Raw genomic sequence first — 48,765 nt, forward strand, 5'->3', positions numbered from 1 at the left:
CACTCGCCGCCGCCCATGAGCATCATCGCCGGCTCGGTATGCGCAGCCGGCGCGGCGTCCAGGTCGCCCACCTCGTAATAGCGGTACCCTGGATCCTGAAGGGACTGGGCGTGGAGCGGCGCGGCCAGGCCAGCCAGCAACAGCCAGAGCACCGGCGCGAAGGGGCGGAAAGCCTTGTGCACGTTGATCTCCCTGAACAAAAAGAGGCTGTAAGCGCTTTCACTCTTTGCCAGAGAAACTGGCAGTGGTCAACCCCGTAAAAAAGGCGTTAAATGCGCGCCGTCCATTCGCGAAATGTGAATGGGGGACAGGCCTCCCTTGGGGCCGGCACTTTCTTCTCGAGAATTCTCATGCGTAAACAGGCGATGGCGTGGTCGATCCAGCTGGCGTTGATGGGTGTGGCCGCGACCGCGGGCGCTCAGTCGGCGACCAATCCCGGGGTGCAGCAGCTGGACACGGTGCAGGTCACCGGTTCGCGCATCCCCCGCGCGCAGGTGGAAGGGCCGGCCCCGGTCACGGTGATCACCGCCGAGCAGATCCAGGCCAGCGGCTTCACCAGCGTGCCCGACGTGCTGCGCTCGATGACCCAGAACGGCGGTGAGACCCAGAGCCAGCAGTCCTCCAGCGGCGCCGACTTCTCCCCGGGTGCGCAGCAGGTGGACCTGCGCGGGCTGGGCCCGAACCACACCCTAGTGCTGGTCAACGGCCGCCGCATCGCCGACTTCCCGATGCCCTTCCAGGGCCGCAGCAACTTCACCGACGTGTCCAACATCCCGATCGGGATGATCGAGCGCATCGAGGTGCTGACCGGCAGCGCGTCGGCGATCTATGGGTCCGATGCAATCGCCGGGGTGGTCAACTTCATCCTGAAGAAGCACGTGGACGGCACCACGGTGGACGTGCGCATGGGCACGGCCACCGAAGGCGGCGCCGATTCGTTCGACATCAGCCTGGCCAGCGGCGTGGACGCGGGCCGTTTCAGCGCGGTGTACAGCGTGGAGCTGCAGTCGCAGACGCCGCTGTGGGCCTACCAGCGCAGCCAGCAGGATTCGACCCTGGACGCGCCCACCGAGAGCGCCCGCGCCGCACGCCGCGCCTACCTGCGCACCGACTACAACGATGACTACCTGGACCCGGGCCAGGCCACCTGCGATGCGCTGGCCGGCCAGAACAACGGCAGCACCCAGTACGCCGAACGAGCGCGCTACGGCTTCTACTGCGGCAGCGACCGCTCGATCGGCTACGGCACGATCCTGAGCAAGCGCCGGGGCGTGAACGGCTATGCCTCGCTCAACTACGCCTTCGACAACGGCGCCAGCTGGTTTGCCGACATGCAGATGGGTTACCACGACATCGCCCTGATGCGCGATGTGACCCAGTGGGGCCGCATGGCCGCCGATGGCAACGAGGATGGCTACTTCTACAACCAGGCCACCGACCAGGTGGAGTTCTGGCAGCGTCAGTTCTCGCCGGAGGAAATGGGCGGGCTGCGCAACGGCATGATCCGCAGCACGCAGAAGACCTTCAGCGTGACCACCGGTTTCAAGGGCAGCCTGGGCGCGAACTGGGATTACGAGGCGTCGCTGAGCCACTCGCAGTACCAGTCCTCGATCCGCTGGCCGCAGATCATCGCGTCCAAGGCCAATGCCCTGTTCCTGGGCGAGCAGCTGGGCGAGTACACCGACGACGACGACAACGTGTTCCCGGTGTTCAACGCCGACCCGGCGCGCCTGTACCGCCCCCTGAGCCGCGCCGAGTACGACTCGATCGCCGCCAGGACGACCTACACGCCGAAGTCGCGCACCGATACGGCGGCGCTGACGCTGACCAACGGCGAGCTGTTCACGCTGCCAGGCGGCAAGGCCGGGTTCGCGGCCACCGCCGAGTTCGGCAACCAGTCCTATGCGCTGAACCCCGATCCGCTGGCGACCGAGTACTACTACTACAGCTGGAAGGACTCGGACGGGCACGGCAGCCGCAACCGCTGGGCGACGGCGGCCGAGCTGCGCCTGCCGCTGCACGACACGCTCAACGTGAGCGTCGCCGGGCGTTATGACCAGTACCGCTATTCGGGCAACCGGATCGGCAAGGCGACCTGGAGCGGCGGCATCGAATGGCGCCCGATCGACACGCTGCTGGTGCGTGGCTCGTACGGCACCGCCTTCCGCGCGCCGGACCTGCACTACGTGTACGCCGGGCCGGGCAACGATGAGACCAGCAACAACGACTACTACGCCTGCCAGCTGGACCAGGCCGATGACTGCTCGGATTACGAGGAGAACCTGATCCGCACGCGCGAAGGCAACCGCAGGCTGGACCCGGAAACCAGCACGTCCTGGAGCGCGGGCCTGGTGTGGTCGCCGGCGGTGGGGCTGGACCTGTCGGTGGACTGGTTCGACATCGACATGCGCGACCAGGTGCGGGACATGGACGTGGGCACGATCCTGCGCGATGAGGCCGCCTGCCGCCTGGGCGGGGCGGACGCGAATTCGCCGACGTGCGTGGACGCGATCAGCCGGGTGACCCGGACCAGCGACGGTCGGCTGTACGGGGTGCACGTGAACCCGATCAACATCGCGCGCGAGACGACGCAGGGTATCGACGTGGGGCTGCGCTACCGGCTGAGCACGGCGGTGGGCGACTTCACGCTGAGCGGCAACCATACGTGGGTGAAGAAGCACGACTTCCAGCAGTTCGACGGCGACGTGGTGGAAGATCAGTTCGCGGTGAACAGCGGGTTCGACATTCCGCGGACCAAGAGCAGCGCGAGCATCACGTGGGAGAAGTCGGCGTGGTCGGCGACGCTGTACGGGTCGCGGCTGGGCAAGCTGCCCAGCTATGACAGCTACGATGAGAGCTTCGACCCGGAGAGCGGGGACAGCCCGTGGATCGGGGCGACGTACCGGTACAACGTGTCGGTGCAGTACCGTTTCGACGACCATTCGCGCCTGTCGCTGTCGGTGGTGAACGTGGCCAACAAGATGCCGCCGAAGGATGCGACGTATACGCCGTACCCGTACTACGACGTGTCCTGGTTCGATACGGTGGGCCGGACGATCAACCTGCAGTACACGCACAAGTTTGGCGGTAGCGCGCTGTAAGGGCGCACTGGCCGGGTTGCGTGCGGGGAGAGACGGGGGCAGTGATGCCTCCGTCTTTTTTTGGTTCTTCGGCCACTTGCGGGGTAAGGCTTTGCTGAAGCACGCGCGCGCATGCCTTGTCGCTTGGGGCGGGTACGCACCGAAAAAGCTGGTAGTGCCGGCCGCTGGCCGGCTTGCCACACCCCCACCCCGCGCGACCAAGCCGGCACTCGCAAGGCTTCATACGCCGCGACGACAGAATCCCCGCAAGTGGGCGAGGAACCCTTTTTTTGGGCGGCGAATGGGTCTTCGATGATGTGCCGTGCGCGCGTCCGGGGCCCCTTGGCGGCCGGCAGACCCTTGTGCAAATGTCCCCCGGCTGCCTGCGGCAGCCTCCTCCTTTATTTTGCCAAGGGTCTACCGGCCGCCAAGGGGCACGGCTGACGGGGGGGAAACCGCGTGTCGAATGATGGGATGCCCGCGGTGGGTCACTGCTGCTGCAGGTGACGCTTGTTCCGCGCGTCCTTTGCTCGAACTCGGCCGCTGGCCACGCGGCGCGCTTTTCCACATGGCACGTGGAGAGGCGTGGGGGTTTGGTGTGGACAACTGGGTGCGAGGCTGTCAGGGCAAGGCTTTCGGGACATGGTGATTTTTTGTCCAGGTGTGCGCGGGGTTTTCCACACGGGGCGTGGAGAGTGATGGGGGTTTGCTGTGGACAACCCGGTGCGAGCGATGCGCCGCAAGGGTTTTCGAGGGTGGTCAAGAATTGTCCAGGCGGGGCGATGGTGCGGCGGCGGACGCGGCGCCCTGGGCCCGGTGCGGGCGCGGCGCATGTTTTCCACACCGGACGGGGAAAGCAGTGGGAGTTTGTTGTGGACAACCCGGCGCGAACGAGGCGCGGCAAGGGTTTCCGGGCGTGGTCAATTTTTGATCACGCCACCCGCGGTGTGCGCGGTGTGGGCGCGTGGCACAGCGCGGCGGCGCGATGCCGGAAATGAAAAGGCCCCGCGATGCGGGGCCTGTTCGATCACGCGGGTGTGCGTGGATCAGACGTTGAAGCGGAAGTGCAGGATGTCGCCTTCCTGGACGCGGTATTCCTTGCCTTCCAGGCGCAGGCGCCCGGCTTCCTTGGCACCGGCTTCGCCCTTGTACTTGATGAAGTCGTCATAGGCGATGGTTTCAGCGCGGATGAAGCCCTTCTCGAAGTCGGTGTGGATGACCGCGGCGGCCTGCGGGGCGGTGGCGCCCTTGCGCACGGTCCACGCGCGGACTTCCTTCACGCCGGCGGTGAAGTAGGTCTGCAGGCCCAGCAGCTGGTAGGCGGCGTAGATCACGCGGTTCAAGCCCGGCTCGGACAGGCCCAGGTCGGCCAGGAAGGTGTCGCGGTCTTCGTCGTCCAGCTGCGAGAGCTCTTCTTCGATCGCGGCCGAGACCGGCACCACCTGCGCGCCTTCGGTGGCGGCACGGGCGCGCACGGCATCCAGGTGCGGGTTGTTCTCGAAGCCGTCTTCCAGCACGTTGGCGATGTACATCACCGGCTTGAGCGTGAGCAGGAACAGGTCGCGGACCAGGGCCTTCTCTTCCTCGTCCAGGCCGGCGCTGCGGCCGGCCTTGCCGTCGGCCAGCGCGGCCTGCAGCTTGGCCAGCACCGGCTTGCGGGCCGCCGCTTCCTTGTCGCCCCCCTTGGCGGCGCGCTCGGCGCGGTTCAGGGCCTTCTCGACGCTGTCCAGGTCGGCCAGGGCCAGCTCGGTGTCGATGGTGTCGATGTCCGAGATCGGGTCGACCTTGTTGTTGACGTGGATGACGTCGGCGTTCTCGAAGCAGCGCACTACGTGGGTGATGGCATCCACTTCGCGGATGTGGGCCAGGAACTTGTTGCCCAGGCCTTCACCGCTGGCGGCACCGGCCACCAGGCCGGCGATGTCCACGAACTCCACCGCGGTCGGGATGACCTTCTGCGGGTTGATGATGGCCGCCAGTTCGTTCAGGCGCGGATCCGGCACCGGCACGATGCCGACGTTCGGTTCGATGGTGCAGAACGGGAAGTTGGCCGCGGCGATGCCCGCCTTGGTCAGCGCATTGAACAGGGTCGACTTGCCGACGTTGGGCAGACCGACGATGCCGCATTTGATACCCATCTTTGACAACCTCTGGGGGGGTAGGTACCGACGGTTGGTCGGTACACCGTGGTTATTTCGGGGTGTGGAGGCGCTTCATCGCCTCACTGTAATCGCCAGATACCGCCAGCGGCAGGACGTCGATCGCATCGTCGATGGCGTGGCCGATCAGTACATCGTCTTCCTTGCCCGCGCGGCCGAGCACCCATGGCACCACGCGGTCCTTGTGACCGGGGTGGCCGATGCCGATGCGCAGGCGGTGGAACCGGCCGTGACCGAGCAGGCGGATGGTGTCGCGCAGGCCGTTCTGGCCGCCATGGCCACCGTCGAACTTGAGCCGGGCCACGCCGGGGGGCAGGTCCAGTTCGTCGTGCGCCAGCAGGGTCTGTTCCGGCTCGATCTTCCAGAAGCGCTGGGCAGCGGTGACCGACTTGCCGCTGAGGTTCATGAAGGTGGCGGGCTTGAGCAGCCACACCGGCTGGCCGGCGATGTCGACCTTGGCGGTCTCGCCGAACAGCTTGCTGTCCACGCTCCAGCGCACGCCGGCCTGCTGGACCAGGGCGTCAATGAAACGAAACCCGGCATTGTGCCGGGTCTGGGCGTGCTCGGGGCCGGGGTTGCCCAGGCCAACGATCAGTCGCAATCCTGTCATCACTCTTCTTCGTCGGTACCCGCCCTGTGCCGGTACATACAAAAAAACGGCGCCTGCCCCGAAGGACAGGCGCCGCGAAAAACTTACTCGGCCGCCGGCGCTTCGGCGTCGGCTGCTTCTTCCTTGCCGTGCTTGGCGGTGACGATCGCGTCGTCGTGGTCCTTGCCCTGGGCCAGGGCCAGGATTTCCACGCCCTTCGGCAGCTTGATGTCCGACAGATACACCACGTCGCCAGCCTTCAGGTCGGCCAGATCGACGTCGATCGACTCCGGCAGGTCCTTCGGCAGGCAGGACACGGTCACTTCCTTCAGTTCGTGGGTGACCACGACGTCGGCAGCCTTGCCGGCCGGCGAGGTGTCTTCGTTGATGAAGTGCAGCGGAACGTTGGCGGTCAGGGCCTCGTTCTCGTTCACGCGCAGGAAGTCCAGGTGCATGATCAGCTGCTTGTGCGGATGACGCTGCATGTCACGCAGCAGCACCTTGGTGATCTGGCCGTCCAGGTTCAGGCTGAGGATCGACGAGTAGAACCACTCGTTCTGCTGGGCAAGCCAGGTGGCGTTGTGGTCCAGGCTGATGGCGACCGGCTCGGCGTTGCCGCCGTACACGATGGCCGGGATCACACCGGCGTGACGCAGGCGGCGGCTCGCACCCTTACGCTGCAGTTCACGCTTGGTGACCTTGATTTCATGGGTCTTCGACATTGTTCTTCTACCAGTTGTTGCCTTGCCGGAATGGCTTGGCGATGAAAGGCACGTCCGCGACCAGACGTACCCGGGACCCGCCCACCGTTGCCGGCGGGCGGAAAAAATCAATCCACGTACAGCGAGCTGACCGACTCGCCGAAGGCGATGCGGCGCATCGTCTCGGCCAGCATTTCCGCCACGCTGAGCTGGCGGATCTTGCTGCACACCCGGGCCTGCTCGCGCAGCGGGATGGTGTCGGTCACCACCAGCTCATCGAGCTGGGAGTTGTTGATGTTGTCCACCGCCGGGCCCGAGAGCACGGCGTGGGTGCAGTACGCGGCCACCTTGAGGGCGCCACGCGCCTTCAGCGCCGCGGCAGCCGCACACAGGGTGCCGGCGGTATCGACGATGTCATCGACCATCACGCAGGTCTTGCCTTCGACGTCACCGATGATGTTCATCACGGTGGAGACGTTGGCGCGCGGGCGGCGCTTGTCGATGATCGCCAGGTCCGCATCGTCCAGGCGCTTGGCCACCGCACGTGCGCGCACCACGCCGCCCACGTCCGGGGACACCACGATCAGGTTTTCGGTGCCGTAGGCGCGCCAGATATCGGCGAGCAGCAGCGGCGAGGCATACACGTTGTCCACCGGCATGTCGAAGAAGCCCTGGATCTGGTCGGCATGCAGATCCACCGTCAGAACCCGGTCGGCCCCCACGGCGCTGAACATCTTGGCGGCCACCTTGGCGGTGATCGGCACGCGCGAGGAGCGCATGCGGCGATCCTGGCGCGAGTAGCCGAAGTACGGCACCACGGCGGTGACGCTGTTGACCGAGGCGCGCTTGAGCGCATCGATCAGGACCAGCAGCTCCATCAGGTTCTCCGCGCTGGGCGCGCAGGTCGGCTGGATCACGAAGACGTCCTGCTTGCGGACGTTCTCCTCGATCTCGACCTGCACTTCACCATCGGAGAAGCGCGACACCAATGCCTTGCCCGGTCGCACCCCCAGTTCCTTGCAGATGCTCTGCGCAAGGCGCTTGTTGGCGTTGCCGGAAAATACCAGCAGGTTGGGGTGATCTTGCATCATGACGGTCTCGGGCGGGAGCGATTGGAGAACTCGGCCGCCGGCACCCGGAAGTGTCTGCGGTGACAACACCGCGGTACATCGGCCGTGCCCGCGCAAACATGCGCATGGGACGCGGCTGATCTCCGCAAGTGGCAGGGGCGGGAGGATTCGAACCTCCGAATGCCAGGATCAAAACCTGGTGCCTTGGGCCTCTTGGCGACGCCCCTGCATCAAAATCAATAACGCTCGAGTACATCAAGCAGTGGCGAGCGCTCCACGCCCGCAGCCACCCATGCCCGCAGTTCCTCCGGCAATGCCGCCAGGCCCTGCTCTGCAGCAGCGCGCGAGGCGAACTCGACGAAACAACCGCTTCCCGACCCGGTGAGTCGTGCCCGGCCGATCCTGCTCAACGCTGCAAGCACTGCCTCTACGGCAGGTTCGCGGCGGCGCAGTACCGGCTCGAACGCATTCCCGAGCAAAGACCCGGAAGCGAAGTCCGCTATTTTCGCCACTGGGGCGTCGCGCGTCAAATGCGGATCTGCAAAAAGGGCCGGCGTGGGCACGTGGACGCCCGGATCGGCGAGCACGTACCAGGCCGGCGGCAAGGCCAACGGCGTCAGCCGTTCGCCCACGCCCTCGGCCCAGGCGTTGTGGCCACGCACGAAAACCGGCACGTCCGCGCCCAGCGCCAGGCCCAAAGTGGCCAGCGCCTCCACGTCCAGGCCGGTCTTCCAGAGGGCGTTCAGGGCTACCAGCACGGTGGCCGCATCGGACGAACCACCGCCGAAGCCGCCACCGGCCGGGATCGCCTTTTCGACGCGGATATCCACGCCTTGGGCGACGTTGGCTGATTTTTGCAGCAATAAGGCGGCGCGCACGGCGAGGTCATCGGCCGCCGCCACGCCCGCCACCGACGGCCCATCGCGGCGGACCTGGCCGTCCTCACGCAGCCGCAGGCCGATCCGGTCGCCCCAGTCGAGCAGGCGGAACACGGTCTGCAGGAGGTGGTAGCCATCCTCGCGACGGCCGGTGATGTGCAGGAACAGGTTCAGCTTGGCCGGGGCCGGCCAGTCGGACCAGCCCGCGTTCAGTTCCGGCCCGCTCATGGCCGGGCCAGCACCCAGCTGTCCACCACCAGGCGCACCTTGGCCTCGCCGTTGACCGCTTCGATCCGGCGCGGCAGCACCGGGCGGTCGCCCTCGGCCGGGTACCAGTCCAGGTACTGGATCTGCCAGCCCATCTGGTCGACCCGGCGCGGGCGACCCTCGGCATCGCGCTCGATGCGCTCGGCGGCGGCTGCATCGGCGGCGACCAGGCCGCGCACCCAATCGGGCAGCTGGTTGACCGGAATGTCCCAGCCGGTGGCATCCAGCAGCAGCTGCTGGGCGTCCTCGCCCTCGCGGGTGCCACCTTCCATGCCTTCCAGGCGGCCGCCTTCATGGTGGCTGTCACCGGTCAGGGTCCAGCTCTGGCGGGTCACCGGGGCGCTCAACTGGACCACGTACTGGCGATCCTGCTGCTGCCACTCGATGCGCCCGTTGCCGCCGTTGCGCCCCTTGTTGACCGCGACGCGGCCCTGGAAGCTCCACTGCGGCTGCGCCCGCACGGCCGCCACGCGGGCCGCCTCTGCCTGGGTGGCGGCCGCCGAGACGGTATCGACAACGGCCGGCGCGGCCGGGGCCTTGCGCTCGTCCAGCGACACGCAGGCCGACAGTGACAGCGCCATGGCCAGCGCGGTGCCGGCCTTCAACAGGGAGGAACTCATACGCCGTGCTTCTCGATCACGCGCTGCAGGGCGCGGTTGTCAGGGTCCAGCTTGCGCGCTTCCTCGAAGAAGCCACGTGCCTCCTCCTTGCGCCCCATCACCCACAGCACTTCGCCGACATGCGCGGCGATCTCGGCGTCCTTGGCCAGGCTCCAGGCGCGGCGCAGCTGCACCAGCGCTTCTTCGTTGCGGCCCAGGCGATAGAGCACCCAGCCGTAGCTGTCGATGATGGCCACGTTGTCCGGCTCGGCGACGCGGGCGCGGTCGATCAGTTCCAGCGCTTCCTGGTAGCGGGTGGTGCGATCGGCCAGGGTGTAGCCGAGCGCGTTGAGCGCGGCGACGTTCTCCGGCTCGGTGACCAGCACCTTGCGCAGGTCGGCCTCGGCGCGCGGCACGTCGTCGCGGCGCTCCCATGCCAGGGCGCGGGCATACAGCAGCGCGGTTTCGTCGGGATAGGCGGCCAGGCCGCGGGCCAGGGCGTCCAGCTCGCCGGGCAGGTCGTCGGCGCGCTGGCGCAGCTCGGCCTCCAGCAGGTAGGCATCGCGGCGCGCATCGTCATCGACCATCGCGTCGGACTGGATCGCGTGGACTTCGGCCATCGCCTTGTCGGGCCGGCCGGCGTCGTACTGGGCGTTGGCCGCGCGCAGGCGCGCCTCGTCCAGCGCTTCGCCGCCGGGCACGCTGTGGTACCAGTCCACGGCCTCGGCCGGGCGCTTGAGGTATTCGGCGATCTTGCCCAGCAGCAGGCGCTGGGCCGGATCGGGCTTGGCGGCCTTGGCCGAGAGCTCCTTGTAGAGCTGCAGCAGGGCCGCATCGTCCTTCTGCTTGGCCAGCAGCGAGGCGCGCATGCCCCAGGTCTGCACGTCCTGCGGGCCGACCGCCAGCACGCGCGCGGCCGAGCGGGCATCGCCCATGCTGTCGTAGGCGATGGCCAGCGCGTTGCGCAGCTCCGGGTCCTGGCGGCTCTTGGGCTCCACGCCGACCAGCAGCGCGCGGGCCTGGTCCTGCTTGCCCGCCTGGGCCAGCTGGCTGGCATTCAACAGCGCCACCCGCGGCTCGTTGGGGAAGCGTTTGACCACTTCGTCGACCATCCGCTTGGCCAGGTCCGGCCGGTCCATGCGCATGGCCAGGCGGCCCAGCTCCTGCCAGACCTCGAGCCGGTCGGGGATGGCGTTGTCATCCACCAGCCCGCCCAGCACCTCGGCGGGGACGGCCGGATCGCGACCGCCACCGATCAGCGCGGCGATGGCGAAGGTCCAGCCGCGCGGGTCGGGGTCCTTGAGCAGGGCGGCCAGTTCGGTGCGCGCGGCCTTCACATCGGCCTGGCGCATGTCCAGCGCGGCCGCGGCACTGCGCAGGGCCAGCGAGCGCGGCGCCCGGGCCTGCCACAGCGCCAGCGCGCGCGCGGCGGCCTTGTCGTCGTTGGCGAGCATGGCGATGCGGGTGGCGCGCTCGGCCAGCCCGGCGTCGTCGGTGCCGGCCTCGGCCGCCTCCAGGTACCAGCGCGCGGCCTCGCCGAGCTTGCCGGCCTGCAGGGCGAATTCACCGGCCATCACCGGGGTGAGCGGCGCGGTCGCGGCCGCCTTGGCGCTGGCCGGGGCGGGCGTGGGCGGTGCCGTGGCAGGGGCGGCCAGGGCGCTGGCCGCGGACAAGGACAGCAACAGAACGCTGGAGATGCGAATCAATGCGGGCATCGGGGGCTTCTGGCCTTAAAATGACGACTTGAATGGCCAGCAGCTTATCGCAAGCAACTGAACAATGACCCTGTGGGTGCTCGGACTGAATCACCAGACCGCGCCAGTGGAACTGCGCGAACGCGCGTCCTTTGGCGGCGACGCCCTGCCCCAGGCATTGGCGTCGCTGCGTGATACCCCGCAGGTGGCCGAGGCGGTGCTGCTGTCCACCTGCAACCGCACCGAGCTGTACGCGGTGGCCGAATCCGGCGAGGCGCTGGCGCAGTGGCTGGAATCCCACGCCGGCCAGCTGCAGGGCTATCTGTACCAGCACAGCGACGCCGAGGCGGTACGGCACCTGTTCCGGGTGGCGACCGGGCTGGACTCGATGGTACTGGGCGAGCCGCAGATCCTGGGCCAGGTGAAGGATGCCTGGGCCACCGCACGCGACCATGGCCTGCTCGGCCAGCGCCTTGATCGGCTGTTCCAGCAGACCTTCTCGGTGGCCAAGCGCGCCCGCACCGATACCCGGGTGGGCGCCAACCCGGTGTCGGTGGCCTCCACCGCCGTGCGCCTGGCGCAGAACTCGTTCGCGCGGCTGGAGGATTCGACGGTGCTGCTGGTCGGTGCCGGGGAAACCATCGAACTGGCCGCGCGGCACCTCAGCGAAGGCAAGGTGCGCCGCCTGCTGGTGGCCAATCGCACCCTCGCCCATGCGCAGGACCTGGCCAGCCGCCACGGCGGCGTGGCCCTGCCGCTGACCGAGCTGGAGCGCCACCTGGGCGAGGCCGACGTGGTGTTCTCGGCCACCGCCGCGCGCGAACCGGTGATTGCCCGGGCGCACGTGGCCGCCGCGCTGAAGACCCGCAAGCACAAGCCGATGCTGCTGTTCGACCTGGCCGTGCCGCGCGATATCGAGGCCGGCGTGGGCGAGCTGGCCGATGCCTTCCTGTACACCGTGGACGACCTGGAGCGCGCGGTCGAGGACAACCGACGCAGCCGGCGCGAGGCGGCCGCCGAGGCCGAGGCGATCATCGAGTTGCAGGTGGCGCGGTTCGTGGAAACCCTGCAGGCCAGCGCGCACCAGGCCCCGTTGCGGCAGCTGCGCGCCTATGGCGAAGCCACCCGCGTGGAAATGCTGGAGAAGGCACGCCAGCAGCTGGCCCATGGCAAGTCGCCGGAGGAAGTGCTGGAGCTGCTGGCCCACGGGTTGACCAACCGCCTGCTGCATCCACCCACCGCGGCCCTGCGCGCGGCCGCGCTGAGCGGCGATACTGAGCTGACCCGCGCCGCCGAGCGCCTGTTCCCGGCCAAGCCGGGCTACCACCATCCTGCTGTGAAGACTGATGACGCCGACCCTGCGCCGTAAGCTGGAAGCGCTGGCCGAACGCCGCGAAGAACTCGAACGCCTGCTCGCCGACCCCGCCGTGGTGGGTGACAACGACCGCTTCCGCGCGTACTCGCGCGAATTTGCCCAGTTGCAGCCGATCGCCACGGCGCTGGCCGACGAAGCCCGCGCGGCCGCCGACCTGGCCGCGGCCGAGGCGATGCGCGCCGACCCGGAACTGCGCGAACTGGCCGATGAGGAAATCGACGCCGCCCAGCAGCGCCTGGCGCAGCTGGACCGCGACCTGGCCCTGCTGCTGGTGCCGCGCGACCCGCGCGATGACGGCAACCTGTTCCTGGAAGTGCGCGCCGGCACCGGTGGCGACGAGGCGGCGATCTTCGCCGGCGACCTGTTCCGCATGTACGCCCGCTACGCCGAGCGCCAGGGCTGGAAGGTGGAAATCGAATCGGACAGCCCCGGCGAACACGGTGGCTACAAGGAAGTGGTGGCCCGCGTGGTCGGCCGCGGCGCGTACTCCAAGCTGAAGTTCGAATCAGGAACCCACCGCGTGCAGCGCGTGCCGGCCACCGAATCGCAGGGCCGCATCCACACCTCGGCCGCCACCGTGGCGATCATCCCCGAGGCCGACGAGGTGGACGAGATCGTGATCAACCCGGCCGACCTGAAGGTGGACACGTTCCGCTCGTCCGGCGCTGGCGGCCAGCACGTCAACAAGACCGAGTCGGCGATCCGCATCACCCATGTGCCCAGTGGCGTGGTGGTGGAATGCCAGACCGAGCGCAGCCAGCACGCCAACCGCGACAAGGCCATGAAACGCCTGAAGGCGCAGCTGCTGGACGCCGAGCGCGGCAAGCAGGCCGCCGCCACCGCCGAAAGCCGGCGGCTGCAGGTGGGCAGTGGCGACCGTAGCCAGCGCATCCGCACCTACAGCTTCCCGCAGGGGCGGATCACCGACCATCGCGTGGAAGGGCTGACCCTGTACGACCTGCCCAACATCATCGCCGGCGAGCTGGATCCGCTGGTGGAGCGCCTGATCCACGAACACCAGGCCGATGAACTGGCCCGGTTGTCCGCAGGCCCCTGAGCATGGAGGCCGAACGGCAGCAGCTGCGCCTGGCGGTGCAACGCCAGCCGGCCGACTTCATCGCCTGGGTGATGCTGGCCGATGCCGAGCTGGAAGCCGGCGACATCACCGCCGGTGAGCAGGCCGCCACCCGCGCGCTGCAACTGCGCGGCGACCACCCCGAAGCGCTGGCCCGGCTGGGCCGCGCGCGCTGGATGCAGGGGCGCCATGGGGAGGCCGCCGCCCTGTTGCGCCAGGCCTCCAACCTGGCCCCGCAGCACCCGGGCATCGCCCTGTGGCTGGGCCACGCGCTGGAGGATGCCGGCCAGCCCGAGGGCGCGGCCGATGCGTACCGGCACGCGCATGCGCTGTTGCCGGGCGAGCCCTATATCGCCGCGCAGCTGCTCAACTGGCAACGCCGGCTGTGCGACTGGCGGCAGCTGGACCGCCTGGCCCAGCAGGTGCGCCAGGCGGTGGCGCAGGGCCACGCGGCGGTGGAGCCGTTCGCCTTCCTGAGCGAAGACAGCAGCGCGGCCGAGCAGCTGGCCTGCGCACGCCAGCGCGCGGCGGCGGTCGGCGCCGGGCTGCGCCCGTTGCCGGCCACGACGGTCCGCGCGCACGGCACGTTGCGGGTGGGCTTGCTCTCCAACGGCTTTGGCGCCCATCCCACCGGCCTGCTGATCGTGGCGCTGCTGGAACAGCTGCGCGCGCTCGGCACGCTGGAGCTGCACCTGTTCGCGCTCAACGCCGATGACGGCAGCGACATCCGCCAGCGCCTGCTGCGCGCCGCGCACCAGCTGCACGACGTGGGCGCGCAGCCCCACCACCGGGTGGCAGGCACGATCCGCGCGGCCGCCATCGACGTGTTGTTCGACCTGCGCGGCTGGGGCGGCGGCGGAACCCCCCAGGTGCTGGCCCTGCGGCCGGCACCGGTGCAGGTGAACTGGCTGGCCTACCCCGGCACCTCCGGCGCGCCGTGGATCGATCACGTCCTGGCCGATGCCTTCGTGCTGCCGCCGGCGTTGGCGCAGGGTTTCAGCGAGCAGGTGCTGCGCCTGCCGCGCGCGTTCCAGCCGTCGGACAACACCCGCGTGCTGCCGCCGGCGCCTTCGCGCGAGGACTGTGGGCTGCCCGCGCAGGGCGTGGTGCTGTGCTGCTTCAACAACAGCTACAAGCTCAACCCGCGCAGCATGCAGCGCCTGTTCGCCGTGCTGCAGGGCGTGCCGGGCAGCGTGCTGTGGCTGCTGTCCGGCCCGGGCCATGCCGATGCGCGCCTGCGTGCGGCCGCGCGTCAGGCCGGGCTCGATCCGGCCCGGCTGGTGTTCATGGCCAAGCTGCCGCACCCGCAGTACCTGGCCCGCTATGCGCTGGCCGACCTGTTCCTGGATACCCATCCCTACAACGCGCACACCACCGCCTCCGACGCGCTGTGGGCCGGGTGCCCGGTGCTGACCTGCCCGGGCGCGACGTTCGCCTCGCGGGTGGCCGGCAGCCTCAACCACCACCTCGGCCTGGCGCGGATGAACGTGGCCGACGACCGCGCCTTCGTCGCCACCGCCATCGCGCTGGGCAACGATGCCGTCGCGCGACAGGCATTGCGGGCCGAGCTGGCATTGCGGCGGGCGGACAGCGGGCTGTTCGACATGGCCGGCTTTGCTGTGGATTTCAGCGCGGCGGTGGCCGCGATGGCAAGCGCCCGCGGCTGGACCGGCAACGCATGAGCGCGCGGCCGGGGCGCGCCCCGCGCGGTGGCCAGCCAACGGTTGCAGTCCACGCACCCTGACGCGGCGCTGTTGTAGGCTCGAAGGCCGACACCGCCAAGGAACATCGATGGGCAAGCTCAAGCGCAAGGACTACCAGTCCCTGCTGGAACCGATGCAGCTGGAACTCACCGCGATGGCGCGCTGGGTGCAGCACACCGGGCAGCGCGTGCTGGTGCTGCTGGAGGGCCGCGATACCGCCGGCAAGGGCGGGGCCATCCAGGCCATCGCCGAGCACCTCAATCCGCGCCAGTGCAAGGTGGTGGCGCTGCCCAAACCGACCGACCGCGAGAGCACGCAGTGGTATTTCCAGCGTTATGTCTCGCACCTGCCGGCCGCCGGCGAGATCGTGCTGATGGACCGCAGCTGGTACAACCGCGCCGGCGTCGAACACGTGATGGGCTATTGCACCGAACCGCAGTACCACGCGTTCCTGGCGCAGGCGCCGGTGTTCGAGAAGCTGCTGGTGGACGATGGCATCCTGCTGTTCAAGTACTGGTTGAGCGTGGACCAGGCCCAGCAGGAAAAACGCTTTTCCGAGCGCCACCTGGACCCGCTCAAGGGCTGGAAGCTGTCGCCGGTGGACCTCAAGTCACGCAGCAAGTACAGCGCCTACACCGAAGCGCGCGAGGCGATGCTGCGCGCCACCCACCGCGACGACGCACCGTGGACGCTGGTGGACTTCAACGACCAGAAACGCGGTCGGCTGGGCCTGATCCGCAACCTGCTCGACCGCCTGCCCGATACCCGCGTGGATGACCCGGTGCTGGCGCTGCCACCGCTGAAGGGCAAGCTGCACAAGGAGCACTTCGGGGTGCTGGCGCCGATCGAGCCGTATCCGGTGGCGGGGCGCAACGACGCAGACAAGTAGCAGGGGCGGCGGGTCCGCGGCGCGTCGCCACGGACACCGCGCGCCGACCGCCGCCGGGCAACGGTCGGCGCTACCGCGAGGCGGGCAACCCGCGCTAGGCGCTCAGCTGCCCTGCTTGATGCGCGCTTCGATGTCGTGCGCGGTGACCGGCCCCAGGAACTGCTTGGCGACCTTGCCATCGGGGGCGATCAGATAGGTCAGCGGCAGGCCGCGCGGGATCGCGAAGTCTTCGGGCGGGTTGTAGGTGTCCACGATCACGATCGGATAGGTGACCGGCCGCTTGTCCAGGAAGGCCTTCATTTCCGCCGGCTCGATGTCCTCGAAGGCCAGGCCCACCACTTCGATCTCGCTGCGCATGGCATGCAGCGCCGAGAGTTCGGGCATTTCCTTGCGGCACGGCGCGCACCAGGTCGCCCAGAAATTGACCACCACCCACTTGCCGCGATGCGCGGCCAGGTCATAGGTGCTGCCATCCAGCGCCGGCAGGCTCAGCCGCGGGCGCTCGGCGGTGACGCGGTCGGTGGGCGCGGCGGCGTCGGCGGGCGCGGCGGGGGCCGCCTCGGCCGGGGCGGTGGCCGGCGCCACCGGGGCGGCCGGGGCAGCCGGCTCGGGCGTCGCGGCGGGTTTGTTGCAGGCGGCCAGGGCGAGCAGGCCCACGGCCAGCAGCAGCGGCTTGGCAGTCATGGTGTGTCTCCGGAAGTCGAATAGATATCGCTGACGCGGCGCTTGAGCAGTTCGCGCAGCGGCAGGCGCAACGCATCCAGCGCGAGCACCGAGGCCTGGCCGAGGCTGTCGTCGCGGTAAGGCAGGTACGCCTCGCGGACCGGGATGCGCATCTGCGTGGTTTCGTAGAGGTCGGCCAGGGTAAGTTTGTCCAGGTCGCGGGCGAGCAGCCACTCGCCCTGCTCGTCGCGACGGACCACGCGGATGGCTTCCAGGTCGCACAGCATGGTCTGCAGCAGCGAATCGGTGAGCATCGGCTCCAGCCGCAGGATCTCGTCATCGTCCAGGCTGCGGCCGTCGGCGCGGGCCTGCTGGAAGCGGCCGATCAGGCGCAGCAGCCCGTAGATCTCATACCCGGTGGGCAGGCGCAGGTCGGCCGGCTGGTAGCGGAAGGCGGCGATCGATGAGGCCAGCGAGGCCCCCAGCAGTACCGAGACCCAGCACAGGTAGATCCACAGCAACAGGATCGGCACGAAGGCCACGGTGCCATAGAGCTTCTGGTAGGACTGGAAGCTGCCCAGGTAGGCGCCCATGCCCCACTTCACCAGCTCCAGCATCACCGCGGCCAGGATCGCGCCGGGGATGGCATGGCGCCACTTCACCACGTGGTGCGGCACCACCCGGTAGACCAGGGTGATGCACACGAACTCGATCAGGATGGGCGCGACGGTGAGCGCGAAGTTGGCCAGCCAGCGGCCTTCGCTGGTGCCGAACAGCGGCAGCGCGAACACCCGCGCCGACACGGCCAACGACGCGGCCGCCAGCATCGCGCCCAGGGTGAGCACGGTCCAGTACACCAGGAAGCGGGTCAGCTTGGGCCGCGCCGAACTCACCCGCCAGATCTGGTTGAAGGTCTGCTCCACGCTGTTGAGGGTGATCAGCAGCGACACCACCAGCGCGATGAAACCGGCCGCGGTGAGCTGCCCGGCGCTGGCCGAGAACTGGCGCAGGTAGCCTTCGGCCGCGCGCGCGGCGTTGGGCACGAAGTTGGAGAAGACGTAATCGCTGAGCTGGTCGCTCCAGCGGTCGAACACCGGGAAGGCCGAGAGCACGCCGAACACCACGATCGCCAGCGGGACCAGGGCGAACACGGTGGTATAGGCCAGCGAGGCGGCGGCCTGGAACAGGCGGTCGTCCAGGAAGCGCCGCCACAGGAAGCGACCGAAGCTGGCGGTCCGCGCGCGATCGCGCACGCGCTCCATCCAGAGATTGACGGTGTCGAGGGGTTCCATCGCCGCAAGGGTACCTGAAGAGGGGTGTGCGGGACCGCATCGCATCGCCATACTGGGCCCTGATCCGGAGGAGATGAAGGCGCGATGGCGGAAATCCTGGTGCTGTACTACAGCCGCGGTGGGTCGGTGGCCCGGCTGGCCCGCCAGATCGCGCGCGGCATCGGCGAGGTGCCCGGCATGAGCGCGCGGCTGCGCACGGTGCCGCCGGTGGCCGCGGTGACGCAGACCGCGCGCCCGCCGGTGCCCGAAGACGGTGCGCCGTATGTGGAGATCAGCGACCTGGCCCAGTGCGATGGCCTGATTCTGGGCAGCCCCACCCGTTTCGGCAACATGGCCGCGCCGGTGAAGCACTTCCTGGACGGGCTGGGCGCGGAGTGGGTGAACGGCACGCTGGCGGGCAAGCCGGCGGCGGTGTTCACCTCGACCGCGTCGCTGCACGGCGGGCAGGAATCGACGCTGCTGTCGATGCAGGTGCCGCTGCTGCACCACGGCTGCCTGATCGTGGGCATTCCCTTCACCGAGCCGGCATTGAGCCACACCACCACCGGCGGTACGCCCTACGGGGCCAGCCACGTTGCCGGGGCCGACGACAATCCGGTGCCGAGCGAGGACGAGGCGATCCTGGCGCGGGCGCTGGGCCGGCGGGTGGCCGATATCGCGCGGCGGCTGGCATGAGCACGCGCGCGCAGGACGCCGTGCTGGCGCTGCTGCTGGTGGCGCTGGCGGTGCTGTATGCGCTGTGGTTCGCCCAGGACAAGCATTGGCTGGCCACCCAGCTGGTCTTCACCCTGCCGCCGCTGCTGCTGGCGCTGGGGGTTTGGCTGCGCCGGGGCAAGGCGGGGTTCTGGGCGGGGGTGCTGGCGCTGTTCTGGTTCAGCCACGGGGTGATGAGCGCCTGGAGCCACCCGGAAACGGCCGGCTGGGCCTGGGCCGAGCTGGTGCTGGCGCTGGCGGTGATCGGGGTGGCCAGCGCACCGGGCCTGCGCCGGCGTTTCGGCAGGCGCTGAACCCGCGCGCGGCTGCGAGGCGGGGCTGGCGGTCGTATCATCTGCATCCCGGCGCGGGTTGCCCGCCCGGTTCTGACCGCTATCCAGGATGCCCGCAATGGAAGAACTACTGATCATCACCACCGGTGGCACGATCGACAAGATCTACTTCGACGACAAGTCGGACTATCAGATCGGCGATCCGCAGATCGGGATGATCCTGCGCGAGCTGGGCGTGACGTTCCGTTTCAACGTGATCCCGATCCTGCGCAAGGATTCGCTGCACATCACCGACGAGGACCGCGAGCTGATCCGGGCCACGATCGCCGCGCAGCCGACGCGCCACGTGCTGGTGACCCACGGCACCGATTCGATGGTGCAGACCGGGCAGGTGCTGAAGTCGATCGCGGACAAGACGATCGTGATGACCGGCGCGTTGAGCCCGGCGCGCTTCCGTGGCTCGGATGCGGAGTTCAACATCGGGTGCGCGATCGGCGCGGTGCAGTCGCTGGCCAGCGGGGTCTACATCGCGATGAACGGCCGCATCTGGAACCCGGAACACGTGCGCAAGAACGTGGCCGCCAACCGCTTCGAAGAAGCCTGATCCAGGCCAGCCGGACGTAGGCCCTCGGGTAGAGCCACGCCATGCGTGGCGGGTGTGTCGTCGGCCTCGCGCCATGGATGGCGCACGACGATCCCGATCGATGGCACGCAAAAAAAACGCCCCGGCCAAAGCCGGGGCGTGCCCATTGGAGAGGGATGTGGGCTCAGTACTGCGCGGTCAGGGTGACCCCGGAGAAGGTCGAATAGCCCTTCACCCGCACGTGCCAGGTACCGGCCGCCGGTGAAGTGATCGTGCAGGTTTCGTTGTTGCCGCTCAGGTACGGACGGCAGTTGTAGACGGTGTCGGTCGGCGCACTGCCCGAGCGCACGTACAGGTCGGCATCGCCACTGCCGCCGGCGATGCTCACCTTCAGCTGCGAGCGGCCCGAGGGCACCGTCACCGTGTAGGACAGCGCTGCGCCGCTGGCCGCGCCCAGGCCGCTCACCGGCACGTTGTTCTGCAGCACGGTGCCGGTGCCCGGGTTCGGGTTGGTCCCGCCCAGTGCCGCCGTCACCGCCGCATCGGCATCGACGATGCCCGCGCCGCAGCCGCCGCTGCAGGCGCCCGGCAAGGCACGCGCGGTGTTCTTCAGCAGCGTTTCCACCGCCGCCGGGGTGAGCGCGGTCGGCGCCACCGACTGCACCAGGGCCACCACGCCGGCCACGTGCGGGGCCGCCATCGAGGTGCCGTTGTAGGACGCGTAGGACGCCGTGCCCGGCACGGTGGTGCCGCTGTTGAGGGTGGACAGGATCGCCTGGCCCGGGGCCGAGATGTCGATGCCGGCACCGTAGTTGGAGAAGCTGGCGCGGGCACCGGCCGAGGTGGTCGCGGCCACCGCGATCACGTTGGCGCAGTTGGCCGGTACCGAGGAGGACACGTTGGTGTTGCTGTTGCCCGCCGCCACCACCACCGTGGTGCCGCGCGAGACCGCCCCGTTGATCGCGTTCTGGTAGGTGGTCGAGCAGCTGCCGCCGCCGCCGAGGGACATGTTGATCACTTCGGCCGGGTTGGCATTGGCTGGCACGCCGCTGACCGTGCCGCCGGAGGCCCACACGATCGCGTCGGCGATGTCGGAGGTGTAGCCGCCGCACTTGCCCAGCACGCGCACCGGCACGACCTTGGCGTTGAAGGCGGTACCGGCCACGCCGGTGCTGTTGTTGGTCACCGCGGCGATGGTGCCGGCCACGTGGGTGCCGTGCCAGCTCGAGTTGGAGGCCGGCACGCCGGACCCGCACTCGTTGGCGGCATACCAGTCGCCTTCATCGTTGGGGTTGTTGTCGCGGCCGCCGCCATCGCGCGCCATCGCCGCGTCGCTGATGAAGTCATAGCCGGGCAGGATGTTGGCGTTGAGGTCGGGATGGTTGGTGATGCCGGTATCGATCACCGCCACCACCACGCCGGTGCCGGTGGCCTTGTCCCATGCCGGGCGCACGTTGATCGAGGCGTTGCTGGTGCCAAAGCCCCACTGCTCGGACAGGCGCGCATCGTTGGGCACCAGGGTGGCGTGCATCAGCTGGTCGACTTCGACGTATTCCACGTTCGGGTCGGCGGCCAGGCGGCGCATCAGCAGTTCCGATTCGGCCGCATCCAGCGGGCGGTCGGCCTTGACCACGGTCGGGCCGATGGCCAGCTGGCGCAGCTTCTGCAGGCCCAGCGCGCGACCCTGCGCAGCCGGTACCGCCGATGCAGCGGCCTTGAGCGAGCTGGCCAGCGCGGTGGGCGTGGCGACCAGGTTGGCGCCATCCTTGTATTTGACGATGAAGCGCTGGTGCGTCGGCGCCGAGGACAGACCGCTCAGCTGCACATCGCCGGCGAACGCCGGGGCGGCCAGAAGCAGGGTCGACAGAACGGACGCGCCCAGTACAACCAATGCACGTTGACGCAAGCGGGGCTGCGAATCATGAGACATCGGATTTCCCTTTCAGACAGTGGATGCCGCGAAGGCGGCTGGATGTCCAGTTCGATCCGGGGCTGTTGGACGCCATGGCGCGGATCGAAGCCAGTTGTTGGATCGGTTCCCCTGATGAATCAAACCGCCCGTCACGAACCTAGTGGGTCATCGCGCGATCAACAATGTTTCAGCCGCACTTCAGCGACGTGAAATGTCGGATTTGAGACTTTTCAGGTCGAGGGTTTGTGAAAGTGAAGGAACTCGCCGCCTTTCGAATGGTCATCGCGCGTCATCGGATGTCCGTTTTGGCTGTCCATGCGGCGAAAGTGCGGACACGCCTTGCGCGACGGGGGCTGCGCGCGATTGCTACCGATGGACAGCGGGGCGGCGGGCATGAAAAAACCCGCCTGTCGCCAGGCGGGTTTCGGGGGTGCTGCAGCGCCGGGGGCTCAGGCGTCCAGGCGCACCAGCCAGCCATGGCGGTCGGGCAGACGGCCGTACTGGATGTCGGTCAGTTCCTTGCGCAGCGACATGGTCACTTCGCCGGCCGGGGCATCGAGGTTGCCCACCGAGAAGCCTTCGCCCTTGAGCTGGCCGATCGGGGTGACCACCGCGGCGGTACCGCAGGCGAACACCTCGGCGATCTCGCCGCTGCTCACGCCCTGCTTCCACTCATCGATGGTGACCTTGCGCTCTTCGACCTTCATGCCGCGGTCGCGGGCCAGCTGCAGGATGCTCTCGCGGGTGATGCCTTCCAGGATGCTGCCCGACAGCGCCGGGGTCACCAGGGTGCCGTCCTTGTAGACCAGGAACACGTTCATGCCGCCCAGTTCTTCCAGGTACTTGCCTTCCACCGGGTCCAGGAACAGCACCTGCGAGCAGCCCTGCGCCTGCGCCTTCTGCTGGGGCAGCAGCGAGGCGGCGTAGTTGCCACCGCACTTGGCCGCGCCGGTGCCGCCCTTGGCCGCACGCGCATACTCGGTGGACAGCCAGATCGAGACCGGGGCCACGCCCTTGGCGAAGTACGGGCCGGCCGGGCTGGCGATCACGTAGTAGCCGGCCTTGTGCGCGCCGCGCACGCCGAGGAAGGCCTCGTCGCCGATCATGAAGGGACGGAAATACAGGCTGGATTCGTCGGCCGACGGCACCCAGCTGGCGTCCACGGCGATCAGCTGCCTGAGCGACTCGACGAAGATATCCACCGGCAGCTCCGGCAGTGCCAGGCGCTGGGCCGAGCGCTGCAGGCGACGGCCGTTGGCATCCGGGCGGAAGGTCCAGATCGAGCCGTCGGCATGCCGGTAGGCCTTGATGCCTTCGAAGATTTCCTGGCCGTAATGCAGCACCGCGGCGGCCGGGTCCAGCTGCAGCGGGCCGTACGCGCGCACGCTGGCATCGTGCCAACCGGTGTCCTTGTCCCAGCGCACTTCCACCATGTGGTCGGTGAAGTGCAGACCAAAACCGGGGGCGGCCAGGATGCGTTCACGCTCCTCGCTGCTGCGCGGCTGGGCGGAACGGGTGGTCTTGAAGCTCACGGAAGACTGGGACACCGGATATTTCCTGTTCTGGTTACGGGGCACACGGGCCGCGGCGGGACGCCGCCGCCCGCCATTACAGCATGCCGGTTTCGAGCCGGGCAGCTTCGGACATCATGTGCTGGTTCCACGGTGGGTCGAACACCAGCTCGACGTCGGCCTGGGCCACCGTCGGGATCATTTCCAGCTTGCTGCGCACGTCATCGATGAGGATCTCGCCCATGCCGCAACCGGGCGCGGTGAGGGTCATCTTGACGTCGATCTCGCGCTGGCCCGGGTCCAGGTGCTTGATCTCCACCTCGTAGACCAGGCCCAGCTCGACCACGTTGACCGGGATCTCCGGGTCGAAACAGGTGCGCAGCTGCTGCCACACCAGTTTTTCGACCTCCTCATCGGAGGCGTCGTCGGGCAGCTCCAGCGCCGGCGGCGGTTCCTTGCCGATGGCATCGCCATCCTTGCCGGCAATGCGGAACAGGTTGCCTTCGACGAAGACGGTATAGCTGCCGCCCAGCGCCTGGGTGATATAGCCATAGCTGCCGGCGGGCAACGTGACCGTTTCGCCCTGCGGGACCATGACGGCCTCGCAGTCGCGTTCGAAGTGGACGGGTTCGCTGCTACGGGAGTACATGTGGATCGATATGGGGGTCGCGGCCAAAGCCCGCAAGGCCGCCATTTTAGCCCAGTGGCCGCCGGCGCGCCGGTTACCGCGCAAGCCGGTATCCTGTGGGTTCCCACAGGAAGATTGCATGACGCCTACCTCTGTGCCTGCCCGCGGCTCCCACTGGCTCTGGCCCCCGATGTTGCTGCTCGGTGTTGTCACCGCCACCCTGGCCTGGGTGTTCGTGGCCCTGCTCAGTGGCCGCCAGACCGGCTGGATGGCCGTCCTGGCCGCGCTGGAAATCGTGTTCATGTTGCGCCTGAGCCGCTTCCGCGGTGGCCCGGCGCGGGTCACGATCACCCTGCTGGGCACCCTGCTGGTGGCGCTTGCCGCCAACTGGGGCATCGCCTCGGCCTACGTGGGCGGCTCGATGGGGCTGGCCCCGTGGGATTCTGCGTTGCGGATGGGGCCGTTCATGGCCTGGACGCTGTTCCAGCTCGCCAACGGCGTGGCCGAAGCGCTGTGGCTGGTGGTGGCCCTGGTCATCGGCTGGTGGCTGGCGCGGTAGGACCGCACCCTGGAGGTGCGTTTTGCGCTCCCGTCGAAGGATCAGGCATCGCGTGGAGCCGGCCAGCGGCCGGCACTACGCCAGATGCATTGTCGGGGGTGCGCCGTTGATCAATGGCCGCCGTCGAGCGCCTTCAACTCGCTGACCAGCGCACTGGCCGCGCCGGCGCCATCGCCGTACAGCATGCGGGCGTTGTCGGCGTAGAACAGCGCATTCTCGATCCCGGCAAAACCGGTGCCCTTGCCGCGCTTGATCACCACCACGTTGCGTGCGTTGACCACGTCCAGGATGGGCATGCCGTAGATCGGGCTGGCCGGGTCGGTGCGTGCCACCGGGTTGACCACGTCGTTGGCGCCGATCACCAGCACCACGTCGGTGGTGGGGAACTCGGGGTTGATGTCGTCCATGTCGGCGATGAGGTCATAGGGCACCCCGGCTTCGGCCAGCAGCACGTTCATGTGGCCCGGCATGCGCCCGGCCACCGGGTGGATGGCGAACTTCACCTTGATGCCGCGATCGAGCAGGCGCTGGGCCAGCTCCCACACCTTGTGCTGGGCCTGGGCCACGGCCATGCCATAGCCGGGCACGATCACCACGCGCTCGGCGAAGGCCAGCATGGCCGCCACGTCGCTGGCCTCGATCGGCTTCTGCGCGCCGCTGATTTCCTGGGCCACGCCGCCGCCGCCGAAATTGGAGAACAGCACGCCGCTGATCGGCCGGTTCATCGCCTTGGCCATCAGCCGGGTCAGCAGGATGCCCGCCGCGCCGACCATCATGCCGGCGATGATCAGCGCCTCGTTGCCCAGCACATAGCCCTCGAAGGCCACGGCCAGGCCGGTGAAGGCGTTGTACAACGAGATCACCACCGGCATGTCGGCCCCGCCGATCGGCAGCGTCATCAGCACGCCGAGGGCGAGCGCGACCACGAAGAAGCTGATGATCGCCACCGGGCTGAGGCTGACCGCCGCCCAGATGCCCAGCACCGCCATCGCCACGGCCACCAGCAGGTTGAACGCCTGCTGCCCGGGGAAGGTGACCCGCCGGTCCAGCCGGCCGTCCAGCTTGGCCCAGGCGATGACCGAGCCGGACAGCGACACCGCGCCGATCGCCGAGCCGATCACCGCCAAGGCGAGCACGGTGGCCGAGGGCTGGCGCGCGGCGAGGTCGGCCAGCGCCTGCTCGCTCCAGTGGCTGGTATCGCGGTTGGCCAGGAACGAGAAGCGCAGCAGTTCCACCGCGCCGATCGCCGCGGCCGAGCCGCCGCCCATGCCGTTGTAGAGCGCCACCATCTGCGGCATGTCGGTGATGGCCACGCGCTTGGCCGACCACCACGCCACCCCGGTGCCGATCGCCACCGCCGCCAGGATCAGCGGGATGTTGTGCAGCTCGGGCAGGAAGAAGGTGGCCACCGTGGCGATCAGCATGCCCAGCCCGGCCCAGCGGATGCCGCTGCGGGCGGTCATCGGCGAGGCCATGCGCTGCAGGCCCAGCAGGAACAGCGTGGCGGCGACCAGGTAGCTCACCTGCACCAGCCACTGCAAAAGTTGCGCGGTGCTCACGTTCAAGGCGCCTTCTCCCCGCCGTCGCGCCTGGCGCTGGGCTTGAACATGTCCAGCATGCGCTCGGTGACCACGTAGCCACCGGCCGCGTTGCCGGCGCCCAGCACCACCGCGATGAAGCCGATGATCTTCTCCAGCGGGGTCTGCGCGTGGCCCAGCACCACCATCGCCCCGATCAGGACGATGCCGTGGATGAAGTTGGACCCGGACATCAGGGGGGTATGCAGGATCACCGGCACCCGTGAAATGATCACGTGGCCGGCGATCGCAGCCAGCATGAAGATGTACAACGCCACGAACCCGTCGCTCATTGCAGTCTGTCTCCCAGGCGGTGATCCCGTCCCCCCATCATAACCATGGGCTGAACCGTTCTGCAGGCCGGTCAACCGGCGCCGCCCTGGCGCGTTCTCACCGTATCCCCCTGCGCGAGCGCTACCCTGTGCTGGTGAGTCCCACCCTGCAAACGCTGCCCACCGAGGCCGACGCCGCGCTGCCGGCGTCGCTGGAGGCGTTCCTGGCCGGCATCGGACCGCGCGCGTTCCGCTTCGCCGAGGCCGGCCTGCGCCAGCGCGAGGACGCGCTCGATGCCGTGCAGGACGCGATGCTGCGCATGCTGTCCTACCAGGACAAGCCGGCTGCCGAGTGGGCGCCGCTGTTCTGGAGCATCCTGCGCCGGCGCGTGGTGGACCTGCAGCGCCGCCGGGGTTTCCGCCTGCGCTTCTGGCGCAGCAGCGACGAGGAAGGCGGCGACCATGACATCGACTGGGCCGACGCCGCGCCCGGCCCGGCACAGGCCCACGAGCAGCGCCAGCAATACGCCCAGCTGGTGGCGGCGTTGCGCGAACTGCCGGCCCGGCAGCGCGAAGCCTTCACCCTGCGCGTGCTGCAGCAGCTGGACGGCGCCACCACCGCCAAGGCCATGGGCTGCAGCGAAGGCGCGGTCAAAACCCATCTTTCGCGCGCCCGGCAGGCGTTGCAGCAGCACCTGGAGATCGAACTGTGAGCCGCCCCGTCACCCCGTCCATCCACGATGACACCGCCCTGCGCGCGCTGCATGACCAGGCCGTGCAGCAGCTCTCACCGGCGACGCTGGCGCGCCTGCGCAGCGCACGCCACGCGGCCGCACCGCGGGCCTCGCGCGCACATGGCTGGTGGATGGCCACCGCCTGTTCGGCCGTGGCCGCGCTGGCACTGGGCTACAGTTTCACCGTCAACCCGCCGACCACGCCGGCTGCACCCACGGCTGCCGCCACGGTGGATGACAGCAGCGACGTGCTCGACGAAAATCCCGACCTGTACGTGTGGCTGGGCACGACCGACCTGGCAATGGAGTGAACATGACACCGCGACTGATCCTGGCGCTGGCCCTGTTGTCGGCAAGCGTGGCCGGCTGGGCACAAGGTGCGCCGCTGCCCGACTGGGAGCGCCTGACCCCGCAGCAGCGCGAGGCGTTGATCGCGCCCGTTCGCGACCGCTGGAACGATGCGCCGCCGCCCCAGCGCGAGCGCATGCTGCAGCACGGCCAGCGTTGGCAGAGCATGACCCCCGAGCAGCGCGAGCTGGCCCGGCGCGGTCGCCACCGCTTCGAGAACATGAGCCCGGAGCAGCGCGAGCAGGCCCGCGCGCTGTTCGCGCAGATGCGCGAGCTCAGCCCGGCCCAGCGCGACGAGCTGCGCGAGCGCTGGTCGAAGATGAGCCCGGAGCAGCGCCAGGAGTGGCTGAAAGCCAACCCGGTGAAGGACCTGCCGCCGCCGCCGAAGCGGTGACCGCGCACCTTGGGTAGCGCCACGCCATGCGTGGCTGCTTTTGGTTTTGGTATTTCGTGCAGCCACCCATGGGGTGGCTCTACCCCCCGGGTTGCGGGACGCGTTGGGTTTCGTCCTGCGGGGTGGTTGGGTAGCGCCACGCCATGCGTGGCGTTGTTGTTCTGCCATTGCGTGCAGCCACCCATGGGGTGGCTCTACCCCCGGGTTGCGGTGCGCGCGTTGAGTTTCGGACGTGCGGGGTCAGTTCACATTGCGTGGCTGCTGTTGGCCTCAGCTGCCGGCGACCCAGCGCGTCTTGGCGAGCAGCTCGTCTTCCCAGTCGAACTGGATGGCGCCGACCTTGAGGAACAGCGCCACGAAGTTGTAGACGTTGCGCGCGTACATCTCGCTGGCATGCACGGCGCCCAGGCTGGCCAGGTCGAGCGGGCCGTCGATGGTGACACCGTCCAGCTCCACCACCTCGCCGGGGCGGGTAGCCTCGCAGTTGCCACCGGTTTCCGCGGCGAGGTCCACGATCACGCTGCCCGGCTTCATGCCCTGCACCATCGCGGTGGTCACGATCTTCGGCGCCGGACGCCCCGGCACCGCCGCGGTGCAGATCACCACGTCCACCAACCGCAGGTGCTCGCCGAGGCGGCGCTGCTGCTCGGCGCGCTCGTCCTCGGTCAGCGCGCGCGCATAGCCGCCCTCGCCTACCGCGTTCACGCCCAGGTCGAGGAACTTGGCCCCCAGCGACTCGATCTGCTCGCGGGTTTCCGGCCGCACGTCGAACCCCTCCACCTGCGCGCCAAGCCGGCGTGCCGTGGCGATGGCCTGCAGGCCGGCCACACCGGCCCCGACCACCAGCACCCGCGACGGCCGGATGGTGCCGGCGGCCGTGGTCAGCATCGGGAAGAAGCGCGGCGCGCGCTGCGCGGCGATCAGCGTGGCCTTGTAGCCGGCCATGCCCGCCTGCGAACTCAGCACGTCCATCGACTGGGCGCGGGTGGTGCGCGGCAGGCGCTCCAGCGGAAACGCCTGCAAGCCGCGCGACTGCACCATGCCGGCCCGTTCTGCGTCGGCCTGCGGGTGCAGCATGCCGACCAGGCTGGCGCCGGATTTGAGCTGGGCCAGGGTCGCGGTATCCGGGGGTTGCACGCACAGCACGATGTCGGCCAAGGCCAAGCGTGCGTCGTCGGCCAACTGCGCGCCGACCTCCAGATAGGCCTGATCAGGAAACCCGGCGGCCTGTCCGGCAGCGGGCTCGAACCATACCGTCGCGCCCAGGGCGGCCAGCTTGCGCGCCGTTTCCGGCGTCATCGCCACGCGTCGCTCACCCAACGCGCGTTCCCGCACCACCAGCACATCGACAGCCATGGATGTCCCCGACGATCAGCAGAGTGTGGGGGAATCGTACCCTACGCCCCCGGCTTGCGGGCCAAGGTCAGCGGCGGTGTGCGCTGCATCGCGACATTCCGCCGGCAATGACTACATTCAACTCAACTACCGGTCAGCGGTCGAAATCGATCGGATTCGCGCCCATAGCACCTCACTCATCCGACCCCGCCACACGCCCGCAAGTAATTTCCTAAGCTGGACATCATGTCGAGCAATCTCCTCAATTCCAGCGATGCAATCTCCTCCATGGGCAACGAGAAAATCCTCAAGCGGACCTGCCGCAAGATTGGCTAGCACCCTGTCACTGCCGTTTATCCGTCGGATCTCATCGATCACGCGCCAGGCCAACACACCGTCAGCCTGGATCAGATCATCAATGACATCCATAACCCAGGAATACGATTCCCGAACACCGGCTTCGACATCAGCGGGCAGCTGATTGAGCTCAATCCAGGCAACTGCCAGCCGATTTACCTCCACACGTTCAGCATTCATGATTTCTCACTTGGGCGAAGGCATCGTCGCCCGGTGCCATGCTTCGTTGGTGTATCCAGCACAGCGCCTTGTGGAAGCCTCCCCCAACAACCGCCGTCGCGGCGGCAGGGTGCGGTGGCGGCGAACCCTGTCTGCGCGGAGACATCCTGCATTTTCCTGTCCTGAGTTGGCAAAGAGAATGCGTTGTTCAAACGTGAGGACGCGCCATGACGAGCACTGCAGCCAGCACCCGTCCGGTCACTGCGCCGCGTCTACGCGCCGTTGCTCTTCAGCGCAGAGCAGCGTTATCAGCTCAGGATCAGTCTGCTCGTTCCACTGGTGTTGCCTCCCATCCGCGCTGGCGACAAAGCGTATCTCCACTCGCCAGGGAGTACCGCGGCCGTAGATGTCTGGGTGAACAATGCATTGCCTGTGGATGGCCACCTGGGCAGGGAGATCTACGCCGCGCCACACCGAATCGCGCGCCTCCTCATGCGCTTCATCGGCAACGGGCGCCATCTCCACATGGCGTACGGCGTACATCACATCCCGCGTCGAGTATGAGAAATAGTAATGATCCGTCTCCACGTCAAACCGTATGCGAATGTCGGTCGCGTCCAAAGGCACATCCACGATGCCGATGATGGAGGATTCGTCCGTGTGCGCGACATCGGAAAGCGAGCGATATACCCTCTCCTCATGGCGAGCGCAGCCACTCAGCGCCAGTACCGCCAGCAGCGCCAGCACCAACGAAGCAAAACGTACGCCTGGCGTCTCAGTCATGGGGTTTCATGATGATGGATGGTTCCCCTTGCGGATCGTTCATGCGTACCAAGTCCGTACGCTCGGCCCAGCCAGGTTCATGGCTGCAGCAATCTGCAGCGACAGCCGCCTTGCTGTCGAAACCGCCTTCAATCCATGACATTGGCTTCCTCGAACGGCGTGTCTTCGCTCCCTGGCCTACCCTGCCAGGCATTCAGAAACCGGATATCCGCCAGTGACGCCCGAATCGTCGCGTCTACTACCTTCGGAACATCGCAGTCTCCTTTCCAATCAAGCGGACTGGTCAGGGGGATTTCAGCAGAGACCTTCACGACCATTTTCCCTCCGTGGAACGACTTAACCGACACCTGACCCTGCCGCGCTTCTCCATAACAGCCCTTTTTACCTGCAAACGCACTGGGCCCGCTACTGAAGAACACGCGAACCTGCCCATCCCCCAGCGCGAACGTGTCGCCAGCGGCCGCATCGGCGGGAAGACGCACCGTCACCTTGCTGTAAGTCGCACCGTCAGTGCGCCGCGAACGACGATACTCGCGAACGGCCACGACCACCCCATCGCCAGGCGCAATGCGGTGGCATGAAAACTGGCGCTCGCGCGTTGCCACCCTGTCGCATCCATCGCGCACGGCGTCGGCATCATCCACGTAAAAGGCCTCCGCATCCGCGCCAAACGAATCGAGTGGCACCAGCCCGTTCACGCAGGCCAGGCAGACCAGAAAGAAAGTCACACCACGCCGAACAACGGCACGCTTGCCCAGTCGCTCCATCAACGTTTCGCTCCGCCCTTGCGTCAACATCCCTGTCCATCCCCATGTGCGGTTCCAAGGGCCGCTTACCCGTTCCCGATCCTATACCCTGCGCCTCGCCTGTGCGCTGCCGCAGTTGCCCAATACCCGTGCGATTCCGATCCAATGCCCAGCTGGGTCGATGCCACCGCTCGGGCTCGAATCGGATCCGCCACCAGCCTACATGCATACCCACCACCCTGTAGTGACCAGGACCCCGACCGCCTCAATATCCTGCTTGAAGCGGCCTGACTTCGGTCAGGTGCAACGGAAACACGTTGCGCCGACCTTGACTGCGGCAGGAACGAAACAATAGATTTCCTGCAAAGGGCGCCAGGATCCTGTGACATCCCGGATGTTGCCAGATGACTTTGCTATCAAGGGACGGGTGCAATGCCTCGCTACATCAAGCGATTTTTGGTCATGGCAGCGTTTGTGGCGGTATATTTTTCTGGAACGTTCACCGTCTGGATGATGCCAGGGCGGATTCCGGAAATAATGCCGCTTTTCGCAATTGTCTGGATGTATGTGACCCTAAGGCTTCTGAGGTATTTCTTCATAAAATCCGGCTGGACGACCGAAGAGTCGGAGCGATAAATCCGAGAGCGCTCGCCGCCCTCGATCCGCCGGCGCCGCAGAACAGAGCCTCGCCGTCGCGCACGATCCAGATCCGATCCGCCCAGAAATGAAAACGCCGGGCAATGCCCGGCGCTTTCCTTCAACCCGCCTCGCCCGCCGCCATCATTCAATGCACGGTGGCGTTCTTGTTGTCCAGGCGATCGATCACGCCCTGCATCGCGCTGTCGAACGCGCCATCATCGATGTGCGCGCGCAGGCGCCCCAGGCGCACCATCACCGCCAGTTCTTCCGGCGAGGCCACGCAGAAGCGGACGCCGCGACGATTGACGAACAGCAGCCGCGAGGAGATCGGGCTCACCCAGGACAGCTTGCCGGCCTGGACCTTGCCATCCTTGTCCACGAAATCCAGCCAGCTGCCAATCTCCAGGCCGCGGAAGCGGTCGGCGTCGGCGTTGTCGAAATCGCTCACGTCCACCTTGCTGCCGAGTTCGACCGACGCGCTTTCCTGGGTGGGCGGCACGGGCAGGACCACCTGCGGCAGCTCGGGCAGCGCGCGTTCCAGTTCCGGCCGTGATTCGGCAATGCCCTGCAGGGTGTCGTGCAGGGCATCGATTGCGCCGGTGGCCGCATCGGCATGCACGCCGACGCTGGCAAACACCTTGCGCAGGGCCGGGTGCCAGGCCTGCAGCCACGGCTTGCCCACGATCTGCCGGCGCGCTTCGGCCACTTCGTCCAGCATGCCGTCGGCCAGCGCCAGCGCCTCGCCCACCGAGGCGCCGTCTTCGCCTTCGCGCAGCACGGTCAGGGTGAGATGGTGCTGCCACGGCTGGCGCAGGAACTCGCCGATCGCCTGCGGCAGGGTGGCATCGGCGATGCGCCGGTCCAGCTCGGTGGCCGACCGGGTGCGCGCCATCTCCAGCTTTTCCTGGCCGCGCTGGGTCTCGGCGGCGCGGCGTTCGGCGATTTCGATGCGGCGACGGTGCTGGGTGAGGAAGTCGCGGAATTCTTCTTCCAGGGTGAGGAAGATGGCCAGGTTCTCGTTGAACTCGGCCACCAGGCGCTCGATGATTTCCTCGACCTTGCCCATCAGCACGCGCTCGGCCTGGCTTTCGCCGGTGTTGCCTTCGCAGGCCTCGGCCAGCGAGTTGAGCAGCTTGCGCGCCGGGTGGGTCTTCTGCACGAACATGCGGCGGTCGAGCATGGCCACCTTGACGAAGGGCACCACCAGCCGGCCGATCAGCTCGCGCGAGCGGCCCTCCAGGTCGCGCTCGTCGAGCATCACGTCAAACAGCATGCCGACCAGGTCGATGGCGTCCTCGTCCTGCGGGTCCAGGCGTGCCTGGGCCGGGTCCACGCCCAGGCGGGTGGCGCCGGAGAGCACTTCGCTCTTCAGGCGCTGCGCCAGCGACTCGCCGTCTTCGCCGATGGCCGCGCGCAGGGTGGCACTCGGGGTGGCCTGCAGCAGCGACAGCACCGACATCATCTCGCGCTGGCTGAGCGGGCGCTGCTGGCCGACCGCGACGCTGGCCGCCGAGGTGGCGTCCTCGCGCACGTGGCGGGTCTGCTGCAGCAGTTCATGCAGGGCTTCCAGCAGCATGCCCTGGTTGTTGCTCATGCCGTCGCCAGGGTCGGCGGCGGACTGGCCGGGATGGGCGGACTGCATCCGCCCGCGGCTCTCGGCCCAGCGGTCGGCAAAACGCCGCGCCCAGGCCGGTGCGGCCGCGTCGTCGCCACCGCCCAGCGCGTCGGGGTCGAGCGCGTCGACCAGGTCGTCCATCTCGTTGCGGGGCGACGGCGGGCGCGGCGCAGGGCGGCGCGGGGCGGCCATCTGCGGCATCACCCCGGCGGCGGCCAGCTGCTCGTCCAGGGCCTCGTAGCGCTTGCCGATCGGGCCGTGCAGGTCGCGCTCGCACAGCTTGATCAGCACCAGCCGCACTTCCGGGGCCAGCTCGCAATCGGCGAATGCCTCATGGATGGCCACGCCCAGGTGCTCGGGGCTGATCGGGTTGGTGTCGGCATTGAGTTCCAGGCCACCGGCGATCCAGCCCAGGCGGCGGTCCAGGCGGGCCAGCACCGGCTTCCAGTCGCGCAGCAGCACGGTGGCGAAATTGCGCACGGCCAGCCGCGATTCCAGCACGTGTTCGGGCACCAGGCTCAGGCCGTCTTCGATCTGGCCGGCCAGGGTGGCTTCGGCCGATGCCGGCTGGCCGTTCTCCAGCGCGTCCCAGGCCTGGGCCAGGTGGCCACGGAAGCCGCGCACGATGTCTTCGCGGCGGCGGCGCAGTTCGCGCATGCCATCCAGGAACAGCAACTGCGAGGCACCGGCGGTGCCGGCACGGTCGAACAGCACGTCATCGAAACGGGCCAGCACGGTCGCGAACGAATCGACCAGCGCCGGCAATACGCCGTCGCGGGCCAGCTTCAGCAGCGCAGGGTCGCGACCCGGCTGCCCCAATGCATTGGGCGTGGCGATCATGCGAAAAGGCTCCCCACCTTCGCGGGCACAGAATGCAGCATGGATACGATGGACACCGGCGCCCCCCAGGCACCTGCATCCGGATGGCAGGTCGGCCTACCGGTCAGGGACAGTGAAACAGTCCGCACGTTGAACCTCATGACCGGGGTACCGGCAGGCCTTGTATCGTAAGGCCAGCGTCCCCGGGAAGCGAGTACAGGCACGTGAAGGAATGCCGTTGATTAAGTGATGTTCATCACGCTTTGTCGCAAATGACCCGGAGATGGCCCAAAGCCGTGTCACAAACTGCCGCGACTATACTGGTTCGACCGTGACACTTGATCGAGACACCATGCCCGACTCCCCCGCGCTGCAAGCCCTGGACGCCCGCCGCTCGTTGCCTTCGCGGCAACTCGGGGAGCCCGGGCCGGACCCTGACACTCTGCTGCGGATGCTCGCCTCGGCGGTCCGCGTGCCCGACCACGGCAAGCTGGTGCCGTTCCGTTTCCTGCGGATCGCCGGCGATGCGCGTCACAGTCTGGGCGAGTTCCTGGTCCAGCGCAGCCGCGAGCGCGGCCCGCAGGTCTCCGCGGCCCAGCTGGAGAAGGACCGGCTGCGGTTTTCGCACGCCCCGCTGGTGATCACCGTGGTGGCCCGGCCGCAGCCCAATCCCAAGGTGCCCGAGCAGGAACAGCTGATGACCGCCGGCTGCGTGTGCTTTGCGCTGCTGCAGGCCGCGCAGGCGCTGGGCTTCGGGGCGCAGTGGCTGACCGCCTGGATGGCCTTCGACCCGGCCGTGCGCGCCCATCTGGGCCTGGCCGAGGACGAGCGCATCGCCGGCTTCATCCATATCGGCACCCCGCGTACCGAGGCCCCCGAGCGCGACCGCCCGGACCCGGCCGCGCTGCTGCAGGACTGGGCCGGTTGACGTGAGCCCGTTCCCCGCCACCGACATCGCGCCACGCCCGCCGCTGTACCTGGTCGATGCCAGCCTGTACGTGTTCCGCGCCTGGCATTCGATGCCCGATGAGTTCCAGGACCAGCACGGCTGGCCCACCAATGCCGTGCACGGGTTTGCCCGCTTCCTGCTGGACCTGCTGGAGCGCGAGCGCCCGCACCACATCGCCATCGCCTTCGACGAGGCGCTGGACAGCTGCTTCCGGCACCGTCTGTATGCCGCCTACAAGGCCAACCGCGACCCGGCCCCGGATGCGCTGCGCCGCCAGTTCGCGCACTGCAAGGCGCTGTGCGTGGCGCTGGGCCTGCCGGTGCTGGCCCACCACGAATACGAGGCCGATGACCTGATCGGCAGCGCCCTGCATGCCCGCCGCGAGGCCGGCATGCGCGGGGTGATCATCTCCGCCGACAAGGACCTGTCCCAGTTGCTGTTCGAGCATGACGAGCAGTGGGACTACGCGCGCAACCAGCGCTGGGGCATGGCCGGGGTGAAGGCGCGGCATGGCGTGCACGCGCACCAGATCGCCGACTACCTGGCCCTGTGCGGCGATGCGGTGGACAACATTCCCGGCGTGACCGGCGTAGGCGCCAAGTCCGCGGCGGTGCTGCTGGCCCACTTCGGCAGCCTGGACACGCTGTATGAGCGCCTGGACGAAGTGCCGTTCCTGCGCCTGCGCGGTGCCGCGCAGATGGCCGTGCGCCTGCGCGAGCAGCGCGAACACGCCCTGTTGTGGCGGCAACTGACCACCATCGCACTGGATGCGCCGCTGGACGTGGCCGAGGCCGACCTGCGCCGCGGCAGCGCCGATCCGCAGATGCTGCAGGGCCTGTGCGAAGCGCTCCGGTTTGGTCCGTTGACCCGGCGCCGGTTGTTCAGCGCCGCCGGCCTGCCCGATTCCCCTTCCATTGCCAGCGAGTTCGCATGAGCCCCAACACGCAAGCCCCCAAGGTCGTCTACGAAGGCAAATACCAGCGCATGGTGGTGCGCGGCACGTGGGAATACAGCGAGCGCACCCACGCCGGCGGCCTGGCGGCGATCATCATCGCGGTCACCCCGGAGGACAACGTGCTGTTCGTCGAGCAGTTCCGGGTGCCGTTGCAGGCCAGCACGATTGAAATGCCGGCCGGCCTGGTGGGCGACATCGACGCCGGCGAATCGATCGAGGTCTCGGCGATCCGCGAGCTGGAGGAGGAAACCGGCTGGACCGCCGAGCATGCCGAGGTACTGATGATCGGCCCGACTTCCTCCGGTGCCAGCAGCGAGAAGATCGCCTTCGTGCGGGCCACCGGCCTGCGCAAGGTGGGCGATGGCGGTGGCGATGCCAGCGAGAACATCACCGTGCACGAGATCCCGCGCCTGCGCGCGGCGGCGTGGCTGGTGGAAAAGATCGGCCAGGGCTTCGAGCTGGACGCCAAGCTGTGGGCCGGGCTGTGGATGATCGAGCACCACCTGGACGGCACCCCGCGTGGCTGATTCGCACGCCCACCCGATCGCCGCCGGCGCCCTGCTGGGCCCGGCCGATCCGGCGCCCTACGCGGTGCACCAGCCGCAGGGGCGCTCGTCCTACCTGCTGATCGCCGACCATGCCGGTCAGCAGGTGCCGGCCGCCCTGGCCAACCTGGGCCTGCCGCAGGCCGAATTGGATCGGCACATCGGCTGGGACATCGGCATTGCCGGGGTCACCTTGGAACTGGCGCGCCTGCTTGATGCCTGGGCGATCACCCAAACCTATTCGCGGCTGGTGATCGACTGCAACCGCCCGCTGGCCTCGCCCACGCTGATGCCGGCGACCAGCGACCACACCGACGTGCCCGGCAACCAGGCGTTGTCGGCGCTGCAGCGGCAGCAGCGCATCGAGGCGATCCACGCCCCCTACCATCGGCGTATCGAGGCCGAGCTGGACGCCCGCCAGAGCCAGGCCCGGCCGACGCTGCTGGTGATGATGCACAGCTTCACCCCGGTGATGGCCGACACCGTGCGGCCGTGGCAGGTGGGCGTGCTCTACCACCGCGATACGCGCTTCGCGCACGCGCTGCTGCAGGCGCTGCGCGACGAGGGCGACCTGGTGGTGGGCGACAACCAGCCGTATTCGGTCAGCAGCACCAGCGACTATGCGGTGCCGGTGCATGGCGAAGGCCGCGGGCTGGTGCACGTGGAGCTGGAGATCCGCCAGGATCTGATCGCCGATGCGGCTGGCCAGCAGGCGTGGGCGCAGCGACTGGCGCGCATCTTCACCGCGTTGCAGCCGCCGTTGGAAGCGCTGCTGCCTGGGTGAGGTCCGGTTGGGTGCGCGAGTAGGTGCGGCCGAAGTCGGTTTTCGTTGGGGCGACGGTGGCTGTGGGATGCCGGCCAGCGGCCGGCACTACCGATGTTGCGTCCGCGCTGTCGCAGATGACGGCCGTGCTAGGCCTCGTTCGCGCAGCCCGTTGCCGGCGCCGCTTCGTCCTGCTGCGGCCGCAACCACAGCGCCACGCCCACGCCGAGCAGGGCGAACAGCGCCGCGCCGTACTGCGCGTTGACCAGCCCCTGCAGCGCCTCGGCACTGCCGCCGGCGGCCTGCGCATCGCGCCCGGCGTTGGCCAGCATCACCAGCACCGCCAGCCCCAGCGCGCCGCCGATCTGCTGCGCCGTGGCGGCCATGCCGGAGGCCACGCCCTGCTGCGCGGCCGGCACGCCCTGCCCGGCCACGATCCACATCGCCGTCCAGGTCATGCCCTGGCCGATGCTCAGCACCATGATGCCCGGCAGCAGCGCCCAGTACGTGCTGCCATGCGGCAGCGCCACGGCCACCGCGGCGATGCCCACCGCGCCGGCGGCCATGCCCAGCGCCAGCACCTGGCGTGGCGAACGGCGCGCCAGCATCTGCTCGGCCACGCGGATGCCGTAGGTGCACACCAGCGTGGGCGGCAGGAACGCCAGCCCGGCCTGCAGCGCGCTCCAGCCGTAGCCATCCTGGTAGTACAGCGCCAGGAAGTAGTACTGCACCCCGAAGCTGCTCATGAACAGCAGGGTCAGCAGCATGGCCGCGCGCAGGCTGCGCAGGCGCAGCAGGGCAAACTGCATCAGCGGGTCGCCGCTGCGCTTCTCGATCTGCACGAACACCGCCAGCAGCAGCACCGACACGATCAGGCAGGCCAGCGTGCGCGGCGCCGCCCACCCCCATTCGGGGCCCTGCACCAGCGTGGTGACCAGCAGGCTGCCGCCCACGGTGACGGTCAGCGCGCCGGCCAGGTCGAACGAACGGCCGGCCTGCGGCGCCGGGTCGCGCGGCAGCCACCACCCGCCCAGCAGTGCGCACGCGCCAGCCACCGGCACGATCACCAGCAGCACCGAGGACCAGCCGAAATGCTGGGTCAGCACGCCGCCCAGCAACGTGCCCAGCGCCAGCCCACCGGCGCTGGCCATCGACCAGATCGCCAGCGCGCGGTTGCGCGGCGCCCCTTCGGCATACAGGGTGTTGATCAGCGACAGCGTGGCCGGGAACAACAGCGCCGCGCCGATCCCCTGCGCCGCGCGCGCGCCGATCAGCAGCCAGGCGCTGTTGCTGAAGCCGCCCACCAGCGAGGCCACCGCGAACAGCGCCATGCCCAGCCGGTACACCCGGCGCCGCCCCAGCAGGTCGGCCGCGCGCCCACCCAGCAGCAGGCAGCCGCCGAAGGCCACGGTGTAACCGCTGACGATCCATTGCAGCTGCTGCGCGTTGATCTGCAGTTGCACGCCCATCTCATGCAGGGCGACGAAGATGATGGTGGCGTCCAGGGCGATGATCAGCTGGGCCATGGCCAGCAGCGTCAGTGCCAGACGTGGCGGAAAGGAACGGGGGGAGTGGGTCATGCCGATGGGGAATACAGGGGAAGGGGGGCAGTCTCATTGATGACGGCCCACAAATAAATACGGATAATTCGATTTCTGCGATGCATTTTCGCATCAATCGAGAACAGCCATGGATCTCAACGCGGTGCGCATGCTGGTGCACGTGGCCGAGGCCCGCAGCTTCACCGTGGCCGCCGGGCAGCTGGGCCTCAGCCAGTCCGGGCTGTCACGGGCGATCGGCCGGCTGGAGGCCGAGCTGGGCGTGCGCCTGCTCCATCGCAACACCCGCAATGTGAGCCTCACCCCGGACGGCCGTCAGTTCGTGGACCACTGCACGCCGCTGTTGTGCGGGCTGGAGGATGCCGAGCGGCGCCTGGGCGACCGCCCGTGCACGCCCTCGGGGGTGCTCAAGCTGACCGCGCCGTCGATGTTCGGCCGCAAGGTGCTGGTGCCGCTGGCCGGCCAGCTCACCGCCGCGCACCCGCAGCTGCAGTTCGAGCTGGTGCTCAACGACCGCCTGGTGGACCTGGTGGAAGAAGGTTTCGATGCGGCGCTGCGTACCGGCCCCATCAGCGATGTGCGCATGGTCGCGCGCCCGTTGCGCCCCCTGCACTGGGTGACCGTGGCCTCGCCGGACTACCTGGCCCGGCACGGCATGCCGGCCACGGTGGAGGCGCTGCAGGACCACGTCTGCCTGGCGGTGCGCAACCTGCGCAGCGGGCGGCTGGTGGACTGGCAGTTCCGCGAGCGCGACGGCCAGCTGCGCGAGTTCACCGCGCCGGCGCGGATGGTGTTCGACAGCGGTGACCCGCTGGTGGAAGGCGCGCTGGCCGGCATCGGGATCGTGCAGGTGATGGATTTCGCGGTGGCCGACGCGCTCGCCGACGGCCGCCTGCAACGCGTGCTGCAGCCGTTCGAAGGCCGCAGCCGCGCGTTGTCGCTGGTCTACCCGCCCTCGCGGCAGGCCTCGCCGAAGCTGAAAGTGCTGGCCGAGGCGCTGCTCGCCGGCGCCTGGTAGGTACCGACCGTGGGTCGGCACCTGACTACCCCATCCGACGCCGCGCGCGCCACGACCAACGGTCGTGGCCTATCCGCGTTGTGTCCGGTGACGCGCTTGGGTCGTCGCGCGCCGGGTCAGCCGGCGAACCGGTCGGTCGCGCGCACCAGGGCATCCACGTTTTCCGCCTCGAACGCCGAATGGCCCGACGCCGGGCTGATCTCCAGCGTGGAGGCCGGCCAGGCCTTGTGCAGTTCCCAGGCGTTCTGCAACGGGCACACCACGTCGTAGCGGCCGTGCACGATCACCCCGGGGATGTCGGCGATGCGCGGCATGTCGCGCAGCAGCTGCTCTTCCACCTCGAAGAAGCCACCGTTGACGAAGTAGTGGTTCTCGATGCGGGCAAAGGCCAGCGCGAACTGCGGGTCTTCATGGCTGTTGATGAAGTCGTCGTCCACGTGCAGGAAGCTGGTCGCGCCCTCCCACACCGCCCACGCCTTGGCGGCCGCCAGCCGGGTGGCTTCGTCGTCGCTGGTCAGGCGACGGTGGAACGCCGAGATCAGGTCATGCCGCTCCACCGCCGGGATCGGCTTGAGGTAGTGCTCCCAGGCATCGGGGAACAGGCGGTTGGCGCCTTCCTGGTAGAACCACTCCAGCTCCCAGCGGCGCAGCATGAAGATGCCGCGCAGCACCAGCGCGGTCACGCGCTGCGGGTGGGTCTGCGCATAGGCCAGGGCCAAGGTCGAGCCCCAGCTGCCGCCGAACACCTGCCAGCGATCCACCGTGAGGTGTTCGCGCAGCTTCTCGATGTCGGCCACCAGGTCCCAGGTGGTGTTGTCCACCAGGTCCGCGTGCGGGGTGGAACGCCCGGCGCCGCGCTGGTCGAACAGGATGATCCGGTACTTGGCCGGGTCGTGGAACTGGCGCATTTTCTCGCTGCACCCGCCACCGGGGCCACCGTGCAGCATCACCACCGGCAGACCATCGGGGTTGCCGCACTGCTCGAAATACAACGTGTGGCGATCATCGACCTGCAGGGTGCCGACGTCGTAGGGGGTGATGGCGGGATACAGCGTACGCATGGCGGAACTCCGTTGTTGGGGGCAGGCGCGAGGGGGTGGAATCACCACTCGCGCGGGCTGATCAGCGCCTCGACGTCCACATCGAACCCGTAGCTGCGCGCGATCAGCTCGAAGTCGGCCCCGATGTTGTCGCGGGCGGCGGTTTCCAGTTCGCTGTCCTGTGCTTCGAACGCCTCGCCCAGCACGTTGAATTCCAGCGTGGCCGCATGGGTGAGCGACATCAACGCCGGGCCGTCGGCCGGGCGATCGCGCTCGATGCGGTGGCACAGGCGCAGCAGGATCTGCTGGCCTTTGGCCACCAGCGCCGGGGGGAAATACGCGTCCTGGAGCATGTCGGCGAGGAACACATGGGACTGCAGCGTCGCGTTGGAAATGGCGGGAGGGGCCGTCGTCATGGTGCTTCCTTTCTGATGGACGGCCATTCTACCCGCGCCATGTTTCAGGCACCGTCAGCGCGCGCCCGGCAGACAGCCGCGCGTCACCCGGTCGCGGTCTTCCAGGTCGCGCTCGGTATGCACCTGCGCCAGGCCGGCCTGGGTGAACAGCGCGCGGATCGCCGCGCCCTGGTCCCAGCCGTGTTCGATCAGCAGCCAGCCACCGGGCAGCAGGTGCGCGGCGGCCTCGGCGACGATGAGGCGGATGTCGTCCAGGCCGTCGATGCCCGACGCCAGCGCCGTGGCCGGCTCGTGGCGCAGGTCGCCCTGCTGCAGGTGCGGGTCGTCGCTGGCGATATAGGGCGGGTTGCTGGCGATGAGATCGAAGCGCTGGCCCTGCAGCGGCGCAAACCAGGCGCCCTGCAGGAAGCGCACGCCCTGCAGCCCGTTGCGCGCGGCATTGGCACGCGCCACCGCCAGCGCCTCGGCGCTGATGTCGGTGGCCACCACCGTGGCCTGCGGGCGCTCGCTGGCCAGCGCCAGGGCGATCGCCCCGCTGCCGGTGCCGAGGTCGGCCACTGCCGCGGCGGTGCCCACCGGCAGCCGCGCCAGCGCCAGCTCGACCAGCAGCTCGGTCTCCGGACGCGGGATCAGCGTGGCGGTGTTCACCGCCAGGTCCAGGGTCCAGAAGCCACGGTGGCCCACCAGGTAGGCCACCGGCTCGCCGGCCACCCGCCGTGCCAGCAGGCCGGCAAAGCGCGCCGCCTCGGCCGGCGCCACCGGGTCGGTGGCGTGGGCGAACAGCCAGCTGCGCTCCCGCTCCAGCACGTGCAGCAACAGCAACTCGGCCTCGTGCCGCCCCTCCACGCCCGGCAGGGCGGAGGCGGCCTCGGCGAGCAGCTGGCGGACGTCGCGGGGGGCAGCGGTCATGTCGGATCAGGGCGAAAGTCGGGGCGCGCAGTGTAGGCCACCGTCGAGTTGGGTTCAGCCAGGCGGCTGCTCGGATAAGCGCTGGCTATTGTCGTGAGGAACCCTCAAATCCTGAAAAAGTCATGCAGGACAAGGGTTTCGCCGCGAATAGCCTGATCGGTTCATCCATCGATAAGGCCTTTTTGATAGACTATGGCTATCGTATAGATGCAATCAATGGATTGTCCTTATAGGAATGGAGCCGCTAACCTGTGTTGGTCGCTTCACCCACCCCCTTCACCAAGAGGAATACCGATGTCGCTCATCAATACGCAGATCAAGCCGTTCGAAGCCAACGCCTACCAGAACGGCGAGTTCATCAAGGTCTCCGACAGCACCCTGAAGGGTCAGTGGTCCGTGCTGATCTTCATGCCGGCTGCCTTCACCTTCAACTGCCCGACCGAGATCGAAGACGCCGCCGATCATTACGCCGAGTTCCAGAAGGCCGGTGCCGAGGTGTACATCGTCACCACCGACACCCACTTCTCGCACAAGGTGTGGCACGAGACCTCCCCGGCCGTGGGCAAGGCCCAGTTCCCGCTGGTCGGCGACCCGACCCACCAGCTGACCAACGCCTTCGGCGTGCATATCGCGGAAGAAGGCCTGGCCCTGCGCGGCACCTTCATCATCAACCCGGAAGGCGTGATCAAGACCCTGGAGATCCACTCCAACGAGATCGCCCGTGACGTCTCCGAGACCCTGCGCAAGCTGAAGGCTGCCCAGTTCACCGCCGCCAACCCGAACCAGGTCTGCCCGGCCAAGTGGAAGGAAGGCGAAAAGACCCTGACCCCGTCGCTGGACCTGGTCGGCAAGATCTAAGGCCGTCCCCCACCCCCATTCCCGTTCCGACGGGGGTGGGGGTGAACCCAAGCCGGTGCCTGCACGCCGGCTTGGGTTCACCCCCACGTCGCGCAGGTGCATCCGCCGGGTGCGCCCACGCCGTCCGCTTGCCTGAATCAAGGAGTTTTTCGATGTTGGATGCCAACCTCCAGTCCCAGCTCAAGACTTACCTGGAACGCGTCACCCGCCCGATCCAGATCACGGCGCACGTGGACGACGGCGCCAAGTCGCAGGAAATGCTGGAGCTGCTCAACACCCTGGTGTCGCTGTCGGCGCAGATCCGCCTGGACGTGCGCCGCGACAGTGCCGAGCGCACCCCCTCCTTCGCCCTGACCACCCCCGGCCAGGACATCCACCTGGCATTCGCCGGGCTGCCGATGGGCCATGAATTCACCTCGCTGGTGCTGGCCCTGCTGCAGGTGGGCGGCCACCCGTCCAAGGCCACCGCCGAGCTGATCGAGCAGGTGCAGGGGCTGGACGGCGAGTTCCGCTTCGAGACCTATTTCTCGCTGTCCTGCCAGAACTGCCCGGACGTGGTGCAGGCGCTGAACCTGGCCGCGGTGCTCAACCCGCGCATCCAGCACGTGGCGATCGACGGCGGACTGTTCCCGGCCGAGGTCGAGGCGCGCCAGATCATGTCCGTGCCCACCGTGTACCTCAATGGCGAGATGTTCGACCAGGGCCGCATGACCCTGGAGCAGATCGTGGCCAAGCTGGACACCGGCTCGGCCAAGCGCGACGCGGAAAAGATCGCCGCCAAGGCGCCCTTCGATGTGCTGGTGGTGGGCGGCGGCCCGGCCGGCGCGGCCGCGGCCATCTATGCCGCGCGCAAGGGCATCCGCACCGGCGTGGCGGCCGAGCGTTTCGGCGGCCAGGTGCTGGACACCATGGCCATCGAGAACTTCATCTCGGTCAAGGAAACCGACGGCCCCAAGCTGGCCACCGCGCTGGAACAGCACGTGCGCGAGTACGAGGTGGACATCATGAACCTGCAGCGGGCCAGCGCGCTGACCCCGGCCGGCGACGACGGCCTGGTCGCGATCACCCTGGAAAACGGCGCGGTGCTGAAGTCGCGCTCGGTGGTGCTGTCCACCGGTGCCCGCTGGCGCCAGATGAACGTGCCGGGCGAGGCGCAGTACCGCAACAAGGGCGTGGCCTATTGCCCGCACTGCGATGGCCCGCTGTTCAAGGGCAAGCGCGTGGCGGTGATCGGCGGCGGCAACTCCGGCGTGGAAGCGGCGATCGACCTCGCGGGGCTGGTGACGCATGTGACCCTTCTGGAATTTGATGACACACTTCGCGCCGATGAAGTGCTGCAGAAGAAGCTGCGCAGCCTGGGCAACGTCACCATCATCACCAGCGCCCTGACCCAGGAAGTGTTGGGCGATGGCCAGAAGGTGACGGGGCTGGTCTACCAGGACCGCGTCGGTGGCGATGCGCACCGGGTCGAGCTCGAAGGCATCTTCGTGCAGATCGGGTTGCTGCCCAACACCGAGTGGTTGAAGGGCTCGGTGGCGCTCTCCCCGCGGGGCGAGATCGTGATCGACGACCGTGGCCAGACCAGTGTCCCCGGGGTGTTCGCAGCGGGCGATTGCACCACCGTACCGTACAAGCAGATCATCATCGCCATGGGCGCCGGTTCCACCGCCGCACTGAGCGCTTTCGATCACCTGATTCGTACATCCGTTCCCAAGAGCAGCGGCGCTGTCGCCGAAGCTGCCTGAAACGTCCAGGGTCCCGGTTCGCCGGGACCCACCTGCTGGGTAAGCCACGTCATCACCCGGTCCATTACCGTGTAGAGGTCCAAGGAAATGAACCTACGTGATCTGAAATACCTGGTGGCGCTGGCCGACCACCGGCACTTCGGCCGCGCCGCGGCGGCGTGCTTCGTCAGCCAGCCCACCCTGTCCACCCAGATCCGCAAGCTGGAGGACGAGCTCGGCCTGCCCCTGGTCGAGCGTGCCCCCCGCAAAGTGATGCTCACCCCGGCCGGGGTGGAGGCGGCGGCGCGTGCGCGCACGATCGTGGCCGAAGTGGAACAGATGAAGGAAGCGGCCCGACGCAGCCGTGACCCGGAAGCGGGAACGGTGCGGCTGGGGATCTTCCCCACGCTGGGCCCGTACCTGCTGCCCCATGTGATCCCCAACATCCGCGAGCGCTTCCCGCAGCTGGAGCTGCTGCTGGTCGAGGAAAAGAGCGACGAGCTGCTGGCGCGCCTGCGCGAGGGCAAGCTGGATGCGGCGCTGCTGGCGTTGCCGCTGGACGATGACCAGCTGCACGCGGAGTTCCTGTTCGAGGAGCCGTTCCTGCTGGCCGTGTCCGGGCAGCATCCGCTTGCCCGCCGCCACCATCTGGATGTGCAGGAGCTGTCCACCCAGAAGCTGCTGCTGCTGGAGGATGGCCATTGCCTGCGTGACCAGGCGCTGGCGGTTTGCCGCCTGTTCGGCGCCAATGAAAAATCCGAGTTCCGCGCCACCAGCCTGGAAACGCTGCGCCAGATGGTGGCCGCCGACGTGGGCATCACCCTGCTGCCCACCTTGTCGGTGAAGCCGCCGGTGCCGCGCTCGGAGAACATCCGCCTGCTCGATTTCCAGGGCGATGATCGCCCCAGTCGCCGCATCGCGATGGCCTGGCGCCGCAGCTCGGCGATGACCGGTTTCCTGCAGCAGCTGGCACAGCAGTTCAAGCGCCTGCCCGATGGCCTGTTCACCCTGGAAAACACCGATTCGGAGATCGGCCAGGCCGCGCGCGGCACCGCCTGATCCGGCGTGCCACGCAGCCCCTGAACGTGCCGCATCCCACCCGATGCGGCACGGGTCGCTTCCGCCTTCGATAGGCAGCACAATAGAACCCAGGCGGTGCCAGCAGGCGCCGCCTTTTGCATGGGCCATCATCAATCGCAAGGAGCTTTACATGTCCACTTCCAGCGGGCTGCCCCCGTCCATCATTGTTTCCAGCCACGACATGGATCGGCTGGATGCCATGCTTGAATCGCCCGCGGTCAGCCAGACCCCGGCGGCGCAGGCACTGGCCCAGGAACTCAACCGGGCCACGGTGGTGGCGCCGGCGCAGATGCCCGAGGGCATCGTCATGATGCATTCGCGGGTGGAATGCGAAGATGAGCTGCAGAACGAGAAGCACGTGCTGACGCTGGTCTACCCGCGCGAAGCCGATGTTGAACAGGGCAAGGTGTCCATCCTTGCACCGGTCGGCACCGCGCTGCTGGGCCTGGCCGTGGGCCAGACCATGGACTGGGATGCCCCGGGCGGCCGCAAGCTGCGCCTGCGCGTGACGGCCGTCCACAACCAGCCCCATCCCTGATTTCCGCCTGCCACCGGGCAGGCTCCCGTTTCGTACCAGGAGTCGCAATGAACACCGTTTCTCCGTCCAAGCTCACCCAGTTGCGTGATCTCTCCGTGGTGGTGGCCGATACCGGCGACTACGAGGCGATCAAGCGCCTCAAGCCGGTCGACTGCACGACCAATCCGACGCTGGTCAAGAAGGCGCTGGACCTGCCGGTGTACGCGGAGCTGATCGAGCGCGAGCTGGCCTGGGGCCGCGAGCAGGCGGGCGAGCGCGAGACGATCGTGCACGCGGTGGCCGACCGGCTGACGGTGGGCGTGGGCACGCTGCTGAGCACGTTGGTGCCCGGCCGCGTCTCCACCGAAGTGGATGCCGACCAGGCCCACGATACCGACGCGACGGTGGCCAAGGCGCGCCAGTTTATTGCGATGTACGAAGCGGCCGGCGTGCCGCGCAGCAAGGTGCTGATCAAGATCGCGGCCACCTGGGCCGGCGTGGAGGCCGCACGGGTGCTGCAGGCCGAGGGCATCGACTGCAACCTGACGCTGATCTTCAACCCGACCCAGGCGCTGGCGTGTAGCGAGGCCGGCGCCTTCCTGATTTCACCGTTCGTGGGCCGTATCCTGGACTGGTACGTGGCCAACGGCCAGTCGCCGGCCAGCATCGACGCCGACCCGGGCGTGGTGTTCGTACGCGGGGTGTATGCCGAGTTCAAGCGCCGCGGCTCCCCCACCGTGGTGATGGGCGCCTCGTTCCGCTCCACGGCGCAGATCGAGGCACTGGCCGGCTGCGACCGGCTGACGATTTCGCCGGACCTGCTGGAGAAGCTCGACGCCGACCACGGCGCGCTGCCGCGCCAGCTGGTCGCCGGTGCAGCCGAGGCGGTCACGGTGACGCCGATCGATGCCGCGCGTTTCGCGGCCGACCTGGCCGCCGATCCGATGGCCACCGAGAAGTTGGCCACCGGCATCGATGCGTTCGCCAAGGACCTGGAAGCCCTGCGCCAGACCATCCGCGAACGGCTGTAAGCGCGGCCGGTTGCCGGACAACAGAAGGCCCCGCATGGCGGGGCCTTTTGCGTTGCTGGCCGCCGACCCACGGCCGGCGCTGCCAGGTGGGTCAGGCGTCCACGCCGATCGGGCAGCTCACGCCGGTGCCGCCGATGCCGCAGTAACCGTTCGGGTTCTTGGCCAGGTACTGCTGGTGATAATCCTCGGCGTAGTAGTACGTCGGCGCCGGGAACACGATCTCGGTGGTGATCGCGCCGTGGCCGGCCTCGGTGAGGCGCTCCTGGTAGGCATCGCGGCTGGCCAGGGCGGCATCGAACTGCGCCTGGCTGGTGGCATGGATGGCCGACCGGTACTGGGTGCCGGTGTCGTTGCCCTGGCGCATGCCCTGGGTGGGGTCGTGGTTTTCCCAGAACACCTGCAGCACCTGGGCCAGGCTGATGATGGCCGGGTCGAAGACCACGTCCACGATCTCGGTGTGCCCGGTCAGGCCTGAGCAGACTTCTTCGTAGGTCGGGTTGGGCGTGCTGCCACCGGCATAGCCGACCGAGGTGGTGTAGACGCCCGGCAGCGTCCAGAACTTGCGCTCGGCGCCCCAGAAGCAGCCCATCGCCACGCGGATGCGCTGCAGGCCGGCAAATCTGTCCTGCAGCGGGTGGCTGTTGACGAAATGCTGGTTGTGCAGCGGAAGCGGGTGGTCACGACCCGGCAGCGCTTCATCGGGGCGCGGCAGGCGCTGCTTGAACGCACCGATCCCCAACAGGCCCTTGGCGATTCCCAACATGGCAGTCTCCTAGGCCGGCAACAGGCCGGCGCTTTCATCCCCGTCGAATATGGGGTCGTCCGGGGCGCCGCCCAAGTCCAGGCCGGCCACGATGTCCTCGGCCTGCGGCCGCGCCAGGTCCGGCACGCAGACCCGCAGCACCCCGAACAGGGGCAGCTCGCCCATGCCGCCCAGCAGCGATTCGCCGAACACGAAGGCCGGGATGCCCGCATCCTCCAGGGCGTGCTTGACCAGATGGGCATCGAACAGGTTGTCGGCCTGGTAGATCACGTGCATGGGCGGGGCTCCGGGGGGCGTGGGGTCAGCATACGCCCGGGGGCTGAAGGCGTGCCGACCCGCGGGAGGGCTGCCGGGACGCGTCCGGGGGAACCGGCCGGCATCGCCTGGACGGGTAATGCCGGCCGCTGGCCGGCGCCTCGAAATGCGCGTGGACGGGTAGTGCCGGCCGCTGGCCGGCTCCTCGCAATGCGCGCGGATGGGTAGTGCCGGCCGCTGGCCGGCTCCTCGCAATGCCCGTGGATGGGTAGTGCCGGCCGCTGGCCGGCTCCTCGCAATGCGCGTGGACGGGTAGTGCCGGCCGCTGGCCGGCTCCTCGCAATGCCCGTGGGTGGGTCGGGGCCGGCCCCCGGCGGCCGCGCGGCACTCCC

Annotated in this window: 48 protein-coding genes, 1 tRNA gene and 1 pseudogene; 22 read left to right on the forward strand and 28 right to left on the reverse strand. The window is 68.4% G+C overall.

The features are described 5' to 3' along the window. Positions 1-182, reverse strand: a pseudogene (locus tag RSA25_RS06920) (peptidase); the annotation flags it as partial. Positions 183-350: 168 nt separating this feature from the next. Between RSA25_RS06920 and RSA25_RS06925 the strand changes: the two are divergent. After that, positions 351-3,101, forward strand: a complete 2,751-nt coding sequence (locus tag RSA25_RS06925; protein ID WP_332808169.1) for a TonB-dependent receptor — start codon at positions 351-353, stop codon at positions 3,099-3,101. 1,025 nt (positions 3,102-4,126) lie between these two features. Here RSA25_RS06925 and ychF read toward each other — a convergent pair. From ychF to RSA25_RS06965, 8 genes are all read right to left on the reverse strand, one after another. Continuing rightward, a complete protein-coding gene (ychF, locus tag RSA25_RS06930) occupies positions 4,127-5,218 on the reverse strand; it encodes a redox-regulated ATPase YchF (RefSeq protein WP_259208995.1) in 1,092 nt (363 codons plus the stop codon). Between the two features lie 52 nt (positions 5,219-5,270). Further along, entirely contained in the window at positions 5,271-5,849 is a 579-nt protein-coding gene (pth, locus tag RSA25_RS06935) for an aminoacyl-tRNA hydrolase (protein WP_332808170.1), read from the reverse strand. Between the two features lie 83 nt (positions 5,850-5,932). Then, the gene (locus tag RSA25_RS06940; RefSeq protein ID WP_332808171.1) at positions 5,933-6,550 is read right to left on the reverse strand and encodes a 50S ribosomal protein L25/general stress protein Ctc; all 618 of its coding nucleotides are present in this window, start codon (positions 6,548-6,550) and stop codon (positions 5,933-5,935) included. A gap of 107 nt (positions 6,551-6,657) precedes the next feature. Beyond that, on the reverse strand, positions 6,658-7,617 hold the full coding sequence (locus RSA25_RS06945; protein ID WP_332808212.1) for a ribose-phosphate diphosphokinase: 960 nt from the start codon (positions 7,615-7,617) through the stop codon (positions 6,658-6,660). A 132-nt stretch (positions 7,618-7,749) separates the two neighbouring features. Further along, positions 7,750-7,826 (reverse strand) — tRNA-Gln (locus RSA25_RS06950). Between the two features lie 9 nt (positions 7,827-7,835). Next, positions 7,836-8,705 carry a 4-(cytidine 5'-diphospho)-2-C-methyl-D-erythritol kinase gene (gene ispE / locus RSA25_RS06955; RefSeq protein WP_332808172.1) on the reverse strand — a complete coding sequence of 290 codons (870 nt, stop codon included), beginning with the start codon at positions 8,703-8,705 and terminating at the stop codon, positions 7,836-7,838. Beyond that, the gene (gene lolB / locus RSA25_RS06960; protein ID WP_332808173.1) at positions 8,702-9,364 is read right to left on the reverse strand and encodes a lipoprotein insertase outer membrane protein LolB; all 663 of its coding nucleotides are present in this window, start codon (positions 9,362-9,364) and stop codon (positions 8,702-8,704) included. The genes ispE and lolB overlap by 4 nt, the downstream gene beginning before the upstream one ends. Continuing rightward, entirely contained in the window at positions 9,361-11,058 is a 1,698-nt protein-coding gene (locus RSA25_RS06965; RefSeq protein WP_332808174.1) for a tetratricopeptide repeat protein, read from the reverse strand. Before RSA25_RS06965 ends, lolB begins: the two co-directional genes overlap by 4 nt. A gap of 64 nt (positions 11,059-11,122) precedes the next feature. Here RSA25_RS06965 and hemA point away from each other — a divergent pair, with 64 nt between their 5' ends. From hemA to ppk2, 4 genes are all read left to right on the forward strand, one after another. Next, positions 11,123-12,406 carry a glutamyl-tRNA reductase gene (gene hemA, locus RSA25_RS06970; RefSeq protein ID WP_332808175.1) on the forward strand — a complete coding sequence of 428 codons (1,284 nt, stop codon included), beginning with the start codon at positions 11,123-11,125 and terminating at the stop codon, positions 12,404-12,406. Continuing rightward, positions 12,384-13,469 (forward strand): peptide chain release factor 1, encoded by a 1,086-nt coding sequence (prfA, locus tag RSA25_RS06975; RefSeq protein ID WP_332808176.1) that lies wholly within the window; start codon positions 12,384-12,386, stop codon positions 13,467-13,469. The genes hemA and prfA overlap by 23 nt, the downstream gene beginning before the upstream one ends. Then, a complete protein-coding gene (locus RSA25_RS06980; RefSeq protein WP_332808213.1) occupies positions 13,466-15,169 on the forward strand; it encodes a tetratricopeptide repeat protein in 1,704 nt (567 codons plus the stop codon). The genes prfA and RSA25_RS06980 overlap by 4 nt, the downstream gene beginning before the upstream one ends. A 109-nt stretch (positions 15,170-15,278) precedes the next feature. After that, positions 15,279-16,079 (forward strand): polyphosphate kinase 2, encoded by an 801-nt coding sequence (ppk2, locus tag RSA25_RS06985; RefSeq protein WP_332808177.1) that lies wholly within the window; start codon positions 15,279-15,281, stop codon positions 16,077-16,079. Between the two features lie 102 nt (positions 16,080-16,181). Here the strand turns inward: ppk2 and RSA25_RS06990 are convergent, their stop codons facing one another. Together RSA25_RS06990 and RSA25_RS06995 are read right to left on the reverse strand one after the other, a co-directional pair. Beyond that, on the reverse strand, positions 16,182-16,763 hold the full coding sequence (locus tag RSA25_RS06990) for a TlpA disulfide reductase family protein (protein WP_332808178.1): 582 nt from the start codon (positions 16,761-16,763) through the stop codon (positions 16,182-16,184). Next, positions 16,760-18,034: a YihY family inner membrane protein gene (locus tag RSA25_RS06995; RefSeq protein WP_332808179.1), complete on the reverse strand. Its 1,275-nt coding sequence runs from the start codon at positions 18,032-18,034 to the stop codon at positions 16,760-16,762. Before RSA25_RS06995 ends, RSA25_RS06990 begins: the two co-directional genes overlap by 4 nt. Before the next feature lie 84 nt (positions 18,035-18,118). On the opposite strand from RSA25_RS06995, the gene wrbA reads away from it, so the two are divergent. From wrbA to RSA25_RS07010, 3 genes are all read left to right on the forward strand, one after another. Then, entirely contained in the window at positions 18,119-18,709 is a 591-nt protein-coding gene (gene wrbA / locus RSA25_RS07000) for an NAD(P)H:quinone oxidoreductase (protein ID WP_332808180.1), read from the forward strand. Beyond that, positions 18,706-19,041: a DUF2069 domain-containing protein gene (locus RSA25_RS07005; RefSeq protein WP_332808181.1), complete on the forward strand. Its 336-nt coding sequence runs from the start codon at positions 18,706-18,708 to the stop codon at positions 19,039-19,041. The genes wrbA and RSA25_RS07005 overlap by 4 nt, the downstream gene beginning before the upstream one ends. A 97-nt stretch (positions 19,042-19,138) precedes the next feature. Further along, positions 19,139-19,624 (forward strand): asparaginase domain-containing protein, encoded by a 486-nt coding sequence (locus RSA25_RS07010; protein WP_332808182.1) that lies wholly within the window; start codon positions 19,139-19,141, stop codon positions 19,622-19,624. A gap of 163 nt (positions 19,625-19,787) precedes the next feature. On the opposite strand, the gene RSA25_RS07015 is transcribed toward RSA25_RS07010, so the two are convergent. The 3 genes from RSA25_RS07015 to sufT all read right to left on the reverse strand — a co-directional run bounded on the left by RSA25_RS07015 (position 19,788) and on the right by sufT (position 23,675). Then, on the reverse strand, positions 19,788-21,533 hold the full coding sequence (locus RSA25_RS07015; protein WP_332808183.1) for a S8 family peptidase: 1,746 nt from the start codon (positions 21,531-21,533) through the stop codon (positions 19,788-19,790). 431 nt (positions 21,534-21,964) lie between these two features. Next, positions 21,965-23,062 carry a branched-chain amino acid aminotransferase gene (locus tag RSA25_RS07020; RefSeq protein WP_332808184.1) on the reverse strand — a complete coding sequence of 366 codons (1,098 nt, stop codon included), beginning with the start codon at positions 23,060-23,062 and terminating at the stop codon, positions 21,965-21,967. Positions 23,063-23,123: 61 nt separating this feature from the next. Further along, positions 23,124-23,675: a putative Fe-S cluster assembly protein SufT gene (gene sufT, locus RSA25_RS07025; RefSeq protein ID WP_332808185.1), complete on the reverse strand. Its 552-nt coding sequence runs from the start codon at positions 23,673-23,675 to the stop codon at positions 23,124-23,126. A 118-nt stretch (positions 23,676-23,793) separates the two neighbouring features. On the opposite strand from sufT, the gene RSA25_RS07030 reads away from it, so the two are divergent. Continuing rightward, positions 23,794-24,213: a hypothetical protein gene (locus RSA25_RS07030; RefSeq protein WP_332808186.1), complete on the forward strand. Its 420-nt coding sequence runs from the start codon at positions 23,794-23,796 to the stop codon at positions 24,211-24,213. A 110-nt stretch (positions 24,214-24,323) separates the two neighbouring features. On the opposite strand, the gene RSA25_RS07035 is transcribed toward RSA25_RS07030, so the two are convergent. Next, a complete protein-coding gene (locus RSA25_RS07035) occupies positions 24,324-25,778 on the reverse strand; it encodes an NAD(P)(+) transhydrogenase (Re/Si-specific) subunit beta (RefSeq protein ID WP_332808187.1) in 1,455 nt (484 codons plus the stop codon). Continuing rightward, positions 25,775-26,083 (reverse strand): NAD(P) transhydrogenase subunit alpha, encoded by a 309-nt coding sequence (locus RSA25_RS07040; RefSeq protein ID WP_332808188.1) that lies wholly within the window; start codon positions 26,081-26,083, stop codon positions 25,775-25,777. The genes RSA25_RS07035 and RSA25_RS07040 overlap by 4 nt, the downstream gene beginning before the upstream one ends. A 128-nt stretch (positions 26,084-26,211) precedes the next feature. Between RSA25_RS07040 and RSA25_RS07045 the strand changes: the two genes are divergently transcribed. From RSA25_RS07045 to RSA25_RS07055, 3 genes are read left to right on the forward strand one after another with little or no spacing between them, the layout of a single operon-like run. After that, on the forward strand, positions 26,212-26,775 hold the full coding sequence (locus tag RSA25_RS07045) for an RNA polymerase sigma factor (protein ID WP_332808189.1): 564 nt from the start codon (positions 26,212-26,214) through the stop codon (positions 26,773-26,775). After that, on the forward strand, positions 26,772-27,107 hold the full coding sequence (locus RSA25_RS07050; protein ID WP_332808190.1) for a hypothetical protein: 336 nt from the start codon (positions 26,772-26,774) through the stop codon (positions 27,105-27,107). Before RSA25_RS07045 ends, RSA25_RS07050 begins: the two co-directional genes overlap by 4 nt. 2 nt (positions 27,108-27,109) lie before the next feature. Then, complete coding sequence (locus RSA25_RS07055; RefSeq protein ID WP_332808191.1) at positions 27,110-27,538, forward strand: DUF3106 domain-containing protein; 429 nt, start codon at positions 27,110-27,112, stop codon at positions 27,536-27,538. A gap of 270 nt (positions 27,539-27,808) precedes the next feature. On the opposite strand, the gene RSA25_RS07060 is transcribed toward RSA25_RS07055, so the two are convergent. From RSA25_RS07060 to RSA25_RS07085, 6 genes are all read right to left on the reverse strand, one after another. After that, positions 27,809-28,894, reverse strand: a complete 1,086-nt coding sequence (locus RSA25_RS07060) for an NAD(P) transhydrogenase subunit alpha (RefSeq protein WP_332808192.1) — start codon at positions 28,892-28,894, stop codon at positions 27,809-27,811. 126 nt (positions 28,895-29,020) lie between these two features. Continuing rightward, the gene (locus RSA25_RS07065; protein ID WP_332808193.1) at positions 29,021-29,410 is read right to left on the reverse strand and encodes a DUF6869 domain-containing protein; all 390 of its coding nucleotides are present in this window, start codon (positions 29,408-29,410) and stop codon (positions 29,021-29,023) included. A gap of 237 nt (positions 29,411-29,647) precedes the next feature. Then, positions 29,648-30,172: a hypothetical protein gene (locus tag RSA25_RS07070; protein ID WP_332808194.1), complete on the reverse strand. Its 525-nt coding sequence runs from the start codon at positions 30,170-30,172 to the stop codon at positions 29,648-29,650. A 128-nt stretch (positions 30,173-30,300) separates the two neighbouring features. Continuing rightward, positions 30,301-30,939, reverse strand: a complete 639-nt coding sequence (locus RSA25_RS07075) for a hypothetical protein (protein WP_332808195.1) — start codon at positions 30,937-30,939, stop codon at positions 30,301-30,303. Positions 30,940-31,358: 419 nt separating this feature from the next. Further along, a complete protein-coding gene (locus tag RSA25_RS07080; protein ID WP_332808196.1) occupies positions 31,359-31,706 on the reverse strand; it encodes a hypothetical protein in 348 nt (115 codons plus the stop codon). Beyond that, positions 31,703-34,012 (reverse strand): DUF1631 domain-containing protein, encoded by a 2,310-nt coding sequence (locus RSA25_RS07085; protein ID WP_332808197.1) that lies wholly within the window; start codon positions 34,010-34,012, stop codon positions 31,703-31,705. The genes RSA25_RS07080 and RSA25_RS07085 overlap by 4 nt, the downstream gene beginning before the upstream one ends. A 331-nt stretch (positions 34,013-34,343) precedes the next feature. Between RSA25_RS07085 and RSA25_RS07090 the strand changes: the two genes are divergently transcribed. The 4 genes from RSA25_RS07090 to RSA25_RS07105 are packed head-to-tail and all read left to right on the forward strand — an operon-like array spanning position 34,344 to position 37,224. Further along, positions 34,344-34,919 carry a nitroreductase gene (locus RSA25_RS07090; protein WP_332808198.1) on the forward strand — a complete coding sequence of 192 codons (576 nt, stop codon included), beginning with the start codon at positions 34,344-34,346 and terminating at the stop codon, positions 34,917-34,919. Between the two features lies 1 nt (position 34,920). Beyond that, the gene (locus tag RSA25_RS07095) at positions 34,921-35,874 is read left to right on the forward strand and encodes a 5'-3' exonuclease H3TH domain-containing protein (RefSeq protein WP_332808199.1); all 954 of its coding nucleotides are present in this window, start codon (positions 34,921-34,923) and stop codon (positions 35,872-35,874) included. Next, positions 35,871-36,422, forward strand: coding sequence for an NUDIX hydrolase (locus RSA25_RS07100; protein WP_332808200.1), 552 nt, complete (start codon positions 35,871-35,873; stop codon positions 36,420-36,422). The genes RSA25_RS07095 and RSA25_RS07100 overlap by 4 nt, the downstream gene beginning before the upstream one ends. Next, complete coding sequence (locus RSA25_RS07105) at positions 36,415-37,224, forward strand: N-formylglutamate amidohydrolase (protein ID WP_332808201.1); 810 nt, start codon at positions 36,415-36,417, stop codon at positions 37,222-37,224. The genes RSA25_RS07100 and RSA25_RS07105 overlap by 8 nt, the downstream gene beginning before the upstream one ends. Positions 37,225-37,352: 128 nt before the next feature. Here RSA25_RS07105 and RSA25_RS07110 read toward each other — a convergent pair whose 3' ends face one another. After that, positions 37,353-38,783, reverse strand: a complete 1,431-nt coding sequence (locus RSA25_RS07110) for an MFS transporter (RefSeq protein ID WP_332808202.1) — start codon at positions 38,781-38,783, stop codon at positions 37,353-37,355. Positions 38,784-38,892: 109 nt separating this feature from the next. Here RSA25_RS07110 and RSA25_RS07115 point away from each other — a divergent pair, with 109 nt between their 5' ends. Beyond that, positions 38,893-39,780, forward strand: coding sequence for a LysR family transcriptional regulator (locus RSA25_RS07115; protein WP_332808203.1), 888 nt, complete (start codon positions 38,893-38,895; stop codon positions 39,778-39,780). Between the two features lie 116 nt (positions 39,781-39,896). Here RSA25_RS07115 and pip read toward each other — a convergent pair whose 3' ends face one another. The 3 genes from pip to prmC are packed head-to-tail and all read right to left on the reverse strand — an operon-like array spanning position 39,897 to position 42,145. Then, positions 39,897-40,841, reverse strand: coding sequence for a prolyl aminopeptidase (gene pip / locus RSA25_RS07120; RefSeq protein WP_332808204.1), 945 nt, complete (start codon positions 40,839-40,841; stop codon positions 39,897-39,899). A 41-nt stretch (positions 40,842-40,882) separates the two neighbouring features. Then, positions 40,883-41,236, reverse strand: a complete 354-nt coding sequence (locus RSA25_RS07125; protein WP_332808205.1) for a DUF5713 family protein — start codon at positions 41,234-41,236, stop codon at positions 40,883-40,885. 54 nt (positions 41,237-41,290) lie between these two features. Next, on the reverse strand, positions 41,291-42,145 hold the full coding sequence (prmC, locus tag RSA25_RS07130) for a peptide chain release factor N(5)-glutamine methyltransferase (protein ID WP_332808206.1): 855 nt from the start codon (positions 42,143-42,145) through the stop codon (positions 41,291-41,293). Between the two features lie 294 nt (positions 42,146-42,439). Between prmC and ahpC the strand changes: the two genes are divergently transcribed. From ahpC to RSA25_RS07155, 5 genes are all read left to right on the forward strand, one after another. Next, entirely contained in the window at positions 42,440-43,003 is a 564-nt protein-coding gene (gene ahpC / locus RSA25_RS07135; protein WP_068849365.1) for an alkyl hydroperoxide reductase subunit C, read from the forward strand. A gap of 152 nt (positions 43,004-43,155) precedes the next feature. Continuing rightward, positions 43,156-44,748 carry an alkyl hydroperoxide reductase subunit F gene (gene ahpF / locus RSA25_RS07140; protein WP_332808207.1) on the forward strand — a complete coding sequence of 531 codons (1,593 nt, stop codon included), beginning with the start codon at positions 43,156-43,158 and terminating at the stop codon, positions 44,746-44,748. Between the two features lie 87 nt (positions 44,749-44,835). Continuing rightward, the gene (gene oxyR, locus RSA25_RS07145) at positions 44,836-45,786 is read left to right on the forward strand and encodes a DNA-binding transcriptional regulator OxyR (protein WP_332808208.1); all 951 of its coding nucleotides are present in this window, start codon (positions 44,836-44,838) and stop codon (positions 45,784-45,786) included. Positions 45,787-45,937: 151 nt separating this feature from the next. Beyond that, positions 45,938-46,345, forward strand: coding sequence for a nucleoside diphosphate kinase regulator (rnk, locus tag RSA25_RS07150; protein ID WP_332808209.1), 408 nt, complete (start codon positions 45,938-45,940; stop codon positions 46,343-46,345). A 47-nt stretch (positions 46,346-46,392) separates the two neighbouring features. Next, positions 46,393-47,355, forward strand: coding sequence for a transaldolase (locus RSA25_RS07155; RefSeq protein ID WP_332808210.1), 963 nt, complete (start codon positions 46,393-46,395; stop codon positions 47,353-47,355). Positions 47,356-47,446: 91 nt separating this feature from the next. On the opposite strand, the gene msrA is transcribed toward RSA25_RS07155, so the two are convergent. Together msrA and RSA25_RS07165 are read right to left on the reverse strand one after the other, a co-directional pair. Further along, a complete protein-coding gene (gene msrA / locus RSA25_RS07160; RefSeq protein WP_332808214.1) occupies positions 47,447-48,097 on the reverse strand; it encodes a peptide-methionine (S)-S-oxide reductase MsrA in 651 nt (216 codons plus the stop codon). A gap of 30 nt (positions 48,098-48,127) precedes the next feature. Continuing rightward, positions 48,128-48,394 (reverse strand): DUF2007 domain-containing protein, encoded by a 267-nt coding sequence (locus RSA25_RS07165; RefSeq protein WP_332808211.1) that lies wholly within the window; start codon positions 48,392-48,394, stop codon positions 48,128-48,130. Between the last annotated feature and the right edge of the window lie 371 nt (positions 48,395-48,765).

Source organism: Stenotrophomonas sp. (genome assembly GCF_036662295.1).
Taxonomy (GTDB): Bacteria; Pseudomonadota; Gammaproteobacteria; order Xanthomonadales; family Xanthomonadaceae; genus Stenotrophomonas.

Coding starts and splice junctions, on each gene's coding strand:
- pth (WP_332808170.1), bottom strand. CDS start 5,849: ATGACAGGATTGCGACTGATCGTTGGCCTGGGCAACCCCGGCCCCGAG.
- ahpC (WP_068849365.1), top strand. CDS start 42,440: ATGTCGCTCATCAATACGCAGATCAAGCCGTTCGAAGCCAACGCCTAC.
- prmC (WP_332808206.1), bottom strand. CDS start 42,145: ATGACCGCTGCCCCCCGCGACGTCCGCCAGCTGCTCGCCGAGGCCGCC.
- wrbA (WP_332808180.1), top strand. CDS start 18,119: ATGGCGGAAATCCTGGTGCTGTACTACAGCCGCGGTGGGTCGGTGGCC.
- RSA25_RS07155 (WP_332808210.1), top strand. CDS start 46,393: ATGAACACCGTTTCTCCGTCCAAGCTCACCCAGTTGCGTGATCTCTCC.
- ispE (WP_332808172.1), bottom strand. CDS start 8,705: ATGAGCGGGCCGGAACTGAACGCGGGCTGGTCCGACTGGCCGGCCCCG.
- RSA25_RS07030 (WP_332808186.1), top strand. CDS start 23,794: ATGACGCCTACCTCTGTGCCTGCCCGCGGCTCCCACTGGCTCTGGCCC.
- RSA25_RS06925 (WP_332808169.1), top strand. CDS start 351: ATGCGTAAACAGGCGATGGCGTGGTCGATCCAGCTGGCGTTGATGGGT.
- ychF (WP_259208995.1), bottom strand. CDS start 5,218: ATGGGTATCAAATGCGGCATCGTCGGTCTGCCCAACGTCGGCAAGTCG.
- oxyR (WP_332808208.1), top strand. CDS start 44,836: ATGAACCTACGTGATCTGAAATACCTGGTGGCGCTGGCCGACCACCGG.
- prfA (WP_332808176.1), top strand. CDS start 12,384: ATGACGCCGACCCTGCGCCGTAAGCTGGAAGCGCTGGCCGAACGCCGC.
- RSA25_RS07165 (WP_332808211.1), bottom strand. CDS start 48,394: ATGCACGTGATCTACCAGGCCGACAACCTGTTCGATGCCCATCTGGTC.
- RSA25_RS07065 (WP_332808193.1), bottom strand. CDS start 29,410: ATGAATGCTGAACGTGTGGAGGTAAATCGGCTGGCAGTTGCCTGGATT.
- RSA25_RS07110 (WP_332808202.1), bottom strand. CDS start 38,783: ATGACCCACTCCCCCCGTTCCTTTCCGCCACGTCTGGCACTGACGCTG.
- RSA25_RS07075 (WP_332808195.1), bottom strand. CDS start 30,939: ATGGAGCGACTGGGCAAGCGTGCCGTTGTTCGGCGTGGTGTGACTTTC.
- RSA25_RS06940 (WP_332808171.1), bottom strand. CDS start 6,550: ATGTCGAAGACCCATGAAATCAAGGTCACCAAGCGTGAACTGCAGCGT.
- RSA25_RS07100 (WP_332808200.1), top strand. CDS start 35,871: ATGAGCCCCAACACGCAAGCCCCCAAGGTCGTCTACGAAGGCAAATAC.
- sufT (WP_332808185.1), bottom strand. CDS start 23,675: ATGTACTCCCGTAGCAGCGAACCCGTCCACTTCGAACGCGACTGCGAG.
- RSA25_RS07015 (WP_332808183.1), bottom strand. CDS start 21,533: ATGTCTCATGATTCGCAGCCCCGCTTGCGTCAACGTGCATTGGTTGTA.
- lolB (WP_332808173.1), bottom strand. CDS start 9,364: ATGAGTTCCTCCCTGTTGAAGGCCGGCACCGCGCTGGCCATGGCGCTG.
- RSA25_RS07115 (WP_332808203.1), top strand. CDS start 38,893: ATGGATCTCAACGCGGTGCGCATGCTGGTGCACGTGGCCGAGGCCCGC.
- pip (WP_332808204.1), bottom strand. CDS start 40,841: ATGCGTACGCTGTATCCCGCCATCACCCCCTACGACGTCGGCACCCTG.
- RSA25_RS06965 (WP_332808174.1), bottom strand. CDS start 11,058: ATGCCCGCATTGATTCGCATCTCCAGCGTTCTGTTGCTGTCCTTGTCC.
- ppk2 (WP_332808177.1), top strand. CDS start 15,279: ATGGGCAAGCTCAAGCGCAAGGACTACCAGTCCCTGCTGGAACCGATG.
- RSA25_RS07125 (WP_332808205.1), bottom strand. CDS start 41,236: ATGACGACGGCCCCTCCCGCCATTTCCAACGCGACGCTGCAGTCCCAT.
- RSA25_RS06945 (WP_332808212.1), bottom strand. CDS start 7,617: ATGCAAGATCACCCCAACCTGCTGGTATTTTCCGGCAACGCCAACAAG.
- RSA25_RS07090 (WP_332808198.1), top strand. CDS start 34,344: ATGCCCGACTCCCCCGCGCTGCAAGCCCTGGACGCCCGCCGCTCGTTG.
- RSA25_RS06990 (WP_332808178.1), bottom strand. CDS start 16,763: ATGACTGCCAAGCCGCTGCTGCTGGCCGTGGGCCTGCTCGCCCTGGCC.
- RSA25_RS07085 (WP_332808197.1), bottom strand. CDS start 34,012: ATGATCGCCACGCCCAATGCATTGGGGCAGCCGGGTCGCGACCCTGCG.
- RSA25_RS07070 (WP_332808194.1), bottom strand. CDS start 30,172: ATGACTGAGACGCCAGGCGTACGTTTTGCTTCGTTGGTGCTGGCGCTG.
- RSA25_RS06995 (WP_332808179.1), bottom strand. CDS start 18,034: ATGGAACCCCTCGACACCGTCAATCTCTGGATGGAGCGCGTGCGCGAT.
- RSA25_RS07060 (WP_332808192.1), bottom strand. CDS start 28,894: ATGGCTGTCGATGTGCTGGTGGTGCGGGAACGCGCGTTGGGTGAGCGA.
- rnk (WP_332808209.1), top strand. CDS start 45,938: ATGTCCACTTCCAGCGGGCTGCCCCCGTCCATCATTGTTTCCAGCCAC.
- RSA25_RS07005 (WP_332808181.1), top strand. CDS start 18,706: ATGAGCACGCGCGCGCAGGACGCCGTGCTGGCGCTGCTGCTGGTGGCG.
- RSA25_RS07055 (WP_332808191.1), top strand. CDS start 27,110: ATGACACCGCGACTGATCCTGGCGCTGGCCCTGTTGTCGGCAAGCGTG.
- ahpF (WP_332808207.1), top strand. CDS start 43,156: ATGTTGGATGCCAACCTCCAGTCCCAGCTCAAGACTTACCTGGAACGC.
- RSA25_RS07040 (WP_332808188.1), bottom strand. CDS start 26,083: ATGAGCGACGGGTTCGTGGCGTTGTACATCTTCATGCTGGCTGCGATC.
- hemA (WP_332808175.1), top strand. CDS start 11,123: ATGACCCTGTGGGTGCTCGGACTGAATCACCAGACCGCGCCAGTGGAA.
- RSA25_RS07010 (WP_332808182.1), top strand. CDS start 19,139: ATGGAAGAACTACTGATCATCACCACCGGTGGCACGATCGACAAGATC.